A 52,010-nucleotide genomic window follows, 5' to 3' on the forward strand; every position below is an offset into this window, starting at 1 on the left:
AGCTCGGGTCATCGGAAATCTCCTTTGACACAAGGAATCACAAATCACACAAAAACGGAATCCCATACGATTCATTCATCGCGCCTGACGTTCTAAACCGCGATATCAGGGAATGCGCCTGTCTTTTGGTACGACCGATCGCGATTTCAGCCCTTCAGGGTGCAGCCAACTTTTGCAAATAACGCGACGAAAAAGACCGGTCAGTATCTGACCGGTCTTGATGTTTTCTGGCGTCAATTGTTCGTCAGTTGGCGTCTTCCATTGCCTTTTCAGGCTGTTTTGCTGCCTGCTGATCATGCGCCTTCGCCTGAAGCTCTTCGACGGCCTTGCGCGGATCAGCCGGGAACGCATCATTCTTTTCCGTGCCTTCCAGAAGACCGATCGCATATTGCAGCTGAACGTCATCTTCGGGTTCACGCGGCACATAGGCGACGGAACCTGAACCTTCGTCTGTTTCCTGATCACCCTCGATGTGGCCACGCAACGCGGACTCACCTTCAGGACGAATAAGGCCCTCAAGGTCTTCGGGAAGTTTCTGCTCAACGATGATATCGGGTTCGATACCGGTGCCCTGAATAGAGGTGCCGGACGGAGTGTAGTAAAGCGCGGTCGTCAGGCGCAGCGAGCCCTGGTCACCAAGCGGTACAATGGTCTGAACCGAACCCTTGCCGAAGGTGCGGGTCCCCACCAGTGTCGCACGCTTGAGGTCATGCAGGGCGCCTGCCACGATCTCGGATGCAGAAGCCGAGCCGCCGTTGACGAGAACCACAATCGGTTTTCCATTAGTCAGATCGCCCGGTCCGGCGCTGAAGCGACGCGTTTCGCGTTCATCGCGACCGCGCGTCGAGACGACTTCACCCTCATCAAGGAAAGTATCGGAAACCGAAACAGCCTGATTGAGGAAGCCACCGGGATTGAGGCGCAGATCGAGGACATAGCCTTTCAGCTTGTCTTCGGGCACCTGTGCCTGAATCTCTTTGATCGCTTCTTCAAGGCTTTCATCAAGCTTCTCGTTCATGAAGGTCGTCAGGCGAATATAGCCGATATCGTCGTTCTCAACGCGCCATTTCACGGACTGCACCTGAATGATGCCACGCTTAATGGTCATTTCGATCGGCTTGGTCACCCCATCGCGCAGGATAGTGATGTCGATCGGCTCGCCGACTTCACCACGCATCCGGTCGACGGCATCGTTCAGCGTCATTCCGCGAACACTTTCCCCGTCGATTTCGATGATCTTATCACCGGCGAGAACACCAGCTTCCGACGCGGGAGTGTCATCGATCGGTGCAACGACCTTTACAGCCTCGTCCTCCATTGTGACCTCAATGCCGAGACCGCCGAACTCACCTTTCGACTCGTCGCGCATCTCCATGGACTCTTCGGCTGTCATATAGCTTGAATGCGGATCAAGGCCTTTCAGCATGCCGTTGATGGCATCCTGAATCATCTTCTCTTCATCCGGCGGGGTAACGTACTGACTGCGGACACGCTCGAAAACGTCGCCGAACAATGACATTTCACGATAGGTGGAATCGTCACTTGCCGCGCGTGCCGGTATATCGGACGAAACCAGAAACCCGGTCGCCGAAGCGCCAATTACGACGCCTGCCAGTAATAGCGTAGCCCTACGTATCATTACGTGCCTTTCCATCATTTTTCTTCGCCCACCAGGATTGAGAATCGACCGGTTTTCCATTGTGCCGAAACTCAATGTAGAGCGTCGGCCTGTCTGTTTCCAGCGCGATTGTTGCCGCGCTGGCAATGCGTTGTGCGCCCATTTCCGCCAGCGGTTCGCCGGAGAAGACAAAATCACCCTGTCGCACCTTCAGGCCATCCATGCCAGTCATCACAATATGATACTCGTCACCGACGTTAAGGATGATCATCTCCCCGTAGCTTCTGAAACGTCCGGCGTAAACCACTGTCCCGTCGGCAGGCGCGGTGACCAGTGCGCCGGGTCTTGCCGCAATGGTGATGCCTGTCGCGGAATGTCCGGTGCCATCAGGGTCGCCGAAACGGCGCAGAATTTCACCGCCGACCGGCAGCGTAAGCCGCCCTTTCAGTTCAGAAAAGGCATATGCGGGCGTAATGCGGTTTTTATCGGGCGGTTCCGACAGAGCCTGCTGTTGCGCCCGCTCACGCTGGTCTGCAGTCATCTGGCGACGGCGTTCGGCTTCCTGTTGTGCCAGAACTGCGGCATTGCGAGCAGACGTAATCTCTGTTTCCAGCGTGCCGATAAGGCTGTTCAGATCGGTGGCGCGTGCCGCAAGCGCCTCGGCCTGCTGTTGTTCTGCTGCCAGCGCTTCTGTATTTTGCGCCCGTGCCTTGTCGTTCTCAGCAATCAGAAGATCCATCCGCTTTTCTTCCTCAGCCAGCCCATCAAGGTCATTGGCAAGTGAATCGCGGGTCTCCTCCTGCTGCTGCTTGACGGACTGAAGTTGCCTGAGATCTGCCAGAACTGTTTCCAGTTTACCGCGCATTTCCGGCACAACACCATTCAGCAAAATCGCACTTCTGACCGAGTCCAGTGCATCCCCCGGAGCCACCAGAAGAGCAGGTGGAGGGTCGCGCCCCATGCGCTGCAATGCCGCCAGAACATCGGCAAAAATGTCGCGCTCGCGGTTTAGTCGTATATGCAAAACGTCTTCCTGTTCAGAAAGATATGCTATGCGCGCCTCGCTCTCCGCAATCTTGCCTTCCAGCGCTCGTCGTCTGCCAGCTGAATCGACGAGGGCCTGCTTCAGACTGGCCGTGTCGCCCTGAAGCTTGTCGATTTCCTGCTGAAGCTGTTCGATCTTGTCCTGAGAAAGCGAAATTGTGTTTTGCAGACGATCCAGTTCGACCTGCTTTTCCTCGCGTTCGGAAGAGAGCTTATCCACCAGAACTCTGGAATCGGGGCTGATCGCTGTGTCATCGTCGGCGGAATCCTGGCCATGTGATAACCCGGTCCCTGCCAGCATCAGGCAAAGGCACAGCAAGGCACTCCGGAGAGGGCCGGAAAGAAAGCCAGTTTTTTCTGCCATGCGTTTACGCATCAGGCTATGCCGTTTCATTCAGGATTTTACAAAGAATAGCGAACATGCAGCCAGAAGATTAACGAAAGACGAAAGCGAGGATAAGACACAAATGTTTGACTGTCATTCCGGCCTTGATGAAATGGAGGCTCAGACGCGATGGTAGGGATGCCCGGCCATCAGTGTGACCGCGCGATAAAGCTGTTCTGCCAGTAGAATGCGGACGATCTGGTGGGGCCATGTCATGGCACCGAAATTGACGGTGAGGTCCGCGCGTGTTCTCAAGGCCGGATCAAGTCCGTCAGCACCGCCTATTGCGAATATGATTTCCCGCTTTCCCTGATCACGGTATTTCTCGATTGCGCCTGAAAATGCGACGCTGTCCATTGATTTGCCGTGCTCATCCAGCAGGATAAGAACCGTTTCCGGAGAAAGCGTGTTTTCCAGAGCCGAGGCCTCTTCACGCTTGCGGGTCTCTGCATTCCCTGCGCGACTTTCTGCGATTTCCGTGACTTTGGAAAAATCGATACCCTGCGCCCGCCCGGTCTTCTTCAGCCGGTCCAGATAGCGGGCCACAAGCTCCTTCTCCGGTCCGGACTTCAATCGTCCGACCGCAAATATTCCGAGTTTCATGCGTGTTTCTTCCGGTTTCTCGCGCGTTCAGGAATTCCGCTGTCAGCTGCAGGCAACCAACTTGCACGAAAATGCACCGGAAACGCATACCGACACAAGGCCGGCCGTTTCACATCGACACGGCAGGCACCGTCAGACGCTGAAACACTTCAATATCAGTGCATCCGCCCTTCATTCACTTCCGGCGCGGACCACATCTTTTCGATATTGTAGAATTCACGGACTTCAGGCCGAAATACGTGGACGATCACGTCGCCGGTGTCGATCAGAACCCAGTCACCTGTATCCTGGCCTTCAACGCGGCACGGGCCAAGTCCCGAGCCCTCGATGTCTTTGACCAAATGGTCGCAAATTGCCATGACATGACGGTTCGAACGACCCGACACAACCACCATATGGTCGCCGAGCGCTGATTTTCCCTTGATGTCGATGGTCACAATATCTTCTGCCTTGGAATCCTCGAGACTGGCGAGGACGGCGGCGAGGGCGCGGTCTGCAGCATAAGCGCCACTTTCCCTGCCCGATAGTACGGCATTGTTTGCAGTACTTTTGGCGTGCAATGTTGTCAGGGGTCTTCCTTTCTTTATGGACCGGAACAAGCACGGTTGCGACTCGAAACTTCTTCAGAACCGCTACCAATAAAGATAAGCGCTGAAGTGGGGCGGTTGCAAGGTTTTCCGTGGAATAAATCGCGGTCTACTGAATTGCCGTCATGTTCAATCTATTGAAAAAGCAACGCAGGTTGCATCGTCGCTGACTTTAAAGCGCGGAAAACGTTCGCCTTCAGGATCTTCTGAGCGTTCTATTGTCCTTAACCTTTCAATCAAGGCAACCAACCCCTGATCATGGGCGGCTCTGATCAGCTGTTGAGGTGTGAACGCGTCGTAAAGATCGCATAGGGCGGCGAACCCATCGGAGCAGAGAAGGCCGTGAACCGGGGCAGTAAGTCCGGTTTCTTCACGCACGATGCGCCCGGCGGCTTCCGGCACAAGGCCAAGTGTGAAGATGTTGCCGTCCGGCGTGTTATGTCTTGAACGCCCGGTGCGAAGGGCAGCAAGTGTCTGCGGGTCATTCTTGATGTCTTTTTCGCCGCGGAAGCCGCCGATGCGCTGAAGATGCGCACGGGCGGATTCTGCCTCGCGGTCGCGGTTCTGTTTCAGAGCCGACGTTTCGAAGACTTCGCCCGTATCGTCGCTGATCAGGAACAGGCGACTGTCTCCGAGCCCGTAGGTGACCAGCGTCTCACCTTCGATGCGCAACATCTGAAACGCGGCGGCGGGCCAGGCATAACGTGGCAGGTCGTCGGTGCCTGCTTCTTTGAAATAGAGATCCCTTGCCCGACTGTTCAGAGTCTCTACTGTTTGAGAAATCGTTTCATGTCCCGCCTGAGTGAAGCTGTCGGCGGCCAGGCCCGCAAGCCATGCGGCGTCGCTAGAATGACCGGTCATGACCTGATGCTCGGCAATGCCGGTTGCTCCATCGATGACAAAAACGCTGTCATCGTTCCAGCCAAAGCGGTCTTCACTATGGCCGCCAATTCTGCCGGGATCATTGATCGTTTCATGGATACGGATCTTCATGATGGTCCGTTCATCTTCCGTCTGAGTGCAGTGGAACTGAGTTCCGAGCGTGGTCCATGGATGAAGGTCCATGCCGGCGGTCGCATAAAGGGCAGGGCTCTCGCATCGGTTTCGTTGACGCGGAAGCGTTCAAACGTTCGGGCTGTCTTGGATGAAAGGTAAGATAAAGTTGAGCCGGGCCGGTCGATCACGGCGATGGGCACCGTGCGTGCAATTGTCTGCCATTGCTGCCAGCGATGAAACCCCGCCAGATTATCCGCCCCCATGATCCAGACAAAATGCACAGCAGGGTGACGCTTCACAATGTGCGTGATGGTCCGCGCGGTAAACGCTGTTCCGAGCGACTTTTCCAGCGCGGTAACACGGATGCGCGGATCGCGCGCCAGATTTTCACTCATGGCAAGGCGCGTTGAAAGCGGCGGGAGACCGTTGCCGCTTTTCAGTGGATTTCCGGGTGTGACCAGCCACCAGAGCTGGTGCAGGCCGAGCCTGCGCAAAGCAATGTCAGCAACTAACGTATGTCCTTCATGCGGCGGATTGAAGGATCCACCGAAAAGGCCGATCGTCATGCCATCTTCCACATGCGGTATGATCAGATGCTCGCGCTTTATGGTATCGCTCTCCACAGGCTTCACGCTCTGGTCTGGCCGGAGCCGCGCACACAGTATTTGAACGATGTCAGCTGTTCCACGCCGACGGGCCCGCGGGCATGCATCTTGCCGGTCGCGATGCCGATTTCCGCACCCATGCCGAATTCACCGCCATCGGCAAATTGTGTCGAAGCATTATGCAACAGGATAGCGGAGTCGATCTCGTTAAAGAAACGGGCGACCACCTCGGGATCTTCTGCAATGACAGCTTCAGTATGGTGGGATGAATATTTTTCGATGTGTCCAATCGCTCCGGAAATGCCATCAACGAGTTTCACTGCGATCACAGCATCGAGATATTCGGTGGACCAGTCTTCATCGCTGGCTTCCGTGCGGGCGGTCGCGAGGCTGAGCATGTCGTGGTCGACACGCACGAGGCAGCCCCTTGCCTCCAGTGCCTCGATCAGCGGAAGAGCAAACCGGTCAGCAGCGGCTTTGTCGATCAGTAATGTTTCAGCAGCGCCGCAGATCCCCGTGCGTCGCATTTTGGCATTGACCACGATGTCTTTCGCCATTTCGAGTTCAGCGGACTGGTCGACATAAATGTGGCACAATCCCTCAAGGTGCGCAAAGACAGGAACACGCGCTTCTGACTGCACCCGCGCAACAAGGCTTTTGCCACCGCGCGGCACGATCACATCCACATTGCCATTGAGGCCGGCAAGCATTTCTCCAACTGCTGCACGGTCTGTGGTCGGCACGATCTGGATGGCATCTTCCGGCAGACCAGCAGCGCTGAGGCCTGTTTTAAGCGCCGCATGAACAGCTCTGGCTGAGTGGGCGGAGTCAGAACCTCCGCGCAGTATGACAGCATTGCCTGCCTTCAGGCAAAGCGCTCCGGCATCTGCTGTAACATTCGGCCGGCTTTCATAGATCACGCCGATCACGCCGAGCGGCGTGCGTACGCGCTCAATCTGAAGACCGTTGGGCCGATCCCAGGCGGCTATCACATCACCGACCGGATCTTTCAGGGCTGCAATCGCACGAATGCCTTCCGCCATGGCTCTGACGCGGCTCTCATTCAGTTCTAGGCGATCGATGAATGAGCCGGTAATGCCGTTTTCTCTGGCGCGGGCGACATCTTTTGCATTTGCGTTCAGAATCTCGGCTTCGGAGGCAAAAATGGCATCGGCCATGGCATCAAGTGCCGTATTCTTCGTCTCGGCCGAGGCTATCGCGAGGGCTTTGGAGGCCTGTCTTGCACGCTTGCCAATGTCCAGCATCAGGGTGTGGATATTGTCAGACTGAAGCTGATCAGGCATGGGTGGAATCCTCGTTCTTTTTCTTTGAACCGGTGGACGTCATCACCAGATCATCGCGGTGGACCATAGCGGCTCTGGCGGGATAACCCAATATGGCTTCGATACCACCAGTTTTCTGACCCGCAATCCGAAGGGCTTCGTCGCTGTCATAGCCGGAAAGTCCCCGGGCTATTTCGGCACCTTTCGCGTTGAAGATGGCCACTGTATCGCCTCGGGCAAAATGGCCTTCAACGCCGGTCACACCGGCTGGAAGCAGGCTCTTGCCGTGCGCAAGGGCTGTTGCAGCGCCATCATCGATATAAATCGTTCCGGCAGGCAGCAATTGACCGGCAATCCAGGTTTTCCGCGCATTCACCGGCATATGGGAGGCATGAAAGATCGAGTGACGCGAACCTTCCTCAATGGCGGCAAGCGGATTATCGATCTTTCCGGAAGCGATAATCATGGCGCAGCCTGAAGCTGTCGCGATCTTGCCGGCTTCTATTTTTGTATGCATGCCACCGCGTGAAAGCTCCGATGCCGCGCCGCCGGCCATTGCCTCAATATCGGGTGTAATTGCCTCGATTTCCGGCAGAAAACGTGCTGCAGGGTCAAGGTGCGGCGGTGCTGTGTAAAGCCCGTCAATGTCTGAGAGAAGCACCAGCAGGTCAGCACCGATCATCGTTGCGACGCGCGCGGCCAGACGATCATTGTCGCCATAGCGGATTTCCGATGTGGCGATCGTATCGTTTTCGTTGATGATCGGAACGGCTCCGGCTTTCAAAAGCTGGCGTATTGTGGCGCGGGCATTGAGATATTGCCGCCGCTCTTCTGTGTTCTGAAGAGTCAGCAGGATCTGCCCGGCCAGAATTCCATGGTTCAGGAGACTGTCTGTCCATGCGCCCGCAAGGCCGATCTGCCCGACGGCAGCAGCGGCCTGCGCTTCTTCCAGCTTCAGTGCGCCCGGATGCGTATGCAGTACGGTGCGGCCAAGGGCAACGGCTCCGGAGGAGACGACCAGAACCTCGACTCCGCGCCCTTTCAGTTGGGCAATATCATCGCAGAGCTTGTCCAGCCAGGCGCGCCTTATGCCGTGCCTGCGATCCACCAGAAGGGCAGAGCCGATCTTTATAACAACGCGATGATAATGCCCCAATGAGCGATGCATGGCCGAATGCTCAGGCATCTCAGGGCTCCCATTTGTCATGGCGGCCCTTGTCCTCTCCCTTTTCCGGTGCGGCGATACCGAGGCGTACTTCTTCGGCCCGGATAACCGAGGCGAGTTCGCGCAGGATGTCGGTCATACCCATCTGCGCAACAGCAGAAATGGCGAAGACCGGTCCACCGCTGGCGCTCTTCAAGGCTTTCAGCTTTTCTTCTCGGCTCTCATCATCGAGAATATCGACCTGCGAAAGCGCGACGATCTCATGCTTGTCGGCCAGTTCATGCCCGTAGGCCAGCAGCTCATTGCGCACAGTCTTATAGGTTTGTGCCACGTCCTCTTCCTGCGCCGATACGAGATGCAGAAGAACACGTGTGCGCTCCACATGACCCAGGAATCGGTCGCCGATCCCGACGCCTTCATGCGCGCCTTCGATCAGGCCCGGAATATCGGCCAGAATGAATTCCCGCTGATCGATGCTGGCTACACCCAGATTGGGATGAAGCGTTGTGAACGGATAGTTGGCAATCTTTGGCCGGGCACGGGTCACGGTTGCCAGAAATGTTGATTTGCCAGCGTTTGGCAGACCGACCAAACCGGCATCGGCAATCAGCTTCAGGCGAAGCCATATGGTTTTTTCTTCGCCTTCCAGCCCTGGATTGGCCCAGCGCGGAGCCTGATTGGTTGCGGATTTGAAGTGTGCGTTACCAAAACCACCATTGCCACCTGTCGCGAGCCGGTAGCGCGCGCCAATCTCCGTCAGGTCGCAGATCAGCGTTTCACGGTCTTCTTCGAAGATCTGCGTGCCAACCGGCACCTTCAGCGTAACACTTTCGCCCTTCGCGCCGGTACGGTTGCGGCCCATGCCGTGGCCGCCTGTCGCGCCCTTGAAGTGCTGCTGGTAACGGAAGTCGATGAGCGTGTTCAGGCCGTTCACAGCTTCAACCCAGACATCGCCGCCGCGACCACCGTCACCGCCGTCCGGTCCGCCGAATTCGATATATTTCTCGCGGTGGAACGAGACCGATCCCGCGCCTCCGTCACCGGAGCGGATGTAAACTTTCGCCTCGTCGAGAAATTTCATTTTTGTTTCACTTGTGCTCGTTTGTCTGCGGGATAAAACCAGCCGCATGGTTATCGTCGTCACGCGTCAAGGTCAAAGAATATCGTGAAAATCGCAAGCTACAATATTCAGTTCGGCATCGGTCTCGATGGAGTTTACAATCCCGAGCGCATCGCCGCCAGTCTTGAGGGCGCCGATATTATCGCGCTTCAGGAGGTGACCCGTGGTTTTCCGAAAAACGGTGGCCGCGATATGGTCGCCGAAATTACAACCCTTTTCCCGGATTTTTTCGTGGCTTACGGTCCTGCCGCGGATCTGCACCTTGATTTTGAAAGGCGCGAGGACGGCATTTTTGAGCGGCGGCTGCAATTCGGGAATATGATCCTGTCGCGCTGGCCGTTGCTTTCGACGCGCCACCTGCTGTTGCCGCGCAGCCGGACGATTGAAAAACTGAACTATCAGCGCTCTGTTCTTGAAGGGATCATCGAAACCCCGCTCGGGCCTTTGCGGGTTTATTCCACGCATCTCGATCACATGAACCCTTCAGAGCGGATCGCACAGATTCGCTTTTTGAAAGACCGGCTCTTCGGCTTTGCCCTGGAGGGTGCCGGCGTAACAGGCGGCCAGGAGTTCGGTTTGTCTGATCCGCCATTGACGGAAGACTTTGTCATTCTGGGGGATTTCAACATGTCTCCTGAAAGCCCAGAATATCTGGAAATGGCGGGACAACGCGATATTGATGGTGCGCGCAATCTGCGGGCTGGGGTGCCGGTTGACGCGCTGAACCGCCTTGGAAAGCGCGATGAAAAACTGATTACCTGGACGCATCCTGATTTTGCAGAGGGCGAGGGGCAGTATCTCGATTATGCCTTTGTGAATGCCGGTCTGGCCCCGAAGCTGGAGGACGGCTGGATCGACCTTTCAGCCAAGGGGTCGGATCATTTCCCGCTTTGGCTCAGCTTTAAGTGAAAACAATGCCGGGCCTGATGAAAGGCCCGGCTGTTGATCAGCTGAAGCGGAAGGCTTTAAAATATTCCGGCTTCAGTGCGGTGGTTACTTCCTGCAGCATCTGGCCACGGCTGACCGACCATGTGTCTCTGAGGCCGGTGACCTGAAAACCCAGTTTCTGCTGGACACGCAGGGATGCCGGGTTTTCCGCAAATGCGCCTGAATGCAGGGTAATATCGCCCATGCGCCGGAAGAACCTGTCGGCAATCCCGGACACGGCTTCACTCATGAAGCTGCGCCCCCAGTAGTATCGGTTCAGCCAATAGCCCAGATGCCAGCCGCCTTTGCGCAGTTCGATCGAGACAACGCCGATCAGCACGTGATCGGCAGGCTGGGTGATGGCCAGCGACCATTCTCCTGTGTCTTCGGCTGTTGCGATATTAAGCCAGTCGACAGCGTCTTCAAGGGCGTAAGGGTAGGGCGCCGTTGACAGCATGCGTGTCACAGAAAAATCTGCCATGGATTGCGCAATGGCTTCTGCATCATTCATCTGCAAAGGCCTTAACAGCAACCGTTCAGTCGCTATGTCCGGCGAAGGGCCGGGCTGTCTTTCCCGCATGGCTGCGCTTGCCAGAGTGTTCATCGCTGACCTCCCCAGCTCTTCAGGGACATCCAGGTCCTCCGGTCGAGACGGTACCATTCGACGGCAACCGATCCGCCGACAGCAAGCGACTGCACCATGCCCGGGCCCTGAAACTGAAAGCCGCACTTTTCAAGAACGCGCTTGGACCGGCCATTGACGACCCGGCAGCGTCCATCGATGTGGTCGATTTCGTGGCGGGTTCTGAAGACCATGTCGACGAGGACCTGAATCGCCTCCGTCGTGTAACCGTTGCCCCAGTAGGGCTGGCCCATCCAGTAGCCGATTTCCACGGTGTCTTCCCTTTCAGGCAGGCTCTCAATGCCGCAGCAACCGAGGAACTCGCCGTTATCCGCTTTCGTGATGGCATAGACGCAATTGCCAATCACGCCCTCTTTCGTTCGCTCGACGAAATTGGCTGCATCTTTTTGTGTGTAAGGGTGCGGCATACGCGACACCATGGTCGCGATCGTTTCGTTGTTGGCGAGATGGGCAATGGCGTCAATGTCATCTTCGTGCGGGGCCCGTAAAACAAGCCTTTGCGACAGAAGAACGGGGCAATCCCGCCTTTGCTCGTCCGGCCTTAGCCGTTCTCTGGAAAGCCGGGACTGGCTCTCCCTTTGAAGTTCCCTTTGCATATCTCAGGTCCTTTCCTGGGTTTGAAACGAAAGAAGGGAAGATGGTGGCGTCCCATCTTCCCTTCTTTTTCAAATTCCAGGTTCGGTAACCTGATATCTTAAAGCCGGGTCGATGTGACGCCGGCTTATTTTTTAGCGGTTCCGGCTTATTCCGCTGCCTCTGCGTGTTTCGGTGCCACGGACACGTATGTGCGGCCATTCGCGCGTGCGCGGAATGTCACATTGCCTTCAATCTTGGCAAAAATAGTGTGGTCCTTGCCCATGCCAACATTTTCGCCGGGGTGCCACTTCGTGCCACGCTGACGAATGATAATGTTGCCCGGAATGACGTTCTCGCCACCGAACTTCTTCACGCCAAGGCGCTTGGACTCAGAATCGCGACCGTTACGCGATGAACCGCCAGCTTTTTTATGTGCCATTGGAGTTCTCCTTTAAACCTTCGAAACTTCTGCTTTTGAATTAACCGGCGACAATGTCGGTGATCTTGACGACTGTGTAGTGCTGGCGATGACCGCGCGAACGCTTTGAGTTCTGGCGGCGGCGTTTTTTGAAGGCGATAACCTTGCGGCCACGCTTCTGTTCAACAACTTCGCCTTTGACGACTGCGCCTTCAACAAAGGGAGCGCCGATCTTGGCGTCTGCGCCTTCGCCGACAACGAGAACGTCGGAGAATTCAACGGCTGCACCAGCTTCTGCGTCGAGCTTTTCGATGCGAAGTGTGTCTTCAGCATTGACGCGGTACTGTTTACCGCCGGTCTTGATGACTGCGAACATTTTTTTACCTTTCATGTTCTTCGTCCGGCTCTGCCGTGCCAGAAGGCCCGGCGTCCGTCTTTTTGTCAGTCTGGTTAAAGCAGGGATTTCAAAGATATAATTTCTTTAAATCCGGTCTGCGGTCGATGGCTGCCGGTAACCGGCAGCGCGGCGTGTTTCGATCAGATACACGCATCCGGCAGTGTTGATACTGGCAGTGGGTATTAAAGTCAATCAGAGCGGAGAAAAAAGCTTGGAATTGGCTCTTGCATGACAGGCCTTTGCCCGCTAAGAGACACGGCGCGCCCGAAAGGCGCAGACCACATGGTTGCTGGAGAGGTGGCAGAGTGGTCGAATGCACCGCACTCGAAATGCGGCATACGGGCAACCGTATCGGGGGTTCGAATCCCCCCCTCTCCGCCATAAACGTCCTCGGAAATCAATTAATTAGATGACTGTCTTAGGTAGTGTCTTGGGCTGCCAAATAGCGCATTTTGCACCATCGCCCATTGGGCCACACCCGCTGTAGCGTGACGCGCGGTTCCGGAATTTTGACAGCACGATCCGGAATTTTGCTTTTTTTCGATATCCAACCAAAAGCTTCCATGACCGGATAACGTCAGCAGTTGAACTTCAACGCTGATTTGAAACCTGCCGGAAAATCATCAGAGGTGTCACACCGTACTGGTCACCTCGTCTGCCTAAAAGCGTCTTAGCTGCCGGAACTAGTTGATCTATGAGAGCTGCAAAGACAGATTGCTCTATTGCTGAGGGGTACGAGGGTTCCCGGCTTTGAGATGCGTTCTGCGCAGAAGTGTCGCCTGCTACGAAGCTTTCCTCATCATCAATGCCAGGAATAGCGTCCAAGATGCCTAAGACGAACCATTCTCCAGGTAGGGTGACTCCATGCTTAAGAAAAAGATCACTTGAAGAAACGACGAGTCCGTCTTCACGAAGTGAAGCCCAAAACGACTTATCTCCGCTCTGCAGCTCCATTTGGACGCCATGCGGCAAAAGTCCCAATAGCTCCAGACCAAAGGCTTCCGCGCTTGGTTCGGACGATGGCTTTTTTTCCTTACGCCGCCGAACTTGCCGACTCTCATTTTCCTGTCCACCCGATGAGATAAGAGCACTCACCGAAGGAAGTTTCATTGCGTTTTGGATCAAGCCCAAATCTCGAACAGATAAGCCTCCTGAAAACAGTACGATCTGGCCTATGCGTGCTGTTTTCACTTCACGATCCAACATGTTGCGGTCCTGAAGATAGTCTAGAAGCGAAAGGGCATTTGACCAATACGGGTCGTAAGTATGTTGAGCCTCTTGATGATAACCGGCAGATGTTCCGGTTTCGTGATGGCCGCCACCCTTGACTATTCCCGGTACACCACCCGAACCCGAAACCCGTCCGATTTCGCTTTTGCCCCGACCAGCACTTTCGTGGCGAGATAGCGCTTGTAGGTGTCCGAAATCATCGAATTGCGACAGAAAAGAACCCACACGATGAGCGTCGTAATATAGGAAATCAAAGACGGAATCTGTGCTTTGATGTCCTTGCGCCGCGCCTGATTGTGTCTTCTTTTCGTCTGACATCACGCTCTACGTCCTTTGCGTCTTTTTCTGTGTTTTCTATCCGTTCGGCCAAGTCATCACTGAGCTTTGGGCATACCTTTTGAACTGCAGCCATGAACCACAGATGGGAGGACGCTCGATTTGTGTTTCGATCAGACAATGCTTTCACCGTGCTCAACCTTCCACGACCTTACTACACTGGCGCATATAACAAAATATCTATCCGCGTTTGGGCGGCCTAGTTCAAATTCCGCCTACTAGAATTTCAGCCGCCATGCGCAAAGGCTTTGCTGGCGTGATGATGACCTCCTTCACGCCCTTCCCATTCCCCTCCGAGATCGAATAGGTGCAATCGACCTCCTCGATGTCGAACCGTGAGAAGGTTTCGAAGACGCCTTGAACCGCGTTCAAAGACAGAATGAAGGTGCCTTGAAGCCCTTCGAGAACATCTGCCATTGCCTCAAAATCCCCACGGCCGAAGACGCCGGTGCCGTAGTCGGTCTCGTTGCCCCAATATGGCGGATCGAGATAAAAGAGCATGCCCGGCCGATCATAGCGGCGAATGAACTCCTGCCAGGGCAGGCATTCGATCACGACACCGGCAAGCCGCTCGTGGATGTCCTCCAGCGTTGAAGCAAGCTTGGTCAGGTTGAAGCGGGCGCTGGTGGTTTTGCTGACGCCGAAATTGCGACCGGCCACCTTGCCGCCGAAGGCCAGACGCTGAAGATAAAGAAAGCGGGCCGAGCGCTCCAGATCGGTGAGCGTCGTCGGGTCTGTCTTCATCAACCGTTCGAATTCGCGACGGCCGGATATCTGGAAGCGAAGCGTATCCATGAACTGCGGAAAGTGGCGCTGCAGGATGCGGAAGAAGTTGGCAACATCACCGCTGATATCGTTGATCACTTCTGTTTTCGGCTGGCGATCGCGGCGCAGGAAGACGCCACCCATGCCGACGAATGGCTCGGCATAGCCATCATGATCGGTCGCGTTGATCCTGGCGATGACGGTTTTCGAGAGGATGCGCTTGCCACCGATATAACCGGCCGCAGGCGTGACCGGCGTCACCGGCTGCTGATTTACCATTTCAAATATCTCACGACTCAGTCACAAAGCCGCTGCCCGCTTTTCGCGGGTACGGGTGCGACGGTTATCGAGAATTGCTGTCGGGCGGGTTCGGTCGCCAAACTTGACCCCGCCGCCAGGGCTTGCCCTGGTCACCCGTCAGCGTCAGTCAGACGGCCACACGATTGCATCATAGATCGCCTGCGCGGCCGCGACCGTCTCAGCCACCTTGATCTGCTCTTTTGCGCCGATCCTGATCGGCTCGATCTGAGCGCAGATCGCCACCCACTGTTTTTGCATCGTGTCGATGACCGTTGCGACCTCTGCGACCGTTTCGCCGGTGATACCAACCTCAGCCACCAGCAGCGGATAATCCGCATCGACCGGATCGGTTTCCGCCAGATAGGCTTTGGCCTGACTGGCTTTTTCGAGGTAAGCCATGGCCTGACCAGCGCCGGTGGTGATGTATTTGGCGCGGATGTCTTCGGCATCTGCGTCAATGCGGTCCGAGAGACTGGACGTTACGGCGGATAATTCCGGCCCCGGCGGAAAGGCAAAAGCCCCGCCCTCCTGTCGGTGCATGCCTGCCGCAACATCATCCGATACAGCCTCAAATTGCGCGGCAATGTCGGCATGATAAAGCTCAGACAATGCTTTGTCTGTCTCAACGATCTCAGCGACGATAGCGCCGCTCATACGTGCATAACGTGTCATGATAACCTCTTAATATCTGATGATGACGCCGCCCTGTATACCCTCAGCTTCCCACTGGAAGCCGCCGGGACCGGCGGCTAGCGATCCGCCACCACCCGGCCATGTCGCACCGGCAGCACTCAGGCCACCTTTTCCACCATGAGGACCGGCGCAGTCGCCGCCGTAACCATAAGGATGGTGTCCAGACAAACCATCGCCACCGGCTTGGCCGGTAAGACTAATATCGCCGCCAACACCTATTCCGCCTGCCCCTCCAGCGGAGTTCAGAATTCCACCGCCACCACCGGTCGCCGAGCAGTACGCACCGAAACTGGTTGTACCGCCCGCAGGCCCATTCGTAGTCCCTGATATGTTGGTGTCGCCGCCGCCACCCACTGTAACCGAGACCTCGTCACCCTCAGTCAACAAAATCCATTTGCCAGCGTAGCCACCACCGCCGCCGCCCTCACCGACATTAGATGCTGCGTCATAGCCGCCGCCACCACCGCCGCCATAGCACTCAACCCAATACCAGCCGGTTTGAGGAGTAATAAATGTATGACTACCCGCAGTGTAGTAAACAGTTGTGCCATGTTGGAGGCCTGCAAGTTTCAGCGCCTGACTGAGCTGTGTCAGATCGCCGTCATCCGGTACTTGCCCAGACTCTTCGATGACATTCAGAACCTCTTCCTGCACGGCGTTCAGCCAATTCGCGGTGACAACGGTGCCCTCCTGGCTGCCACTTCCGGTCGACAGTATTTCATCCTGAAACCCGCGCTTCCCGCCGCCAATATCGGCGACAGCAGTGCCTGTAATCCGGTCCATGTTCTACGCTCCCGAATATTGGAAAATAAGGCGCGTGTGCGCCGGTTTGATAAGCTGGAAATAGGCTTCAGCTGAGCCGTTCACTTCAAACGCTGCAAGCGATTGACCAGCCCGGTTCCTGCCCGCTCTGAAGGCGGAGACATCGACGGCAGGCATCGATATCAGCCAGGTAAACTGCTCGCCTTCGGCAATGAGCGGTGTGCCAGCCCGCAACACGCCAGCGCGTGATGGCCAGAACTCGGTAATAGTGATGGCAAGGCCGAGCATTTCACCGATCCGCAGGAAATACGGTATCGACTGCCCGCCCTTGGCCGTCCAGCGCTGGTGGGCAAGCTTGCGTCGGTCATCAATGCCGGAAAGCGCGAGATCGCGCTTTGCCGGGTCAGGGCCAAGGACGCGCTCGAAATCCGCAAGACAATGCTCGGCCGTGCGTGGATCAATCTCGTTCATCATCGCCGCGGCGGCCTGTTCAGCAGTCAGGATTTCACCGGCGACGGCCTCGTAAATTGCGTCCATGACGCCGCCCTCGGCAGGCCGGGCAAACCCAAATGGCCAATGGGCGCGCAGTGCGCGGATAATGTCAGCAAACCGCCTCATGTCTTTTTCCTGCCCACGCTCATGCTTCCGCTGCCCATGTGATGGCTCCGGCAACCGGGAATTCATAATCGCCGAGTGTGTAGCTTTCGGATGGCATGATCAGATCGTGGGCATATTCACCGTTGGCGGCCGAGATTTCCTCCGACAGCCTGGAGCGCTCGATTGTGGCACCGATCGGCGTCTCATTGCCATCGTCATCGTCGCTTCCAAGTGTGTTTATGAAACGTTCAAAGGCTTCCTGAATGGCCGCCCGCACGACGGGTGTGTCCGGTCGCGCCCGCACCGTGATCGGCACTTCGGTGATTTCAGCCGCATGGACGCTGACATAAGCAGTCACCGGGCGAACGCCTTCGGAGGTCAGTGGGTTGCCCAGATGATTGAGCATGGCGGTGCGCTCTTCATCGGTCGGTGCGCGGCCGCTGCCATCCTCATTGCGCATTGCCACGACGACACCGACAGAGCCACGGCCGACAACATCCGGGATCACACGCACGGCCTTGACGGCAAAGACATCATCCAGCCAGTCATAATAATCATAGCCAGCACCGCCCTGCGGTGGTTTGCGGATATGGGCAATGGTGGCGGCCTGCAGCTCTTCCGGCTGCATTTCGTCAGCGCCACCGGCAAAGGCGGTTTCAACCGTGATCGTGTCGATCTCCGGCCATGGATCAACGGCGGTAAACTGGATGCCGGTTTCATAGTTGCTTTCAGTGCCCGCCAGAGCCGCCGATGCGCTAACCGTCACCGATCCACTGGCATCAATCGTCGCCTCCTCAGTCGTCGCAAAGATCAGACCCTCGGATGACGACATCTCAAGACCTGCTGGCAAGGCTGTGTCGGGATCGCCGGTAATCGTAACGGTCCCGATGGCAAAGGTGGCCGGGCGCTGTTTGACGCCGAAAATCGAAGCGTGACGGGCAACGAATTCTTCTTCGGCCGTATCGACAAAATATTGCCGACCCCACCAGGCGATGTGGCTATGCAGGGATCGCAGCTCAAGCGAGACCGCCCGCAGCAACCAGGCAAGAAGACCGCGCGATGATCGGACTGCAAAGGAAATGGCTTTTGGTGTATGGCGAATGCCCTTGGCATCCAGCACTTTCGACATGACGGTTTCCAGCGTGGCGGCCATGCGCGCGGCAATTGCTCTTGCATCCGGGATCGGCCTGCTCATCGGTCAATCCTTTTGGAAATGGTGATGGCTTCACCGGCAACCGAACATCTGAGCCGGATCATATTGCGGGCATGCCACCATGCCTCGACCTCGGCCGCATTGCCGGTCATATCTTCAGACCAGAACAGGCTGTCGCTGGCATAGTATTCTGTCAGCAGCCGGGTTTCTTCGCTCTGCTTCGCGCGCGACAACAGCCAGAGCCTTGAGCCTGCGAACCGGCCATCGCTGTCCAGGGCGTCGCCGGGGCTGCCGCGCCGTTCCTGAAGCGATGACGGGTTTGCGCTCCACTGCGTGCGGCCATCCGGCAATTCGTCGCCGTCGAGCGCACGCGCATCAAGGCCGATCGACAACAACATCGGGGTAACCGGCGTGGTGTCGATCGCCAGATCGCCGTCTTCCGCGATGGCAAGATCGCAGGACCGGGCTTCAGCATTGAGGATAAGGGCGGCATCGCAAAACATGCCCGCGAGAATGACATGCGCGCGCGATGACCGTTCATGTCTCCTGTGGGAGGGGTCAGTCCATTTGTGGGCTTGGCGGCGGACCACCAGGATGACCGTGACCGTTATATTTGTCACGCATTTCCTGCATCGAACCGTTCTTGTCGGTCACATCACCGGTCGCTTCGATATCACCTTCGACCTTCAGGATCTGAGCGGTAATGAACACACCGGCATCCGTCTTGATCGTGATCTGCGCACCGGTCTTGATATCGAGCGTGCCGTCAGCTTTCAGCACCATACGGTCGCCACCGGCATTGTAAAGCCCGACCTCGTTTTCCTTCAGTCCACCCATGCGCGCCGACGGATTGGCAACCGGCAGCACGACCAGGTCGCCTTCATCGCCGCCAACGGCCAGCACGATCGCCAGCGCGCCGTCAACCGGTACATGGGCGGCAAAGCCATAAGGCTGCATGACTTCGACGTTGTGCCGCCAGACACCGTCCGCCACCTCGACCGAGGCGGTCTGCAGTGCGCCGTCATCTTTCACGTTTTTCAAAGTGGCGCGGCGGATCATGCCGCGATTGGTGTCGGTCATGTCAGTTCCTTTCCGCGCGTTGCGAACGGAAAAGTCTGCAACTTTTCCTGCCCGCGCTCATAGTCTCTCTGCTGTCGTATCCAGCGCCTTCTTCTTTTTCGCAGGCTTGTTCTTGCGTTGCTTCTTCTTCGGGTCGCCCTTCTGGAAGGCATCCGGAGAGGTCACGGCAAGAGAGGTGATCGCACCGTCATCGCCGTTTTGAATGAAGGTCACCTTCGAAATCAGCATGTCGCGGTTGACGTCATTGAAGGCATCGGCAACCGAAACGATCGTGTTCGGCCGCCAGAGCGTGCCGTCCACGGAATGACCGCGCATGATATAGGTAATCTCTTCAGAAGCACCGCGCGCTGTGTTGCGCCGCCATTCCGCCTCGGCCTTTGCCGCATCGTGATCGGCCTTGGTGCGCGCCAGATAGACTTTCGGGCGATAGCGATTGATCTCGTCGTCTTCAGCAACGCCGGTGGCGGCTGTGCCAGCGCGTTCGGCATTGGTTGCGGACCCGTCGCTGGCGTTTCTGTCTTCCGGCAAGAGCGGTTCGGCCGTGGTGTCGAGCTTGGCCTGACCGCGCTTTTTGCCCGCCCGCTCGCTGGTGCCACGAACCACTGTCTTTGAGTACCGGCCTTCATCGCTCTCGTCGATTGACGCCTTCAGGACATTGCCCGGAAGGAATATCGAACCAGCGGCCTTTTCCTCGCCGGTGCGCGTGATCACGACATTGCCAACGCCATCGGACAGCACGCGCACCTGTCTCTGCCGTGCGCCTTTCTCGATCGCGGTGAACGGGCTTTCGTCCAGATCGATCGAGTAACGCGCGAACGGTTCGCCGGTATCGACCTCGGATCGAACGCCAAGGCCATAAGGTTTGACAATCCGTTTGACCGCATCTTCCAGTTTGACATTGTGCATCTCGGCTGGCGTGTCATCGACGAGCGCTGTGCAGTCGACCAGATCGCCCAGCTTGCAACGGCCTTCGACCGTAATGTCGGCAAACTGGCTTTCGATATTGGACGAGCGTTTTTCAATATGGCCGTTCAGCACGGTCGTGCCGTCGGCCTTGATCGAGACTTTCGCACCGCGTTTCAGGCGTTTGTTCTTTGCACCATGAGCGTGGACGAGTGTGTCCGAGGAGGCTTCTTGGTCGCGGCAATAAAGTATGTAACTGGCCGTGAACTCTTTCATGTCGAGCTTGACCTCGATGCCGGTCCAGCCCTCAAACAGCGTGCCGTTGATCGTGACGTCGATCATGGCTTCAAAACCTTGATCTCGCCTGCCGGAAGGCGTGACGGATGGCGCGGACAGTTGCGCGAAACGATGTCCTGCCACACCGCCTCAAGGCCTGCCGGATTGTCACCGGCAATATGGGCGGCAACAATCCATGCATCCGTTGGGCCGGTAAGCTGCAGCGTCAGCGTTTCCGGAAGCTGCCCGATGATTTCATTCAGTGCTGCCGTGACTTCGACCTTCAGCGTTTCGAGCGCGGAGACCAGCTCATCGGCCTCACCGGCGTAGCGCCCGGTGACAAGTCCAGAGGTCGCGTCGATCAGGCTGTCAGCCGATGAAAGCACAGACGATCTGACCGCATGCGCCTGTTCAGCACTGTCGAAAGCGGTATACGGGATCTGGGCTGAAGCCTGCGCGATTGCATGGGCCGCAGCCACGGCCAGCAACGCCCGGTCGGGATCGGACGGGGCATCGCTGATTGTTCCGGACAATGCCGCTCCAAGGTTAAGGCCAAGGGCGGTCAGCGCGGCGGGCGTTGCCTGTTCCTCACGGATAGCCTCGGCAGCGGCAGCAATAAAAGGTATGTCCGAGGCTTCGCCGAAGCGGGATGTGAGATCGGCCACAGCCGTCTCGAAACCTTCCGGTGTTGTTGGTGCCAGGCTGGAAGCGGCATTTGTCAAGCGCGGCAGAAACCGTGCCGATCCGGCCACCGGCTGCAGATCACCAACCGCATCGCGCACGACACCGGCCGAACGATTGACCGCACGCGTGCGGGCGGCTGAAATCGAGCGGGATGAAACGGCCGATGAAAGCAGGGCAACAGCGGTACCGATCAGGGCGACGGCTGAAAGGATGCCGCCAAACCCGCCTGAAAGGCCTGTAAAGCCGGTTTGAACGGTCTTGAATTTGGCGGAAAACCGGACGATCCGCAGCTCGCGTGAGGCAAGCGTGATCGTGGCCGGTTCTGCCAGAATGACCCGCATCGGCCCACGCCACGGATGGATCAGCATCGCAGGCCCCGGCCGGTTGAATGCGGCCTCAAGCGCCAGTGCCTGCACCTGATAGAGGTCTCCGGCAATCACGCCGTTGAGCGTGACCTCACCGGGATGACGCCCGAAATCGTCATAGGCCGCATCTTCAACGCCTGGGAAAAGATACTCGACCAGACGCCGCCCGGCCTTTGTGGTCGTGTCCGGCACATCAAAGGCGATGCCGCGATAAAAGCCCTGGATCAATCCTGGAAGCGTCGCCATCAGGGCATCCCCACAGCTTTGCCGGTATTTACTGTCGCCTTGCCTTTGCCTTTTGAATTCGCATTGGCGCTGGTAACCGACGTTCCACTCTCTGCCCTCACAGTGACATCAACAGATGCTTCCATATTGTTGTTCGCGGGCTGCTGGGGCATCTGTTGCGGCTGGACGCCACCGGTCCCGCCGAGCCATTGCGGCCGGTTCGACCAGCTCGGCCAGCTGATAACAGACGAAAGGTCGATATTTCCGACCGCGTCAACAATACGCGCGCCAATACCGCCAAACCACGCCACCAGATCCTCGACCTTACCTTTGACCGCATCCACCATGGCCTGCGCAGCCTTGGCACCGGCATCGCGGAAACCGGTCTCCATCTCGTCGGAATAGTCCTTCATCGTGAACATCGACTTGATGCCTTCCCAGAGATCGAGACCGGACGCCCAGCTTTTCAGGCTGGTCCACCATGCCTCAACCGTGCCACGTGCATCGGCCAGCTGCGCCCGGATGCCCGGCACGTCGATGCCGAACATGCCGTAAAAGTCGATAACCTGGCTGTCGACCCAACCGGCGAAATCGGCCAGAGCATTCATCATGTCGGTCACGGCATTCCAGATGACTTCGGAAAATCCTCCGATGAAATTCGAGATCGGCTCCCAATAGCGCCAGACCGCCACGCCAATGGCGGCAACCGCAGCGACGATTGCGGCAATCAGGCCCCAGACCGGCGCGGTGACGGTCGCAGCCGCCGCACCGATTGCGCTGAAGGCGCTGATCAGGCCACCGGCAACCCAGCTGATACCGGGAATGGCAAACAATATGCCGCGCAGGCCAACACCGAGACGGCCAAGCCATGAAAGCTTCACGCCATTCATGGCAGCGAGTGATGATTGCAGGGCAATCGATCCGGCTGCCGCGCGATAAAAATAAGCAGCAAGCCGCAAGGCTCCCTTGCCGGTAAGCCAGAGCGGCGAAAGGACGAGGCGCAGACCGGCAATCACGGGCGGCAGCACGAAACCGATGACGCCAAGCGCACCGCCAAGCAACACGCCGGCCCCGGCAAAGCTCAGCGCCTTGTGCACGCCGCCATCCGTCTCCTTGTTCCAGGCACGCAACTGGTCAAGCCCGGCTTTCAGGTATCCATTGATCTGCGGCAGCCATTCGCCAAAGGCCAGACCGACTTCGCGAATGCCTTGCGTACCGATTTCCCGGAAGGTTTTGAGCTGGCGGTTCAGCCCCTTCATCTGCGTTTCAAAGTCGGCATCGATGACCGAGCTGTCGGCCTGATCCATCTTGTCGCGGATCGCCTTGTATTCATCGACATTGGCCATGAACGGGATCAGGAAATCCATGACCTGTTGATCCTGGAACAGTTCTCCAAGCCCGCCAGCGCCTGCGATCTGGACAAGCTGCTCGCGTACGGCATCAAGCGCCTCGGCTCCCTGAAGGCCGTTTGCCTTGGCCTTTGCCATCATCTCCGCGATCTGGTTTTCGGAAACGCCGGTCAGTTTCATAACCTTCTGCAGGACCGCTTCGATCGGGTTGATGCCTTTCGTCGCGGCGTCCTGCATCACTGCTTCGATGTCGACGCCCATATCCTTGAAGTTCTTGACCGTTGCCGGTGCGAGGATTTTTGAAAGAAAATTCTTCAGATTGTTCGCCGCCTCGGCGGGGTCGGACGTTCCTTTGCGGGCGATCTGCAGGGCAGCGCCCAGAAAGCCAACGGCTTCCTGTCCCTTCACGCCGAACTTCGCCACCTGGCTTGTAAGTGACGGAAAATAGCGGGCCATGTCCTTGAGCTCGAATGCGCCCAGCTTGCCGGAGGTGACAAGCATGGCCAGCACCTTCTCAATCTGGTCAGCCGGAACGCCCAGCGTCATCATCGACGACGTCGCGACGGCGGCAATATCGGCCGTCGCCGCATTGGCCGCCGTGGAGACCTTGGCGATATCGTCGATCGCACCGTCAATCAATGCGCCATCTAGGCCAGCCGCATACATATTAGCGACGGCGGACGCGATCCCGTCCGAGGCCTGCCCGGTAGCAAGTGCCAGATCCTCAAACCGCGTCTTCTGGTCATCTATGAATTTGAAAGCCGCAGCGCCGGTCAGTTCCGCTGTGCCCGCCATATCCAGCAATTGCTGCTGAAACTCCGCTGCGCCTGCAATCGGCGCCATAAAGGAGATACCGGCAATGGCCGCACCGACAACGCCGATGCGACCAGCAAGGTTTGTAAAGCCGCGCACCGTGCCGGAAAGACGGCGTAAAGGTCCGCTCATCAGGTCACGCAGGCGAACGAGAACATCAAGTGCCATCTGTCCGGCAGCCATGTCAGCTCTCCTTCATTTCCTTGCGCGCATGCATGATTGCGTTCCACCAGAAGATCAGGTCACGGCTGTCCATGCTCATGATTTCGGCCGCACCGAAACCGGAATGCTCGGCCAGAAAGCCGATCAGGACGTCCGCGTTTTCCGGCCACTGCTCAAAAAATGGTTCAGCACCCGGCCGCCATTGGCAATGTCGGAGGCGTCAAGCTTGTCCCAGACCGCATTCATCACCGCCTGAGAGAGGCGGCAGGATCGAGCGAAGGTCACGATGTTTTGCATGTTGTCCGGCGCTTCGCCGATCACGCGGGTATCGAGACCATTCAGGCGATGAAACGTAAGGCTCTCGAAAACCTTTTCCTTAACCTTGCCTGACGCCCGAACCTTGATGCGAACGGTCTCGTAGAGCGGCAATGTGATCGTGCCGTCTTCGTTTCGGATGGCATGTGATGGCAGCTTGTCGAGCGGATCTGTGGCGTCTTCATCGACGATGTCATCGTCGTGAAATCCCTCTGTCTGCTCTTCGGCCTCAACAACTTCGGCGTCCTCAATGACAGCATCGTCCTCATCGAGGTCGATTGCGAGTTCGCTCTTTGTTTTGCCTGTTGTCCGGTTTGTCATCCGATGATCTCCTGCGGCTCGCCAGCCGACCATTTGAGTTCGATTTTGCCGCCTTCGCCGCCGGTGGTTTCCGGTTTGTCATCGGAAAGAAAGGCTTCTTCGAAGACGTATGTCTGGCCGGTGTCGCAAACGACCTGCAGCTCGCCTTCCTCGTGGTCGAGAAGGCTCACCAGCGACTGACCTTTTTCGAGGTTGGTGGTCGCCGTGACTTCCGAACCCTGAAACTCCTGGGCACGGGCAACGCCGCGACCATAGGTGACGACATTGTTCTTGATGCCGCCGAGGCGCAGTTTCGCGCCGGTTTCAACGGGGATCGTCCGGCCCTTCCAGACGATGTCGACAATGCCAAGTGTCTGCATGGTGCACGGCCCTCCTTAGGCCAGAAATTCGAGAGACGAGGCGAACACCATCTGATTGCCGACGACCTGAACGATCTGGCGCGCATTGGTGCGGTTCTTGTTATTGGGATCGCGCTCGAAGGTGGACGTCTTGATCGTCTCTTCGACGTTCTCGATCCAGACGAGACCGCCATAACGCTGGCAGCGCGCAGCCCACGTGCCCTTGATCCGACCCGGCGAGACCACAGCGGAACCGGCTGCCGTATCGCCCTCGCCACGGCGCGTCTGGAACTGCTTGTTGTCGTCGATCAGCTTGGCGCGCGGATAAAGCGTGTTGAAATAGGCCGACCAGTCATAGCGGATGCGCGACATTGTCGCCGGGACCATGATATCCATCCAGGCATCGTCGGTAACGCCAAGCGATGTCATCTTGTAGGTGGTCACCATGCGATTGATGACGGTCGATCCGTCGTCAAGATGCAGATAGGTCGAGATGCCGTGCTGCAGCAGGAGATTGCGTTCTTCCTGGGTAAACTGGTCCTCGGCATCCGGCGCTTCCACGCCGGTCACGACAAGGCTTTTCAGTTGTCGGGCCGGATCGTTGGAAAGATGAAACGCAGCCAGTGCGCAATCGGCCGCTGCATGCACCCAGCTCGATGCCGGTGAGCGGTTGAGGCAGGACAGCGTCAGAAAGGCGCAATTGGTCAGATCGCCAAGGGAGACTGCTTCTCCATAGGTTGTCCGTTTGCCGGTAAAGCCATGGCAATCGAGCTTGGCTGTGGCGACATAGCGTGTCTTCAGCCAGTCGGAGAATAGCTGCACGTTGGTCACGTCCGACCATGGGTGGACAAGCTTGGTAAACCAGCTGTTTTCGATCAGATCCAGCACGGCCTGAAGGTCAGGATTGCCAGCGCCACCGGCCATATCGGCTATGGCAATGGTCAGCCCTGAAGGCACCGGTTGAGCAAGCGTATCAACACGCAGGTCGATATCATTGCCGATCTCACCGCCATTCTTCGCCGTTACCGTCACAACACCGGCAGCGGCTTCCGCAGTCACAACAATATCGGCATCGTCGTTAATAGCAGCGGCAAGCTTGGTTGCAAGGTCGGCCACCGCATCAGTGGCAAGCGCCGTCATGCGCACCTGCCTCCCGGCGATTTTAAAGCGCAAGACCGTCGACTGGGCTGCAGCACCGGTAAATGTGATTGTGCCTTCTGCCTTGATCGCAGCGGCATCGTCTTCCAGTGCCGTGACGAACAGCGGCGTGGTCTTGTTGACCTTGCGGAAGGCGGCAACCTGTTCAGCGCCGATCGAGCCACGACCGAAATAGGCAATCGCCTCATCGCCGCGTGTGATCTGGTGGGTTTGTCCAGGCTCCAGCGTACCGGTTGCCAGCTTGTGACCGGCCAGCAGAACCTTTTCCGGCCAGTCATAGACACCTTTCTGGCTGTAGTTCGGTTTGACCTCGATAAAGACCGCAGGGTCGTACCAGGTCATCGGGATTTCATCGAAGGTCATCGGTTAGTCCTTTTCAGCGGTTTTGGTTTTCGCCGGTGCGGGACGTGCCGCCTCGACAAGGTCGCCATCACGAAGGCGGCGGCGCACAAACAGCGTGTTGTTAACCTCAGCGCCTTCGGCAGGCACGATCACGCCACCGGGCAGCGCCACGGCCGCAACGGTCGTTTCCTTGCCATCATACCGGAATGTCAGCGTCCGGCCTTCGCCTGGCTTTACAAATTTCAGATCGGCCATCTGTCAGGCTCCCGTGATTTCGTCTTGTGGGGTGATGTCGTTGCTTTCCGCCAGCGACCAGGTGACGCCGAGCGCTTCGAAGTCCTCGGCTGTTTCAAGTTCGAGGTCGTTCGTGCTGGTGCAGAAGGAAAACTGAAAATCCACCTGAGCAAGCGCGATGTTGTCATCAGTGAAGCCATCTGCGGCGATTGCACTCGCGCCTGTCACTGTGAGCGTGCCAGCATCAGGAAAGCTGACGCCGTTCAAGACGGCAGCCGCAACGTTGACAATTGCATCAAGGCCGACGCCACGCGCATCGCCTTTGAACCTTGCCTCCAGCCCGCTCGATGTTGAGGTGAGCAGGTAAAGACGCCACTGCATAGAGCCAGCGAGATTGCGCGCACCGTCACCGACCTTCATGCCCAACCAGGCAAGGCCCAGAAACGGTGTCATACGGGCAAGCCGGTTGAACTCTCTCATCGTCATCGCCATCGGGACGCGTTCGAGGTTGAATACGCGTTCCGGAAAGGCAATGCGCAGGCGCTTTGTGATCAGTTCATCTTGTGTGGCAATGACGGAGCGGTCGGAAATCATCATGCACCTCGCAGCGTGTTATAGGTGAAGTCGCGCGGGCGGTCGGAATAGCGTGGGCCGGAACCGACCTTTGAACCGGTCGCACCTTCTGCCAGTGGGGCGTCGAGATGGACGCGCCGCGCTGCAATGTCACGCAGCCACTTCAAAACCTCATCACGGCCTTTTTCCATATCGTCGGATGGTGTGACATGCTCGCCCTGGGCCAGCTCATAGCGGGCCAGAACGCAGGTTGCGCGCACAAGATCAGCCGGAGGGACTGCCACCGGTATGGCGTAGTAGCCGCGCAGATAGCCTTCGATCATGGCTGTCGCATCGCCAAGAGCCTGCTCAACCCTGACCGCATTGACGGTCTCGGCCGTGCGGTCTTCAGGGTTGGACAGCCTCAGCAAATGCGTCTCGCCAAAGCGGGCAATCATATCGGTGACAGTGGCGTACATGGTTGGGTTTTCCGTTCTCCGGGTGATGACATGGGCGGCATTCGCGCCGCCCATGCCGGGCGCGGCGGGAGGTTATTTCTTCGGCGTTGCCTTCGGTGCCTTTTCGGCGGCGTCCTTCAGCGTCTTGTTTTCCGCTTCAAGATTTTCGACCTTCGTCGTCAGTTCCTTGATTTTCAGGTCGTTTTCACGGGAAGCGCCTTCGTGGGCCGCAACTTCTTGCTTGAGGCGGGTCACCTCATTGTTTGCCTCTTCCAGAGCGTCATCCTTTTCTTTCAACGCCTGGCGGGCAGCGACGAGCGCTGACTGTGTCGTGGCGTCCGGGGCCTCGCCGTCAATCACTTCGAAGGATGGATCATCGCGGAATGCCTTGATCTGTTCCTCGCTCCAGCGATTAGCCGGATAGGTTGCCGATGCCGGATGCTTGATACCGGCACGGCGCATGCCGGGGTTGCGGCAGATGATGGTGATCTTGTCAGCCATTTCGTTTCTCCTTCGGGCTTTGCGAAAGCCGCTCGTGTTCAGCAGTTTTCGAAAGGCCCCTGCGCGGTAGACGGCCCCGCGCAGGGTAATCCGGGCGATCAGGCAAGGTAGGGGACGACTTCGACCTTGGCTGTTGCGCGCCAGATATTGGTTGCGCCTGCATCGTTGCGCTCTGCCTCCAGAATGGCGCGGGCAACACCTTCAAGCTGCGGCGGAACGATCAATTTGGTTGGACGAAGATTGATGACTGACCCGTCGCGTTTGCGGATCGTCTGCATCGCCGTGCGGGCAGCCTGGAAGTTTTCCGGCGTCAGCGCCGCTTTTGACTTATAGGCGGTCTGCCACATGCCATAACCGGCATTGCATCGGCCTGACGTGCCCCAGATATATTCGTCCTTGAAGAAGACGTTGGCGTCCTTCTCGTCCTGATAGGAGACGAAGTTGAAGGGGCGTCGCTTCTGGAAAACCAGCGGCTTCACGACCTGGCTGTCATCAACCAGGTACCAGGCCGGGCCTGCGCCAGCGGTGAAGTTCGCAACGGAAACCTCGTTGCCCTGTTCGTTGTAGCCGGGGTGGTCGGTGTCGAAGAAATACTGACCGTCATAGCAAAGCGCGGTATCGCCGTTTTTAAACAGCGGCCAGACGAGCTGATCGGGAAACTCTGCGGCATGCTGACCGATCTGACCGGCGACTGGTGTGTAGATGCCGATCTGATCATCATCGATCGCAGAGCGCGGAACCGACACCGTCTCTTCAAAAGTGCGGTTGCGGATCACATAGGTCTGTGCACCAAGGCGCACGACATTTCGGTCGCCGATCCATTCGCGAATGCCCGGCAGTTCATCAAGGCGGGGATATTCGTTTTGTGACGTCGTGGAGGTAACCTCCATGGCCACAAGCCCGTATTGCGACACGGTGGACGCAAAGCGTGCATTGAAGGCCGTGGACAGACCGGTAAAAATACCGCGTAGAGTGGAAGCATTGATATCCATTGAAAAATCCTTTCAAGGGCGGTTTGAGCGGCCTTTAAAGCGCCTTCAGCCAGACGCCGGTTTCATCAACAAACCCGACCGTTCCGGCCTGCAGTTCGCCACCGGCATTGGTCAGCTGGTAGGTGTTGTCATCTGCGGCATAGACCGGTTGATTGATCGAAGACCCGTCTGTTCCGGCAAGCGGGATCTGCAGCATTTCCTTCGAGACGCTGACACGGACAGCGCCATCGCCACCGGCAGAATTGTCAGCGCGCTCACGTGCCCAGCCGACGATGGCAACGGCATCGGCATGGTCAGGTTTCACGGCAAGACCGGCTGCCGTCACGGCCACCTGTGTGCCGCCGAACAAGACGGTGGATGCTGCCACCGGCAAAGCGGCAAAAAGTCCGGAGCGCGTGACGCGCTCGATATCGTTGGATGCTGCCATTTACCTGGCCTCCCGTTCGCGCTGTTTCTTGAATGCTTCAGGGTCGACACCCATCAGCGCCATGACCTGTTCGTCATCGGCGGTGATTTCGGTTGCACCTGCTTCAACCGGCTTGCGACGGCCGAGACCGCCAGCATGGATGGACGGCAGCAGCTTCAGCTCTTCCTCGACACCGCCAGCGTCTTTCTGATGACGCGCGATGTAATGATCGCGAAGCGCCGGAACGACCTTGCCTTCACCTATGGCGGCGTCGATCACCGTTTCGGCCCGCTCTTTTGCGTGTCCGGATTTCAGGGTGGTGAGCTGGCCATTCAGATCGGTGACCGTCGCGCTCAGGCTCGAAACCTGTTTGCGCAGATCGTCTTCATCGCCGGTGGCTTCAAGACGGCTCTGCAATGCCGTGACAACAGCATCCTCATCGCCTTCGGCTTCGGCGATCTTGCCGACGCGCTTGATCAGGGCGGCATATTTGCCGCTTGCGGAATGGGCTGCCTTGACGGCTTCAAGCGCCTCCGTCTCGGTGGCCGTTTCAGAAAGGCCCAGCGCCTTTCGAAGCTCTTCAAGCATCGCATTATCCTCTTTTGCGTTGAGGGATTTCAGGAAGGAAAGATTGGGGTCGTTGGTCAGCGCCACACGCTCGACTGATGCAATCCGGTGCGGTTTGGATCGCGAATGAAAGAACACCGGAGAGATGAAGCCATAGGCCTTGTCTTCCATCAGTTCACGCCCGGATGCCGTCCATTCGACACGGCCATAAAGCCCGTCTGAACGCGCCTGGAGTTCAACGATCCAGCCGCGCGCGGGTGCAGGATGACCGGCCTTGCCAGCCAGATCGGTGGAATGATTTTCATCGACAGCCAGCTTGCGACCAGCAGCATTGAAGGACTGAACGAGGGCGTTGAGGTCCGGCGCCATATAAGGCCCGCGACCATCGACACCGGAAAATTCCGTTGCTGGCAGAAGCTGCAGCCACTCCGGAACCCCGGCAGCGGCATTAAGAGCAATCGTATGTGTGGCGCGTGTTTTTCCCATGCCCGATAGCTAGCATCGGCGCATAGGCCCAGATCATGCCCGCGAAGGGAGGTGTCAGGTTTTAGCGGGAGCGGGAAAAGCGGACGATGAAACTTTCGATGGTCTGCTGGATCATCGTTTCATCTTCATCGGAGATACCAAGGAACGGACGCGGCGGCAAGACAACACGGTCTGCAACGATCAGATTGCCGCCGATGCGGAAATAAAGATGATCGGCATTGCGCGGCACGATCTCCGCGCCCTCCTGGTGCGGCCTGGCATAAATGACATTGGTGCCAATCTGCGCATAGTCGTTTCCGGCAAAGTGGGTGATGCTGTCGCGAAGCCTGCCGCTTTCGGTCAGGATGCGGCTGTTGCGTTTGTCGGCGGCATAATCCTTATTGACCGGCTGCCATGGCTGACCGTCCGGATCTGTCTGGGTAATGAAGCGCTGCACGGTGGAGGCAACGAGGCCAACGCCGATGACATTCATCATCGGCTGGGTGTTGCGGGTGAGCAGCATCAGGCCGCCAAGGCCCTTCATAAGCCCTTTGTCACGAATATCGGCAGTGATTGATACGCCAGCCATGGTTTGCCTTTCAGCCGCTTCGCGACTATATTTCTGTCAGGACGCGCCGAGCAGGAAGCACCCGCTTCAGCGGGATTGGGATAAGGCGACTTCTGGCCCCCCGGCGCGTTCTCTTCATTTCAGCTTCTTCATCTTTCGCGCTGTCGTTCTTCTGAGCGAGGTCAGATAGATTTCCTCGCGACCGTCTTTCTTCACAACCTTGATGCCAGCATGATAGTTCGCACCCTCATGTTCACCGACATAGGCAAAGCGGCCGTTTCGATCCTGGGCGAGCCTACCGTTCTTCTTCAGCCAGTTCGGCAGAACAGCATAGGCATCCGGGGTGATGCGGTCATGCTTGAGGTGTGAGCGGATCGTATCAGCCGAAAGCCGCACCTCGGTCCCCGCTTTCACGCCAAGCTTTTCGCCGTCTCCCTTTCCGGTTCTGGCAACCGGTTGCCATGTGCCATTCGGCCACTTGTCGCGTTGAACAGCCCGCACGAATTTCGCCACCTGTGTTTCGCTGGCCGTCACTGCCTTTGGGCCGGGCGCGGTATGGGCAAGCCAGGCAGCGCCGGGATTATAATCGAAGGACGGATCCACACCGCGCGGCTGATCGGTTCCGAGCTGATCAAGGTTTGGCGTCGCGTCATAGCCGGTTGTCTCAATCGCCTCAAAGCGCACCGGCGTGACAAAGCAGCCGCAGCCGAAGCCGTTCGGTGGATAGATCGATTGCCAGATCGGATCGTCTGCCGCCCAGACCTTGCCGTCCCAGGCAAGATGATCATGGCGCGGATGTTTGGAGCCTGAATGGTTATAGCGCCAGCCCGGATAGGCCTCGCGGATTTCCGGACTGTTGAGCTGTGCAAAGCGACCGGCAGCATAGGCCGTGCGCAGATTGGTTTCAAAGATCACGCGCGTGCGCCAGCCGCGCTCACCCTCATAAGACCAGCCATGGGTCTTGACGATCTGGTCGAAGTCTTTGCGGAAATCTTCGAGTGTCGTACCATCCTTCAAGGCCCGTTCAATCGCACCTTGAAAGTCACCGACCAGGGCTTCCGTCTGCGCACCGGCCACCATGAACATTTTTGAGTGCGCCGCGTCGAAGACATCGCGCCAGCTTTTCGTGGGAACACCGACTTTCTGACGCAGGAATTCAATGGCCTCATCGAAGGGCAGCTCGAGCGGATCGCCCGTTTCGGCCATAAGCGAGCGTCGATATCCTTTGAGGATCGATTTCAAAGGCCTTTCAAAGCCCGTATGGGCGTTTTCCGGTAAAAAGCGTCCGAGTATCCGTCCGGAGCCGTCAGTGCGCGTCTGTGAGCCTCTATTCGCGATCATCGTCCAGCTCGTCCAGAAGCGCTGCCTGGCCCGCCAGATGCGAGACCATCATGGCCGATGCCATGGCCTTGGCCAGTTCTTCTTCTCTCAGATCCAGTTTAGCCAGGCGGCGCGATGCATCCTGCAGACTGGTTGCCTGATTAAGCGCGTCACGGATCTCGTCAATCTGATCATTGAGGATACCGGATGCCTCGTCTTCCAGCCGGGCGGTGATGACATCGACCTGATCGCGCGCAGGTGCTTTGGCATGGGCCGATTTGTCAAAGAGACTGTTCAGCGCCTGCCGCGCCGATCCGCTGCCAGCTTGTGGCGAGCCGCCGATCGTTTCTTCGTTGGCCGTTGGCGCAGGTGCACCCAGACGGTCATAGGCATAGCGTGCTGGCAGCTTCAGGCCGTTGCGTGCAAAGATATCGAAAGCGCGCGCAAACTCTTCCAGCGGCACCTCATCGGGTCGGCCGATCTTGAGGATCGGATAGTGTTCCTGCGGGCCGAAGCGGAACGCAATCATATTGCGCACCAGCTGCAGGTTGATTGTGCTGCTCAGATCGAACGCGTCTGAACGCTCGATATCCTCCTGAACCTCACGATGCTCTTTCGAAACCGCGTGCCCGCCAGAGATTGCGTCGGTCGTCGTGGTCTGGCCGAGCACCAGTTTTGATGTCTGCCGATCAAACCAGTCGGCGCGGCGTTCAAACATATCGGTCGAGGCTGATTTCGAACCGATTTCCTTGAAGTCGATTTCCATGGAGCGTGGAATGATGGCGGCGCAGTCACCTGCAATCTGGCTGACGGCTTTCCACAGCACATCCTTCTCAGCCTCGGTCGCGCCGCTGTCGTATTTACCAACGCGGATCGGCTGGCCGAAGTTCTGGCAGAAGATTGCCCAGTCCTTGATAGTGAAGTTTTTGAACATCCAGCCCCATGCCGCAACGCGGGCAATACCGGAACGCACCGTCAGGCCGGATTTGGCTTTCGAGCGATGAATGATGAACTTGGCCGGTTCGAGGTCGACGCGGCCTGCGCCATCACGCAACATCACGGTCTCGCCGTCATGCTGGTCGAAGTCAAAGAAAGTCGGTGAGCGCCAGATCAGCTCACGCGGCGTCCAGGACGAGGCCGTCGTCTTCCAGTCAATCTCCATGATCGACATGCCCTTGCCGATCGCGTCCAGTATGTCGAACAGACTTGCCCGAAGGATCCCGTCATCAACCCAGCTCTGCAGATATTCGGCGTGCTTCTTGTGGTCGGTGGCATCGGAGGCAGGCTTTACCGTGATCGGAAGCTGGCCGACCGAGCGCTTGCGCGTGGCGAGCACGGCCAGATAATGCGGATCGCGCTCTTCCATATTCTCGGCCAGCTCATAATAAGACAGCGGGTCGCCATTGGCAGACGCGCGCAGGATCCGCGCCAGCCGCACCGGCGTCATGCCATCTGCCTGATCCGTCGTGAACGGATCCCGCACCGTGCCGGTTCTAGCCGTTGCGATTTCTGCCATCAGCTGTTTGCCGAGGATCACGCGGCCCATAAAGTCTCTTAAAGCCATTGTTTACAACCTCCCGCGCAGGCCGAAGCCGGTTTGATCGTCATCGTCATGCGCATTCGGAAAGGCCGTGCGCGTGGATGATGGTGCGGCCCGGTACCCATACTCATGCATTTCCTGTTCACTGGCGAAGACGGCGAGCGCGCCAGCCGGTGCGGCATCGCCATGCCGGTCGAAACCATCAGCGCCCATATTGTGAAACCCGACCGGCACCTTCGCGATACCGCGCTCCATCTTCAGCGCCCGGTAGTCATTCAGGATGTCGTCATCCATCGGCAGCTCTATCTGCCCGTCTTCGAATGCAGCCTTCAGCTTCGGCATGTTGAGCATGTACCAGTTCTCCGAAAGTTTGATTTCGGACACAAAGCCTGCTCCGAATTCCTGCCGTGCCATCTCGGCCAGCGCCGCTCCGTTACCGGTCGCATCGAATGCTGCATGAAAGAAGCGCGGAAGATGGTCGCGGATAAAGCGAACGATCTGGAACTGCGAGGTGTAGGGAACATTCCGCAGCTCCAGAATAAACGGTGTGGCCAGTGTCAGGTCTTCGCGCACCTGGAGCGGATGGATGACCGAAAGGTCGGACGTGCGGCCAAAGTCCTGACCGAGACAGGAGCGCAGTTTCGGATCGAGCTTTTCGAGCAGCGGTAAAAGCTTCTCACGACAGAAGGCCTCGACCTCGTCTTCGCGCAGCTTTGATGGCCAGTCGACGAAGCCGTCCGGAGGGCTCCAGCGAATGACCGGGATTTCTTTTCTCATCCGCGAGACAATCAACGCCCGCGACAGGTAGGCCCCGGACGACATGGACGGAACGCAGAACAGCTCTTCGTCAGCGCCGCTGCCATAAAACCTGATGATCGAAGCGCGCCATTCCGCCTCGGCCTCTGGCGTCCACGTTTTGCCTGTGACAAGGCAGATACGCTCATAAAGGCCCTCGATCAGCGCAGCATCGAAATCGATCTTCATATGCTGGTAGTCTGACTTACCAGCAAGAATGTCCTGTATCTGCTCATTGAAATGGTTTTCGAAGCCGTCATGCGTTGAGCAGACAATGACCTGACCACCCCACATCAAGAACGCGAGAGCAGCTTTGAGAAGCTGTTCGAGGCTGTCAACGAAGGCCGCTTCGTCAATCATCACCACGCCCTGTTTGCCGCGCAGTGTGCGCGGTGCTGAGGACAGGCCGACAATCTCAAAGCCGGATGCGAACTTGATCCGGAAGGCCTGGATGGATCGTTCGCCGTCCTTGTCGCTGTCGTCGAACAGAAACTCTTCCAGCTCCATCGCAGCGGACGAAAAGGCTCTGGCCCACATAGCGCAGGCGTCAATGAATTCGCGCGTCATCTCCTGGCTGTACGAGATATACATGAAGTCCATACCGCCAGCTTCGCGGGATCGTGCTGCACGCAACACGGCATAGGACGCGCAGGCCCATGTCAGACCAATGCGGCGAGACTTCTCGATAAACAGAACCGGACAGGTGCCTTCCAGCAGAGCAACCGTGCGGGCCTGATATGGCAGGAGTGCTTTGCGCCGCTCGATCTTTTCAAGAACCGCGTCCGTCGATTGACGCCGGGCGCGCGCCCAGTCTTCTTTCGAAACGGGTCCGCTCATTTTGCTACCCCGAGGATCTGATCAAGGATCGACTGCGCGCCTTCATCGGAAATGCCTTTTGCTTTCGCGACCTTCTCGACGGCTTCTGTCGCTTTTTCACGGAACTCCGCTTCAACCTTTTGACGGCGTGCCGAAGATACACTCTGGGCTTGTGAGGCCGCGCGCAGGGCATTGGCCAGCGCCATGGCGCCCTTCGGGTCGAGGCCTTTTTCGCCTCTGGATGCGTAGATTTCCATGACCAGTGATTTGACGGCTTCTGATGCGATAATCGTCAACTGATCGCTGTCTTCCGGGTCGTAGCTTTTCGACAGTGAAGAGACGATCTGGCGCACGTCATTCATGCGTGCAGTCACTTCTGCAAGTCTGAGGCTGTGGCGGTTGAAGGATTTGAACGACGGGATATCGAACTCAAGCTCACCACGAAACTCAGCCTGAAGCGCTTCAAGGCGATCGACAAACTCCTTGTAGATATCGGTCTGGGTACGGTCATTTTTGTTCAGCGCGGCCGATGCCCACGCAACAATCGGTGCGCATGGCTCAGGCAGCAACTGAATGGATGATAGGCGACCGCGTCCCATATCAAACCTCCGGCGAAGGGCGCGCGATCCCCTCAACAATCGAACGGCGCTCGACATGGTCGAGACCGGCACGGGTAATCGACGCAATCATGACGGTTCCGGCTTCCGTCACGGTCACGGCCCCCAGTTCGTCAAGTTTGCGGATCTGTGTGCGGACGTAGTCACGCGACCGGTTATGACCGAAAGAACGCAGCAACACTGTCAGTAGCGTTTCGTTCATCGTACCGTCGGTTTCCTCGGCAAGGCCGCGCAAAATGATCAGGCGCGCATCGCGGGCGGAATATTCCGGGAAAGAAACCATTTTAACCTTCACCCTTGGTTCTCAGATAGTTGTCGATACGATCCACGGTCATAGAAACACGCCCTACGACCTGACCCGTTGACATGACTGTGCCTTCAAGCTTGGCCATTGAAAGCTCCAGCTTCTTCAGTTCGTCTTTGCCCGGAAGCTGCTTGACCTCGGCCTCGACACTCAGCGTGCGGCGGTCCAGCTTGGTGACTTCGTCCTCAAGTGACTCCAGTTTCGCGGTGTTTCCTTTTGCACGGGCGGTGAAGATCGAATGCACAAACGAGCCAATTGAAATGAGCAGGGAAATTGCTGTGAGAACTGGCAGAAACGTGCCGACTTCAATAACCATGATCGGCCTCCATCGTTTCCGGCGCGGCATCGACGGCGTTGACGGCACCAGCGCGGCGGGTTTCACAGGTTCGCAGGTTCAAGCGGTCAGTGCCCCACAGCGATGTCACTTCAGCCTCGCTCAGGCCGCGATCATCCGGCAGCGCAGAAGGTGCCGCGCATCGCTTGCGCGCCTCTGACGGCAGCACCGGTTTAACGAGCTTAGTGATGACGATCGGTTCATCGGGGGAGGATACGCACGCGCTCAGGCCCAAGGCCGCAAGCAGCGCCACCAGGCAAAGCCGCATTCGCTCTCTCCATTTCCTTCAGTTTGGTTTCGGCTTCGGCCTCGGCCGTGCGGATTTTGTTGTCGGCGAGCATGACGGCGCGGAGCTGGGCCGCGACGGCCGCTTCTTTCGCCGCATTGGCTTCGGCAATCTTGCCTTTCCAGAAGGCGTTGCGTTCGGCAGTCGCCATGTCTTTCGCATCTTTCACCATGCCGTTGACCTCGTTGACGGCGGTAAAGGCAAGCAGGCCACCAGCCGCAAACAGCAAGCCAGCGACCACGAGCGGAGACAGGTATTTCGCCAGAAAGGCAGCCATTATGTCTCCTTGTCCGGCTCGCCGTTGCCGAACCGTGCGATGGTGCGCATATCGACGGAGCCAAGTCCGCGATGAATGCCGAGCAGTGCCAGGATCATTCCGACCATTAACGGAATGACGGTTGGTGCAAGCGCCAGCGCGCCGTCAGAGCCATAAGAGGAAGCGGCGACGATGATGAAAATCACTGCCCAGGCAAGCGCATGGGAAATGCCCATGAAGCGTTTGGAGCTGCGATAGCTTGGCTTCTCCATGGTCACAGCTCCAATGCCCGGTAAGGCGGTTTCCTGGCCAGCGCCCGGTCCATTTCATCGCGGGTTTGCGGGCCGACAATGCCATCAGCAACAATGCCGCGATACTTCTGGAACCAGATGGTGACCATCTCGATTGTGTGGTCGAAGGTATCGGTCGGCTGCACCGGCCATTTGTGATCGATCATCTCGCGGAAACGGCGAAGCTCTTCTGTCCAGTCCTCGACCTCCGGTCCCATATCGCCACGCCTCAGAACCAAATCCTCGTAGCCGAGCAGGTCTTCCATCGTCGGGAACAGATAGGCGTATTCAGCTCTGGCATCGAATGAAGGGCATGCCTTGCCTACATCATAGTCGTGGTGGCCGCTGATTTTGCCGATGTTGAAGCGGTCGCGCAGATCGGTGATTTCGGCCAGAAGCGCGTCTTTCTGGGCGGGCGTGCGAGTGTCGGCAGCGGCGGTGAAGTCGCGGTTCATGCCGCCGACATAGACCACGCCGATCGTGCCAATGTTGTGGCCTTTGACATGCGCGCCGATGCGTTCGATCGGGCGACCTGCTTCGCGGCGACCGTCAAGGTGGATGACGCGATGATAGCCGATGCCGGACCAGCCGCGCTCAAGGTGCCAGTCATTGATCTCGGCAACGCTGACGGGGCGCCCTTCGGGTGTGGCGGTGCAGTGAATGATGATTTCGTTGATGGGGCGCATTACATGACGGCCTCCCGATCCAGAAAAGCGTGAAGTGATTGGCTTATCCGGAAGATAGGTGGCGAGGCGTCAGCAGGTCATGCCTCCAAAGGGAGGCGCGACTAGAAGAGATCCATCTGGCGGGTGGGTTTGCGCGGCTTTGCCGGGCGCGGTGCAGCTTTGAACAGCTTGTACACGCCACTTTCGCTCATGCCAAGACGCCGCGCGATATCGGCATGCGATTGGCCCTGGAGCCTATATTGATCAGCCCGCCACCTGCGCGCAAGTGGCACTTTGATATATTCGCCAGCATATGCAGCTGAAAGGCGGTGTAGGATGTCGGACCCAAGACCTTCCTTATCGGCAGACTTGGCCGGATCATTGGGCACATAAAACCGGATGCCGCCGACACGTTCCACCAGTTTCAGGAAGTCCTCACCGCCGAGCATGTCCCGCAGCTCCTGCTCCATATCACGACGTTCGTCATCAAACATGATGGCCTCCCGGATATTGTTTCGTTTCGCAGCGGATGATTTCGGTGGTGACGATGGATAGCTCGTAGGTCAGCCCGGCGCGTTTGCGGCTTTGGGGCGAAAGACCTTGAAGACGCATCAGGAGCGCATTGCGGCGCTCCTGAAGCCTCTTCAAAGCTTCACGGTTTTCGGTGACTGAGAAGAGAGGAAGGTTATCGGTGGTCATCCTTTGCCCTTCCGCTCTGCTCGTTTTCGTTCAAGGCAGGTCACAACGGTATCGCCTGCGATGATGAACTTGACGCCATCGGCCAGCACGGCCTTCGCGCCATAGCGCACGCCATCCCGGCAGGCGGCGCAGATCTCGGCGCGCAAACCTTCGACATCGAGGCCATGCCTGCGCTCCAGATAGCGCAGCAAGGCGTGGTCGCTGACGACAGCGATTTCGAAGCCGGTGACAGGCATGGAGGAAACGGGCTTCATGAAAGGAGTCTTTCGATATCTCTGGCCAAGCTGGAGACTGAAATGTCCCAAGTCACGCCCATGTCTTCGTCGAGCGAATAGGTCATTGCGTCACCGCCGTCAGTGCGGGCGACAGGTACGCCGACATCCTCAAATGCTTTGACCAGCGCTTCCTCGATGAGGTTGATGCGGCGAAGTCTTTCTCTGACATCATCCATCACGCACCTGCCTTTCGCGCGCGGATGCGCTCGCCGAGAGTGTTCATAATTGCGATCCATTCGGCGGTCGTTGGTGGTTGAGAGGTAACAGGTCGTCCGATCTGGTTTTGCACCCATCCGAGAAAATCAGCGCCGTTTCCGTTGAGATTGCGCCATTGTGCGGCCGCGATCTTGTAGCCAGCGCCTGTCTGCCAATCGGGGCCAAACGTGTTTTCGCGCCAGTCAACATCAGCCTCGCGTGCCATCCAGCCCTTGAGCGCTTCAATCGCTTTGGAGGCGTCGCCGCCATAAGTCAGGAAGCGCGTATGGTCGATGCCGGTCTGTCGTTTCACGAAGGCGAGTAGTGCCGCGTCATCGCGATTGTTGACCAGGCCAAGGTTCCACGCTGCAATCCAGAGCGCCTGGAGCTTCGGCGCGAACTTGCCGGTGAGTTTCTTGCGGCCATCCGGGCGGTGTTCAACTGCTTTCGGTTGGAAACCTTCATTGCGGAAGACCGTCAGAACCTCCTGGCGTTCGGCCTCGGACATGTCTTTGGCAGACGTTTTTCCGGTGATGGCCGAAAGCTTGGCGCGATAGGTTTCGTCGTCTAAGCCGAGCTGCTTCTTGGCAACATGCAGTGCTGCGATTGATCTACTCATGATCAATCTCCTTTGCTTCCGCAATAATATGTGAGGCTGCAACGTAGGAAGGCCCAGGGCACGGATGCGTGCAGGCAAAGACGCCTTCAATGCGCTCAAAGGCCGATCCGCAATAATATGCGCGTGCGTGTCTGCGCTCGTCGGCGGAGCCTATGGAGCCGTTTTCTGCCAAACCGCAGACGGGGCAGCGCAGAAAGCGTTCGCTGGCGAAATGTTGGGAAATCGCGTTCATGATGCACTGCCTTTCCGGTGTGTAGCGGGCTTTCGTCTCAAGACATAGACTTCAGCCAACTGCTCCTTAGCGGCATCAATGATGCTCTGTGCTGCCATTCTCACGCTGTCGCACGGGTAATGACGTTTTTGAGCACATTCGCATAATCCGTTCGCAAACCGGCAAACCCCGTAACCAGCCATAACGGTGGATGACGGACTTCCTGCTATTGCTCGGGCGTTTGTGCTTGGACGGTTTGGGCTACGCATCACGCACCTGCCTTTCCGGCAATGGCTTTCGGGCCACTGGAACCGCCGACGCCATGCGAAAGATTGACGTTGTTCCCGGAGGCTATGCCCATCCCGACGGCATTGCCGTTCTTGAGGCGTCTACTATCCGTCCGGACAGGAACCGTTTGTGGATAACGTGCGGCCAGTGCGCGTTTGGCTTCGGCCGAGGCCGAAGCCGAAACGGTATCGGCAAAGAGCGCATTCAAACGGACCGAAAGCCGATAAACCATCCCTGCCGTGAAATCATAAACGGCCTGCCGCTTTGTTTTGATGTTTCGGCGGCGCTTATAGAAAGTCGTCGTCTTGAACTCGCGCACGGCTCTGTCAATTGCACGATCGAGAACAACGTAGAGATAGGTTGCGATCTCCGGCCCCGGGGCGCGGCCAATGAAGCTTCTGTGGTTGTCGTCATCGATGACAAGCAGGGTTGCTGTATTGGTGCACAGTGCCAGCCTTCGCCAAAGGAGGTCGCGGATTGAGGCTCCGTGGGTTTTGGCCTTCACCGATTGCTGGCTAATTTCAATGTCGACTTCTGACAGGCCATATTCACGCATCAGTGCAGCTGCCTTTTCGGCAGCGGCGAGCGCTTCTTCTTCCGTGCAGCCGCGTGATGTGGTTTTCTGCAGCAATGCGGCGATGCGGCGTTTGATGCTCTCGCTCATTTCGCCACCGCCTTTCCAGCGTCCTCATGCTCCTGCCGGACATGCATGTTGAGGCCCTTTTCACCGCGGAGTTTTTTGCCGCAGTGCGGGCATTGATGCCCAGCGCCAGCGCGCGACTTCTTGTGTTTCGATGTGACTTTGACCGCCATCACGCACCTGCCTTCGCCAGATCAATCGTGATCGCCTGCCAGCGATCTTCGACTTTCCGGCGATGATAGAACCGTACATACTGCTTCGAGCCAGTCACCCGCATGGCATCGCGGATGGCGCCCATGGCCCGCTGCCAGCGCTCGTCATCGATGTTGTGGCGAAGCAAGCTAAAAAGGTCAGCGCGATTGATGCGCCCCTCTTTGTCCGTGCTGAATGCACGGGTAACAATTGCCTGCAGTGGCGCCGGGCTATCGGCTGACCATTCATTCATGCATTCGTCGAAGAGCTTTTTCGCAACCTGTAGCTCCGGCCCGAAATCGATACGGTCTGCAATCTGCACCTGGACTTTGTAGAGGCCATCGTAAGACTGGTAGGTCCGATTGCCCTTCTTGCCGCCCTTGGTGACTTCGTATTCCTGCGCCAGCAGCGCGTCGAAGCCGTCCAGGTCGATCATGGTGTGTTCAAGAAACCTGCCGATCTGGGCGGAGAGGTCAAAGGCAAAGCCGATGACCTTGCGCACAACCTCATCTTCCAGCTTATGCTGCGGCTTGACCAAATCCAGAGGCACAAGCCGGTCGCTGGCATCGGTCATCATCTCACGGCCGTTCACCATCGTGACACCGGTACCGACTTCGCGGACCTGTGCCTGGTAAAGCGCTTCCGGCACGAACCGGCCGCGCACATCTTCGATATAGCGTCCGCCATTGATTTCAGCGGTGCGCGGTTGGTTCTGCTGTGCTTCGAGAATGTATGCTTCACTGGTCATGCTGCATCACCTCCGTTGTTGTCGTGGTTGGTAATCAGTGTCAGATGTGGTCGGCGGCTTCCGTCCTTCTGGAGGCAGGCTTCCGCCTCCAGTTCTTCGGTGAGAGCTATGCCCGTATTCATCCGGGTCACCATGCCTTCGAGTTCGTTGACGCTTGGCCGCTTCTGCATGCGCACGAAACGCTTCATTTCATCGCGGACGCCGGACAGGTATTGAGATGGCTGGATGTTCATGCCTTGCCTCCCTTGAAATCGGGGCGAACAATCTTGCCGTCAGGATCGGCAATCATCTGCTTGAGTTTGCGGGTTGCTTCATCTTCGAGAATTTCGAAGCCTTCACGCCGCGCCTGTTCGAGGCGGTGCACGGAAAGTTCCTGTTCTGTGTTGCGGGCCAGTTTGCGCAGGACATGCAGCTCATCTGAAAGCCTCTGGCAATCAGACGCTGAAAGGCCATGACCATCGCGGTGCGCTTTCTGTAGCTTGGTCGCATGAAGGCAAAGCGTATCGCTCAGCAACGTGTCGATCAGGGTGGCGCTCATTGCAGGTCTCCCAGATCACGATTTTTCCAGGCAGCTCTCAGGTGATCGAGAGAGAGCGGTAGACCTTCTCCCATGGCGTACATGCGCGCGAGTTTGACCGTGCGGTCGATCTGGCGGAGTGCACCGGGTTTCAGGCCAAGTCCGAGCAGAAACTTGATGCAGTCCGGATCCTCAATGCCGAGCGCAGCCACAAACAGCCGTATGTCATCGGCGCGGTTGCCTTCGCGCCGAAGCCGCTTGTCGATGCGTGAAAGCACCTGCGCGCGTGACGCAACCGAACGGCCTTGCTGGCGCACAAAGCTGGCAGCTGTGTCTTCATTGCCGACAAGCGCGATACCGCAATTGTTGACATCGACGAAGTGGCGCAACTGGTTGATGCTGTCAGCTTCAAGGTTCTGCGCTTCATCAATGATCAGGAGTGTTCCGTCTCCGACGCGGTTCAGCTTGCGGCCGATGGCGCGGACCAGCCTTGCGGGATTGTGCTCGGATACATCAAGGGCCTCGGCAAGCTCGACCAGCATACCGTGAACGCGGGATGTGTTCGGGCTGATTGTCGCCATATAGGCATGAGGCCGGGTAGCGCAGTAGTGGCGGCAGGCTGTGGTCTTGCCAACGCCAGCATCCAGCGTGACGGCGACCAGAGCAGGCGTCATCTGTGCCCACATCAGCGTTTGCAGAACTTCGTTGGCGATTTTGGTTTTCACGAACGCAGGGCTGGCCGGGATAGCAGAGGCCATGTCGGCGGCCTCCTCGACACTCGTCAGCCACTGCGCAATCTGCTGGTTATAATTGGCAAGCGTGCCGTTGTATTTGCCTGAAAGCCACTGAGAAAATGTACCTTCGGCAACACCGCTGCGGCGGGCGACTTCGGCTTTTGACCATCCGTTGGTTGATGCCATTTCGGCTGTGCGCGCAGTCAGCGCACGCCATTCATCAACATCGCCAACTGGATGTTTTTCCAGGAAGGCTGCGGTTGGCTGGCTGAGAACCCAGCCGTTATTTGCATTAAATTTCTTAGTCACTATAATTGGCTCCGTTGTTAGCCCCTATCGGGGTGTTTTCTTTTGGGCGGGAGCTGCAATCTCCCGCCCTTTTTCATTGCCGGAACCGAACGCATTACTTATCGGTTTTCAGATACTGCCGGTTCATCCGGTCTTGGTTTTGCCGCCTTGCGGAAATTGGATAACGCCTTCGCTGTCTGCGTACCTTTCAAGAGCACGGCTGAAGGCGTCCTCGTAGCGATCCTCGTCGTGCTGTTCTTCAGGCAGTTGTTCGAGTTTGGCAGCGAGATTGCCGGTGGCGATCCGCGTGACAGTCGGGCGCACCTTTTCTGGCTTTGAGGGCGGACTGGCCTTGCTGCCCTTGTCCAGAATTTCGGCCAGTTCTTCAGCAGCGAATTGCTGTTCCAGCTTGGCCTTCTGCTTCGTTGCCTTCTGCCAGTCGGCGCGCTTGCGTGCGTGGCGGCGGGCTTCTTCCTGACTGTCGAAGCGGACGGCGCCGACCGCCTCAGCATCGCAGATGTACCGGCCATTCGGCTCGTAGACTTTCACCGGCTTATTCAGGTTGTCCGGATCGAAACGAACCATCAGGGTTTTGCCGATCCACTGGTTGAGTTCGATCGACCAGTACCGCGATCCCATGAAATGGATGGACCCGTCCGGCTGGCGCGCTTTCAGTCCCTTTGCTGACAGAAGCCAGATCGTGCGCTGTGCTTCCGTTGCCTGGCGAACGATGGTCGATGGCGCTGCCATGCTTTCGGCGAAGACCTGATCGAAGCTCTTGCCCTTGGCCGTCTCTGTGCGACGGCCGGTGCGGGCGTTATGTTCAGCAATAATCTCGGCAACATGGGTCTGCAGCTTGTCCAGATCGCAGGCGCTCTGCATATAGTTTTCTGGCTTGGCGTCTATCGTATTGCCGGTGTAGCAACCCGTCATTGCAGGATGCTTGCTGATCTCTTCAGCCAGACTGCCCCAGGCACGTTCGATCGGTTTGGCTTGGCCGTGATATGGCGTCACAAAACGCGGCTCGATGCCAAGCGTGACCAACAGGCCGGACACTTCGTCTGCGTCAATCTTGTAGCGATAGCGGGTGCGTGCACCACCAGAAATCATCTTGGATGCGAAGGCCCGGCCGTTATCGAGGTAGATGCGCTCCGGAATGCCGAAGTCTTCGACCATATCACCGAAGCAGGCGCGGATCGCATCCCACGTTTCGGCCTCTGCAAGCCGCCATGAAAGCACCTTGCGCGAATACAGATCCTGCGTGCCGATCAGATACATACGGGTTGGTTTCTCAGCCCATGGCACTTTCACAAACAAGTCGAGCCTGTGACCGTCGGCATTGACCGCTTCCATCGCATGCAGGTGTGCGACGGAGCGCTCTTGTGCCGGAAACATGCGCTTGGCCTTTTCGCGGCCTTCGCGGCTCATAACCTGCACGGCCTTTGGCACTTCGTGTTCGAGGCGGCGACGCAGTGATCGCTCAGACGGGATCGGGTTCCAGCCTTCAGACCTCGCCGCCTTCACCATTCGGCGATAGCAAGCCGAAAACGCGGGCTTCTCCGGACGAAGATAATCAGATTTGAGGAAGGCCCAGGCGTCGGCGTGACAGGTCGCAATCTCGTTTTCGACACCATTCGCCTTCGACGAGAAGGAAGGCGCAAGCGCGGCAAGCCAATCCTGTTTCGGATGGTCTTTCACCATCGCCCACCATTCATAGTAGGCACTCTTTCCTGTGCAGGTGTACTGCGTTGCCGTTTCGACAGCCTTCTTCTTCGGTAGACCGGCCTCAACCATTGCTTCAACGCGCTGGATCACTTCGAGGCGCTTTTCGCAGAGCGCTTTATGCTCGCTCGAAAGGGCCTCAAACCGCCTCCAAAGCAGCTTTGAGGCGTCGGACTTTCGGGCTTCTGGTTCAGTGACCATGAAGGCGAGCTTGGCGCGAGCGGCGTTTGGCAAAAGTGAATAGTGATATTCGTATCCGCCGCCCGCTTCTTTTCTGACCCTGGCTCTTTCAGTGCCGCGCGCGCCGGACAAGCGCTCGTTGACCCTGAATTGCGAAGTCGGCAACCCCGGTAACTTAGCCGCCGCCAGTTCAGCTGCTGTAAACCACTCCTGCTTCACTGGTCTGCCTCCTGGCTCGCCATGGCACGGCGGATTTCCGGGGCATGAATTTCCATCCATCTGAGTGTACGGAGTGCCGCCTCCAGGTGCTCTTTCTGCAGTGCGCGGTGTGCGGGTGAAAGCGTCAGCGAACGGCCATGAAGCAGGCTGTCCAGTGCTGCCACTTGGCTTCTCAGCGATACGCCTCGTCTTGCCGTAGCCATCAGCGCGCCCTCCGGATTGTCACCGGCTTGGAGCGGAGCGCTTTTAACTGCCCTTCGATCTCTTTGCGCTCCTGCTGGAGCCGGGCGATTTCGGCCAGTCGCGCCTCGTCGCCCTGAAGCAACAAAAGCCCGTCTTCGGATACGATGACATCCCAAAGCCAGAGTGCACCCGTTGCGCGCACGAAGGCTTTGAAGCGCGGCAAGCTGATATCGTGGCCGCTTTTACTCTCGGCGGTATAGGCATCAATCGTCGCCTTCGAGATTGAAGGCAGGCCGAGGTAATGTGCCATGCGTGCCGCGATCGTTGGGCGGTCAAATGGGGCCTCGCGGATAGCCCGCGCCATTTCCCGTTTCAGCCGGGAGCGAAAACGATCGAGGTCGATCTGTTCGACCGCATCGCGCGTCGGAAAGACCGGTGATGAAAAGAAATCCATCTGTGAGGGGTCGCGATTCGTCGACATCATGCAGCCTCCTGAAAACTGGAAAGGCCAATTTCCTCTAGGAACTGGTTTCGGGTTGCCTGGCTGGCCTGCCCCCAGGCTTTGCGCAAAGCGGCAAGCGCTTCCGTTTCCGGATCACGTTCGGTCTTTTCGGGCTTTGGCGGCTTGGTCAAAGCCAGAACGCTTTGCGGATCACCGCTTTCTTTCAGCGCCGCTGCTGCCTTCACCTGCATGTCCGGCGTCAACTTCGCAAACTTCAGCAACAAGGCCTGATTGGTTTCGGCTTCCGTTCCGCGCACGGCCTGCCGCATAGCGGGCTGTAGGTTAAGGCCGATACGAGTTGCGCGTTTGTAGGTTTCCGGGCCAAAGCCAAGGCGTTCCTGGACTTCCTTCGCCAGATCCTTTCCCGATGCAAACACCGAAGGGTCATCGTGACCCTTCGAGTTTTTGAGGTTACGGTTCTTATCAATTTTGCCGTGCTTTTCTTCCCAAAGTTCCCGGTACTTCATCACGAAGATAGCGCGATCGAGCGGGTTCAATTCGTTCCGGTAAAGGTTCTCTGAGATCTCAAGAAGCTGGGCCTCGACCTGATCGGCGGCAACGACAATCGCGTCGATTTCTGCCCAGCCGAGCAAGCGAGCGGCCGAGAGACGATAGCCACCAGCGATAAGCGTGTATGGTGTTTTCCCTTTGTTTTGCGCAGGTGTGCTTCTGATCATGATCGGGCTGATCTGGCCGCGCTCTTCAAACGACGCGGCAATGGCCTCGACATACCCTTGATCAATCGGGCGCAGACGTTCGCCCATGTGGATTTTATCTATCGATGCAGAAATGAACTCGGCCATGTCACGCGGCCTCCGCTTCGGCTTTGCCGAATGCCTGGCCGTAAAGCGCCAGCGCCCGAAGCCCCATCTTATGATAGGCACGATCGAAAACCGGGCAGTCGCGGCGCAGATTGACCTTCCACATAGTCTGCTTGATGCGTCCGACATTGCGGTCTGTAATCTTTGCAATGCGGCGGGCAGGCACGTCGAAGTAGTCACGCATCATCGTTAGCGCACATTGCCGCGCCAGAGCGGCATCCAGCATGTCGTTCGGAGGATCGATAATGTCTTCGAGCGAAAGATGGCTGAAATGGCGAGCGACCGCGCTGTAGCAGCAGGTCAGCATCAGCCTGTGGCGATCATCCTCTGAGTAAATATTCATAAAAGTCCCCTTGATTTTAACGTCCACCAGCGATCCAGAACCAACCGGCAGTCACACAACAAAGCGCGCAATATCCAGCCAGCCCGATCCAGATCGCGGTCATGGCAATGCGCTTTCTTTCTCAATTGTCGTGTCGAATTTGGACGCACGTTTCGCCATTGTGCGCTGATTGCATTTGCTGCAACCATGGTTCACACAACACGAATGGAGGCATGAACATGGGGTTGGATCAGTTGGCTGAATACATTGGCAAGGAGCAAGCCTACATAGGTGACCTATTGCTGAAAGAAGGCATTGAGAACCTTGCTGATGCTTGCGAGGAGATTGGCATTCAGAAACAGTGCGATCTTGTTCACAAGGAAAAATACAAGAGCATGACCCGTCTGTTTCTTGCCGGAAACAAAACGCGCAGGCGCATGTTTCTGGAAGGGTTGGGCGATGATATCGTCCGCCGCACTTTCCTGATCGCCGTTGCTTTTGAGATAAGGTGCGCTGAAGCATATGCTGAAACGCTTCAAAAATACGACCCCATGCCCCGGCTCGGACAGGCAAAGACATCGTCTCTGTTGCAATATGCGGCGGCGGCTCAAAGCCTGCAGGAAAGCTATCCGAGCCTCTGGCCGTTTCAGGATCACGACCCGTTCGATGAAGGTTAGAAGGCTCCGTTTCGAAACGATAGCGGTTGGCCGCGCGCCCACTCAGGTTATGGCGAACTTCCGGCGCCGAGGGGGTATCAAGGTCACGGCGTACGCTTTCGGCAAAAAGACGTGCACACTCTGTCAGAGGATCTGGATCGCACGCCATGTTATGCCGCCTCCTGATCGGAAATGCTTTTCCGGCTTTTCGGCGGACCGTACTTATTGCTATTGTAAATGACGGATGTTTTTCGTGGGTAGCGATCCGGCCAAAGCTTCTCAGGCGTTGTGCCGATGAAGGCGGCCAGCACAGCCTGACCTTCATAATGCGTAAGGCCCTTAACCTTGCGCAAAGTGGACGGGTGTAAACCGTTGTGGGCGGCAAGCTCAGTGAGGGTCATGCCGCGATCGTGGACCGCATCTTTGATCTTCTTCCAGACCTTGTCTGGGGTCGGGGTGCTCATGAAATAACTCCGCTTTGAAAGCGGGCGCTGCAACGCCCGTTTTTTAAGGCTCGTATTAGTAACAACCGCGCCCCACTGATGTGGTGCGCATAAATAGGGATAACGAAGAAACGTCGTTTTGTAAACGACATTTTTTCGTTTTGAGGTATGGCGCGACCACTTAAGCCGAGAACTCCGCTCGCTGCCCGTCTAATTCAGGCGCGAGAGCAAGCGGGTTTTAAAAATCGGAGCGATTTTGCGGATAGGATAGGAGTCGCGGCGGACACGCTGGGAACTTATGAGCGCGGAGTAGCTGAGCCGAACACGAACCTTCTGATGGTTTATAATGAAACGTTCGGAATAAATATAAACTGGCTTCTCACCGGCAAGGGTGATGTGTTTGATGACGCGACCAAGCCGTCGAGACCTGTCCTGTTCCCTGAATTGATGGAAGGACTCGTTGAAGCAGTGCTAAAAGTTCACAGAGAATTTGGTATAACCCTTCCAGACGGAAAGGCGGCGGCGGAGGCCACTGAGCTTTACAACCGGCTTCTTCAGCAAGGCTCAGATACCGCTAGCGAGGAAGGTCGAAGGCTGTTGATGCCCTTTATCGAGCACCTCCTTAGAGAGAGGCTTGAAAAGGCTCGGGAAGAACCTGGCACCGGTAAACGCGAGGTTTCATGATCGTGCGCTAAGGCGTTCCCGCTGCTCTGCCGACAGGCAACGGGAAATCGTTCGAGCGCTGAGCGTTCGGTTCAGTTGAAGCTATGATGGGGATTGATAGCTATCCGTTACCACCAATGGAAATCGGGCATTCTTTAGGGCTGAGCAGGAAACTACGCATGGTATGCACTCTTAAACAAATGACTTACGTGTCAACGCTATCAGTCACGTTTAATGGTTGCAACAAGGCCATTCTTTTTGGCAATGATCGTTGCTAGATCACTTTTATCCAGCCGTATGAGGGGAATATGAAACAACTGCTCCTGACCGCCTGTGCCGCCGCACTTTTCGCGACACCAAGCTTCGCCGAGATGACATGTGTTCCGCTTGAAGATATCGACACATTGAGTGCCGATGTGGGTGAGGCCCACGTCAATAACTTCTCGCTTTCCTCTGGCCAGTTGCGGGCGAGTGTTTTTATCCCCGGCGTCACTTTCTCCTATTCTGTGGTCAATAGAGATACTGGCCCGGTCTACGTCTCTGTAGATATCATCATGAGGGACGAAGAAAACACGATGATCGCTGCGCTTTCGGCGATGCCGACGCCATACGTCACCCCTGGTAGGACAGAAGCTGTTTCAAGAGAGACGATCTTGTCGGTCGATGAATTTTCTAAAGTTAGTACAATCTGTATCCGCGCTGCAGGGGTTGTTAAGCCAACTGAGTGAACTGGCTCACGCCTCTTGTCAGCGGATAGTGGTGATGTCCCCGTGCATCTCAATCATCGCAAATTCAGATTTAACATATTGAAAAATAATGCTATTCTTTTAGTTGCACGGGATGTGCATCTAAAAATTGGATTTTCTCCGAAAGGATGCTGGCTTTTATTCCGTATAAGAGCTGCCTTGAGTTCTTCTCAATCCTTATTTTTCAATGTCTTGAAGGGCTCTCAAAGGCGACTGGCGCGATTTCAAAGAGGTTTTTAAGGATTATCGGATTGCGCTCGCTGAAGGCTGTTTTCGCTGGTATGGTGTCGCGTGTGCTGTCAAAAACCGTTCGGCTGGCCTTCCTGTCGTATCGCCCGCAACCCCTTTTAATTCGGGGCTTTCCCACGATTTCTCACTTAATCTCGGATATTCCCGTAAATTCCGGATCCTTGTGTCAAACAACACCCGCGGCGCATCGAGCACGAAAATCAAACCTCATCCCTGTGCACAGGCCGATATCCCGCTTCGCGAGCTATGCGACCAAGAATTCCCTTAACCGTGACATCCAATAGCTGCCCAGGACGGTAATCTGCAGGAACAGCATAATTGGCTCGATCCTATGCTATCAGGCGTCCAACTTTTTGCTGAGTCTTCTCCGTCGGCCATTCCGCCGGGTCGAATACAGCAATAGCTGAACCTCCTTGAACACGAACCATCTTCATCGATGGAATATCTGTGTCGCCGTCGCCAATGAAAATCATCCGCTCAAACGGGAGCGGGCGTTCGTTCATAGGAATCCAGCGGTTGATCTCCTCGTCATTCCAGGTGTTGGAAATGCCCTTGTTAATTCGAAATATGAATTGCGTCTTGTTCGTATAGTTCACGGCTACGGCTGGCCAAGTCGCATGGCCGTCATCATCATAGGCATAGCCGGACGCAAAAATACCTTTAAACTTGGAACGGATGCCGCAACCTTCAATCATTTCCCGATTACCTGATGAAACTATATAGTGTTCGAGCGCCAGTTCACGCTCACGAGCATAGTCATCCATCCGATGAAACCACTCTTCGACACCATCGAAGAATGGAAGGCGTGCACCGTGTTCCTCCAAGGCTTTCCGAGTTATCTTTTCGGACGCCTTCTCAAGCATCATTTGCAGATAGATCAGCGTTTCATCTGCGTCCTGAGCCTTTTTTTGTTTTTTGACATAGCGCCAAAAAGCGCTGGTGTCTTCATAACCGATCTGCGGAAGAAATGTGTGTTGCTGCATAGCGCCCGGAGAAAGAGTTCCGTCGAAATCATAAATCATCGCAGCGCGTCTCAGAGTATCTGCTGTCATGTATATTCCGAATATTTCTCGTAATTATGATCGCTGTGTTTCGTTTTCGAAGCCTACTGCAGGCTGAGAATCCTCTCAGGCTTGAACGTCTCAAACGTCTTAATCCCGGAGGTCAATCCTTTGTGGGCGGTTGGGGTGCCAATTCGGCCCTTCAGCCAGCATTGACGACCTTTCAGCACATAGGTGAAGGCGGCGCAGCGGTCATCGTCTATACAGGCGAGGCGACATTGTTGTTGGGTTTGCACCGAGCTCTTAGAGTCTGTTCAAGAAAGCGGATAGCGGGCGAGCCGCCTTGTCATGAGCTTGATCATCGCGGTCTGGATGAAGGCGAGGCTTGTTGCCGAGA

67 protein-coding genes and 1 tRNA gene are annotated in these 52,010 nt (G+C 57.1%); 6 read left to right on the forward strand and 62 right to left on the reverse strand.

What is annotated here, in order from left to right:
* Positions 1 to 244 precede the first annotated feature (244 nt).
* From EDC90_RS14845 to obgE, 9 genes are all read right to left on the reverse strand, one after another.
* Entirely contained in the window at positions 245 to 1,639 is a 1,395-nt protein-coding gene (locus tag EDC90_RS14845; RefSeq protein ID WP_132312988.1) for a S41 family peptidase, read from the reverse strand.
* Entirely contained in the window at positions 1,629 to 3,026 is a 1,398-nt protein-coding gene (locus tag EDC90_RS14850) for a murein hydrolase activator EnvC family protein (RefSeq protein ID WP_245511070.1), read from the reverse strand. The genes EDC90_RS14845 and EDC90_RS14850 overlap by 11 nt, the downstream gene beginning before the upstream one ends.
* Before the next feature lie 141 nt (positions 3,027 to 3,167).
* The gene (gene rlmH, locus EDC90_RS14855; protein ID WP_132312990.1) at positions 3,168 to 3,650 is read right to left on the reverse strand and encodes a 23S rRNA (pseudouridine(1915)-N(3))-methyltransferase RlmH; all 483 of its coding nucleotides are present in this window, start codon (positions 3,648 to 3,650) and stop codon (positions 3,168 to 3,170) included.
* A gap of 155 nt (positions 3,651 to 3,805) precedes the next feature.
* Positions 3,806 to 4,210, reverse strand: coding sequence for a ribosome silencing factor (gene rsfS / locus EDC90_RS14860; RefSeq protein WP_207903923.1), 405 nt, complete (start codon positions 4,208 to 4,210; stop codon positions 3,806 to 3,808).
* A 156-nt stretch (positions 4,211 to 4,366) separates the two neighbouring features.
* Positions 4,367 to 5,230 (reverse strand): hypothetical protein, encoded by an 864-nt coding sequence (locus EDC90_RS14865; RefSeq protein ID WP_132312995.1) that lies wholly within the window; start codon positions 5,228 to 5,230, stop codon positions 4,367 to 4,369.
* Entirely contained in the window at positions 5,227 to 5,856 is a 630-nt protein-coding gene (locus EDC90_RS14870; protein ID WP_132313103.1) for a nicotinate-nucleotide adenylyltransferase, read from the reverse strand. Before EDC90_RS14870 ends, EDC90_RS14865 begins: the two co-directional genes overlap by 4 nt.
* Before the next feature lie 5 nt (positions 5,857 to 5,861).
* Positions 5,862 to 7,142, reverse strand: a complete 1,281-nt coding sequence (locus EDC90_RS14875; RefSeq protein ID WP_132312997.1) for a glutamate-5-semialdehyde dehydrogenase — start codon at positions 7,140 to 7,142, stop codon at positions 5,862 to 5,864.
* Complete coding sequence (gene proB, locus EDC90_RS14880) at positions 7,135 to 8,289, reverse strand: glutamate 5-kinase (RefSeq protein WP_132313105.1); 1,155 nt, start codon at positions 8,287 to 8,289, stop codon at positions 7,135 to 7,137. Before proB ends, EDC90_RS14875 begins: the two co-directional genes overlap by 8 nt.
* 19 nt (positions 8,290 to 8,308) lie before the next feature.
* Positions 8,309 to 9,367, reverse strand: a complete 1,059-nt coding sequence (obgE, locus tag EDC90_RS14885) for a GTPase ObgE (RefSeq protein ID WP_132312999.1) — start codon at positions 9,365 to 9,367, stop codon at positions 8,309 to 8,311.
* A gap of 84 nt (positions 9,368 to 9,451) precedes the next feature.
* On the opposite strand from obgE, the gene EDC90_RS14890 reads away from it, so the two are divergent.
* Positions 9,452 to 10,315 (forward strand): endonuclease/exonuclease/phosphatase family protein, encoded by an 864-nt coding sequence (locus tag EDC90_RS14890; protein WP_132313001.1) that lies wholly within the window; start codon positions 9,452 to 9,454, stop codon positions 10,313 to 10,315.
* A 37-nt stretch (positions 10,316 to 10,352) separates the two neighbouring features.
* Here the strand turns inward: EDC90_RS14890 and EDC90_RS14895 are convergent, their stop codons facing one another.
* From EDC90_RS14895 to rplU, 4 genes are all read right to left on the reverse strand, one after another.
* Positions 10,353 to 10,937, reverse strand: a complete 585-nt coding sequence (locus EDC90_RS14895) for a GNAT family N-acetyltransferase (RefSeq protein ID WP_245511072.1) — start codon at positions 10,935 to 10,937, stop codon at positions 10,353 to 10,355.
* Positions 10,934 to 11,572 (reverse strand): GNAT family N-acetyltransferase, encoded by a 639-nt coding sequence (locus EDC90_RS14900; protein WP_132313005.1) that lies wholly within the window; start codon positions 11,570 to 11,572, stop codon positions 10,934 to 10,936. Before EDC90_RS14900 ends, EDC90_RS14895 begins: the two co-directional genes overlap by 4 nt.
* 146 nt (positions 11,573 to 11,718) lie before the next feature.
* The gene (gene rpmA / locus EDC90_RS14905; RefSeq protein ID WP_132313007.1) at positions 11,719 to 11,991 is read right to left on the reverse strand and encodes a 50S ribosomal protein L27; all 273 of its coding nucleotides are present in this window, start codon (positions 11,989 to 11,991) and stop codon (positions 11,719 to 11,721) included.
* Positions 11,992 to 12,031: 40 nt separating this feature from the next.
* Positions 12,032 to 12,346: a 50S ribosomal protein L21 gene (gene rplU / locus EDC90_RS14910; protein WP_132313107.1), complete on the reverse strand. Its 315-nt coding sequence runs from the start codon at positions 12,344 to 12,346 to the stop codon at positions 12,032 to 12,034.
* A 312-nt stretch (positions 12,347 to 12,658) separates the two neighbouring features.
* Here rplU and EDC90_RS14915 point away from each other — a divergent pair.
* A tRNA-Ser gene (locus EDC90_RS14915) sits at positions 12,659 to 12,748 on the forward strand.
* Between the two features lie 210 nt (positions 12,749 to 12,958).
* Here the strand turns inward: EDC90_RS14915 and EDC90_RS14920 are convergent.
* The 47 genes from EDC90_RS14920 to EDC90_RS15150 form a co-directional block, all read right to left on the reverse strand.
* A complete protein-coding gene (locus tag EDC90_RS14920) occupies positions 12,959 to 13,915 on the reverse strand; it encodes a hypothetical protein (protein WP_132313009.1) in 957 nt (318 codons plus the stop codon).
* A gap of 222 nt (positions 13,916 to 14,137) precedes the next feature.
* Complete coding sequence (locus EDC90_RS14925; protein WP_132313011.1) at positions 14,138 to 14,977, reverse strand: DNA adenine methylase; 840 nt, start codon at positions 14,975 to 14,977, stop codon at positions 14,138 to 14,140.
* Positions 14,978 to 15,121: 144 nt separating this feature from the next.
* Complete coding sequence (locus EDC90_RS14930; protein ID WP_132313013.1) at positions 15,122 to 15,670, reverse strand: hypothetical protein; 549 nt, start codon at positions 15,668 to 15,670, stop codon at positions 15,122 to 15,124.
* A gap of 9 nt (positions 15,671 to 15,679) precedes the next feature.
* Positions 15,680 to 16,474: a hypothetical protein gene (locus tag EDC90_RS14935; RefSeq protein ID WP_132313015.1), complete on the reverse strand. Its 795-nt coding sequence runs from the start codon at positions 16,472 to 16,474 to the stop codon at positions 15,680 to 15,682.
* A gap of 3 nt (positions 16,475 to 16,477) precedes the next feature.
* Complete coding sequence (locus EDC90_RS14940; RefSeq protein WP_165972851.1) at positions 16,478 to 17,071, reverse strand: putative phage tail protein; 594 nt, start codon at positions 17,069 to 17,071, stop codon at positions 16,478 to 16,480.
* Positions 17,072 to 17,090: 19 nt separating this feature from the next.
* Positions 17,091 to 18,245: a baseplate J/gp47 family protein gene (locus EDC90_RS14945; protein WP_132313019.1), complete on the reverse strand. Its 1,155-nt coding sequence runs from the start codon at positions 18,243 to 18,245 to the stop codon at positions 17,091 to 17,093.
* Positions 18,242 to 18,823, reverse strand: a complete 582-nt coding sequence (locus EDC90_RS14950) for a phage GP46 family protein (RefSeq protein WP_165972852.1) — start codon at positions 18,821 to 18,823, stop codon at positions 18,242 to 18,244. The genes EDC90_RS14945 and EDC90_RS14950 overlap by 4 nt, the downstream gene beginning before the upstream one ends.
* Positions 18,762 to 19,283, reverse strand: coding sequence for a phage baseplate assembly protein V (locus EDC90_RS14955; protein WP_132313023.1), 522 nt, complete (start codon positions 19,281 to 19,283; stop codon positions 18,762 to 18,764). The genes EDC90_RS14950 and EDC90_RS14955 overlap by 62 nt, the downstream gene beginning before the upstream one ends.
* A 57-nt stretch (positions 19,284 to 19,340) precedes the next feature.
* Positions 19,341 to 20,528 (reverse strand): phage baseplate assembly protein, encoded by a 1,188-nt coding sequence (locus EDC90_RS14960; protein ID WP_132313025.1) that lies wholly within the window; start codon positions 20,526 to 20,528, stop codon positions 19,341 to 19,343.
* Positions 20,525 to 21,757 carry a DNA circularization N-terminal domain-containing protein gene (locus EDC90_RS14965; protein WP_132313027.1) on the reverse strand — a complete coding sequence of 411 codons (1,233 nt, stop codon included), beginning with the start codon at positions 21,755 to 21,757 and terminating at the stop codon, positions 20,525 to 20,527. Before EDC90_RS14965 ends, EDC90_RS14960 begins: the two co-directional genes overlap by 4 nt.
* Positions 21,757 to 24,081 carry a phage tail tape measure protein gene (locus EDC90_RS14970; RefSeq protein WP_132313029.1) on the reverse strand — a complete coding sequence of 775 codons (2,325 nt, stop codon included), beginning with the start codon at positions 24,079 to 24,081 and terminating at the stop codon, positions 21,757 to 21,759. The genes EDC90_RS14965 and EDC90_RS14970 overlap by 1 nt, the downstream gene beginning before the upstream one ends.
* A gap of 123 nt (positions 24,082 to 24,204) precedes the next feature.
* Positions 24,205 to 24,696: a hypothetical protein gene (locus tag EDC90_RS14975; RefSeq protein WP_132313031.1), complete on the reverse strand. Its 492-nt coding sequence runs from the start codon at positions 24,694 to 24,696 to the stop codon at positions 24,205 to 24,207.
* Positions 24,693 to 25,055, reverse strand: a complete 363-nt coding sequence (locus EDC90_RS14980) for a phage tail tube protein (protein ID WP_132313033.1) — start codon at positions 25,053 to 25,055, stop codon at positions 24,693 to 24,695. Before EDC90_RS14980 ends, EDC90_RS14975 begins: the two co-directional genes overlap by 4 nt.
* Before the next feature lie 15 nt (positions 25,056 to 25,070).
* Positions 25,071 to 26,555, reverse strand: coding sequence for a phage tail sheath subtilisin-like domain-containing protein (locus tag EDC90_RS14985; protein ID WP_132313035.1), 1,485 nt, complete (start codon positions 26,553 to 26,555; stop codon positions 25,071 to 25,073).
* 3 nt (positions 26,556 to 26,558) lie between these two features.
* Positions 26,559 to 26,789 (reverse strand): DUF2635 domain-containing protein, encoded by a 231-nt coding sequence (locus EDC90_RS14990; RefSeq protein ID WP_132313037.1) that lies wholly within the window; start codon positions 26,787 to 26,789, stop codon positions 26,559 to 26,561.
* 3 nt (positions 26,790 to 26,792) lie between these two features.
* Positions 26,793 to 27,365, reverse strand: coding sequence for a hypothetical protein (locus EDC90_RS14995; protein WP_132313039.1), 573 nt, complete (start codon positions 27,363 to 27,365; stop codon positions 26,793 to 26,795).
* A complete protein-coding gene (locus EDC90_RS15000; protein ID WP_132313041.1) occupies positions 27,362 to 27,799 on the reverse strand; it encodes a gp436 family protein in 438 nt (145 codons plus the stop codon). The genes EDC90_RS14995 and EDC90_RS15000 overlap by 4 nt, the downstream gene beginning before the upstream one ends.
* Before the next feature lie 72 nt (positions 27,800 to 27,871).
* Positions 27,872 to 28,279: a hypothetical protein gene (locus EDC90_RS15005; protein WP_132313043.1), complete on the reverse strand. Its 408-nt coding sequence runs from the start codon at positions 28,277 to 28,279 to the stop codon at positions 27,872 to 27,874.
* A gap of 98 nt (positions 28,280 to 28,377) precedes the next feature.
* The gene (locus EDC90_RS15010) at positions 28,378 to 29,271 is read right to left on the reverse strand and encodes a Mu-like prophage major head subunit gpT family protein (protein WP_132313045.1); all 894 of its coding nucleotides are present in this window, start codon (positions 29,269 to 29,271) and stop codon (positions 28,378 to 28,380) included.
* Between the two features lie 34 nt (positions 29,272 to 29,305).
* Positions 29,306 to 29,698: a hypothetical protein gene (locus tag EDC90_RS15015; protein WP_132313047.1), complete on the reverse strand. Its 393-nt coding sequence runs from the start codon at positions 29,696 to 29,698 to the stop codon at positions 29,306 to 29,308.
* A complete protein-coding gene (locus EDC90_RS15020; protein WP_132313049.1) occupies positions 29,699 to 30,730 on the reverse strand; it encodes a phage protease in 1,032 nt (343 codons plus the stop codon).
* Positions 30,731 to 30,791: 61 nt separating this feature from the next.
* On the reverse strand, positions 30,792 to 31,298 hold the full coding sequence (locus EDC90_RS15025; RefSeq protein WP_132313051.1) for a phage virion morphogenesis protein: 507 nt from the start codon (positions 31,296 to 31,298) through the stop codon (positions 30,792 to 30,794).
* A gap of 114 nt (positions 31,299 to 31,412) precedes the next feature.
* Positions 31,413 to 32,618, reverse strand: a complete 1,206-nt coding sequence (locus EDC90_RS15030) for a phage head morphogenesis protein (RefSeq protein ID WP_245511073.1) — start codon at positions 32,616 to 32,618, stop codon at positions 31,413 to 31,415.
* The gene (locus EDC90_RS15035; protein WP_132313053.1) at positions 32,605 to 34,161 is read right to left on the reverse strand and encodes a DUF935 domain-containing protein; all 1,557 of its coding nucleotides are present in this window, start codon (positions 34,159 to 34,161) and stop codon (positions 32,605 to 32,607) included. The genes EDC90_RS15030 and EDC90_RS15035 overlap by 14 nt, the downstream gene beginning before the upstream one ends.
* A gap of 3 nt (positions 34,162 to 34,164) precedes the next feature.
* Complete coding sequence (locus EDC90_RS15040) at positions 34,165 to 35,769, reverse strand: hypothetical protein (protein WP_132313055.1); 1,605 nt, start codon at positions 35,767 to 35,769, stop codon at positions 34,165 to 34,167.
* Positions 35,766 to 36,347 (reverse strand): DUF3486 family protein, encoded by a 582-nt coding sequence (locus tag EDC90_RS15045; RefSeq protein ID WP_132313057.1) that lies wholly within the window; start codon positions 36,345 to 36,347, stop codon positions 35,766 to 35,768. Before EDC90_RS15045 ends, EDC90_RS15040 begins: the two co-directional genes overlap by 4 nt.
* Before the next feature lies 1 nt (position 36,348).
* Entirely contained in the window at positions 36,349 to 36,648 is a 300-nt protein-coding gene (locus EDC90_RS15050) for a VpaChn25_0724 family phage protein (protein WP_132313059.1), read from the reverse strand.
* Position 36,649: 1 nt separating this feature from the next.
* Positions 36,650 to 36,985, reverse strand: a complete 336-nt coding sequence (locus tag EDC90_RS15055; protein WP_165972853.1) for a DUF2730 family protein — start codon at positions 36,983 to 36,985, stop codon at positions 36,650 to 36,652.
* Entirely contained in the window at positions 36,975 to 37,271 is a 297-nt protein-coding gene (locus EDC90_RS15060) for a hypothetical protein (protein WP_245511074.1), read from the reverse strand. The genes EDC90_RS15055 and EDC90_RS15060 overlap by 11 nt, the downstream gene beginning before the upstream one ends.
* Positions 37,204 to 37,566, reverse strand: coding sequence for a hypothetical protein (locus EDC90_RS15065; RefSeq protein ID WP_132313063.1), 363 nt, complete (start codon positions 37,564 to 37,566; stop codon positions 37,204 to 37,206). The genes EDC90_RS15060 and EDC90_RS15065 overlap by 68 nt, the downstream gene beginning before the upstream one ends.
* Positions 37,566 to 37,817, reverse strand: a complete 252-nt coding sequence (locus EDC90_RS15070; protein WP_132313065.1) for an NAD(P)+ transhydrogenase beta chain — start codon at positions 37,815 to 37,817, stop codon at positions 37,566 to 37,568. Before EDC90_RS15070 ends, EDC90_RS15065 begins: the two co-directional genes overlap by 1 nt.
* Before the next feature lie 2 nt (positions 37,818 to 37,819).
* A complete protein-coding gene (locus EDC90_RS15075) occupies positions 37,820 to 38,521 on the reverse strand; it encodes a peptidoglycan recognition protein family protein (protein WP_132313067.1) in 702 nt (233 codons plus the stop codon).
* A 101-nt stretch (positions 38,522 to 38,622) separates the two neighbouring features.
* Entirely contained in the window at positions 38,623 to 38,994 is a 372-nt protein-coding gene (locus EDC90_RS15080; RefSeq protein WP_245511075.1) for a hypothetical protein, read from the reverse strand.
* Entirely contained in the window at positions 38,987 to 39,199 is a 213-nt protein-coding gene (locus tag EDC90_RS15085) for a hypothetical protein (RefSeq protein ID WP_132313069.1), read from the reverse strand. The genes EDC90_RS15080 and EDC90_RS15085 overlap by 8 nt, the downstream gene beginning before the upstream one ends.
* Complete coding sequence (locus tag EDC90_RS15090; protein ID WP_245511076.1) at positions 39,196 to 39,453, reverse strand: hypothetical protein; 258 nt, start codon at positions 39,451 to 39,453, stop codon at positions 39,196 to 39,198. Before EDC90_RS15090 ends, EDC90_RS15085 begins: the two co-directional genes overlap by 4 nt.
* Complete coding sequence (locus EDC90_RS15095; RefSeq protein WP_132313071.1) at positions 39,450 to 39,650, reverse strand: hypothetical protein; 201 nt, start codon at positions 39,648 to 39,650, stop codon at positions 39,450 to 39,452. The genes EDC90_RS15090 and EDC90_RS15095 overlap by 4 nt, the downstream gene beginning before the upstream one ends.
* Positions 39,650 to 40,288 carry a gp16 family protein gene (locus tag EDC90_RS15100; RefSeq protein ID WP_132313073.1) on the reverse strand — a complete coding sequence of 213 codons (639 nt, stop codon included), beginning with the start codon at positions 40,286 to 40,288 and terminating at the stop codon, positions 39,650 to 39,652. The genes EDC90_RS15095 and EDC90_RS15100 overlap by 1 nt, the downstream gene beginning before the upstream one ends.
* A gap of 479 nt (positions 40,289 to 40,767) precedes the next feature.
* Positions 40,768 to 41,451: a DUF7168 domain-containing protein gene (locus EDC90_RS15105; RefSeq protein ID WP_132313075.1), complete on the reverse strand. Its 684-nt coding sequence runs from the start codon at positions 41,449 to 41,451 to the stop codon at positions 40,768 to 40,770.
* Positions 41,452 to 41,599: 148 nt separating this feature from the next.
* Entirely contained in the window at positions 41,600 to 42,367 is a 768-nt protein-coding gene (locus tag EDC90_RS15110) for a DUF3164 family protein (protein ID WP_132313077.1), read from the reverse strand.
* On the reverse strand, positions 42,364 to 42,600 hold the full coding sequence (locus EDC90_RS15115) for a hypothetical protein (protein WP_132313079.1): 237 nt from the start codon (positions 42,598 to 42,600) through the stop codon (positions 42,364 to 42,366). Before EDC90_RS15115 ends, EDC90_RS15110 begins: the two co-directional genes overlap by 4 nt.
* Positions 42,597 to 42,905 (reverse strand): hypothetical protein, encoded by a 309-nt coding sequence (locus EDC90_RS15120; RefSeq protein ID WP_132313081.1) that lies wholly within the window; start codon positions 42,903 to 42,905, stop codon positions 42,597 to 42,599. The genes EDC90_RS15115 and EDC90_RS15120 overlap by 4 nt, the downstream gene beginning before the upstream one ends.
* A complete protein-coding gene (locus EDC90_RS15125) occupies positions 42,902 to 43,927 on the reverse strand; it encodes an AAA family ATPase (protein ID WP_245511077.1) in 1,026 nt (341 codons plus the stop codon). The genes EDC90_RS15120 and EDC90_RS15125 overlap by 4 nt, the downstream gene beginning before the upstream one ends.
* Positions 43,928 to 44,050: 123 nt before the next feature.
* Positions 44,051 to 46,027 carry a transposase domain-containing protein gene (locus tag EDC90_RS15130; protein ID WP_132313083.1) on the reverse strand — a complete coding sequence of 659 codons (1,977 nt, stop codon included), beginning with the start codon at positions 46,025 to 46,027 and terminating at the stop codon, positions 44,051 to 44,053.
* Complete coding sequence (locus EDC90_RS15135) at positions 46,024 to 46,230, reverse strand: hypothetical protein (RefSeq protein ID WP_132313085.1); 207 nt, start codon at positions 46,228 to 46,230, stop codon at positions 46,024 to 46,026. Before EDC90_RS15135 ends, EDC90_RS15130 begins: the two co-directional genes overlap by 4 nt.
* Entirely contained in the window at positions 46,230 to 46,694 is a 465-nt protein-coding gene (locus EDC90_RS15140) for a hypothetical protein (protein ID WP_432420012.1), read from the reverse strand. Before EDC90_RS15140 ends, EDC90_RS15135 begins: the two co-directional genes overlap by 1 nt.
* Positions 46,691 to 47,515: a ParB/RepB/Spo0J family partition protein gene (locus EDC90_RS15145; RefSeq protein WP_132313089.1), complete on the reverse strand. Its 825-nt coding sequence runs from the start codon at positions 47,513 to 47,515 to the stop codon at positions 46,691 to 46,693. Before EDC90_RS15145 ends, EDC90_RS15140 begins: the two co-directional genes overlap by 4 nt.
* 1 nt (position 47,516) lies before the next feature.
* A complete protein-coding gene (locus tag EDC90_RS15150; RefSeq protein WP_132313091.1) occupies positions 47,517 to 47,876 on the reverse strand; it encodes a hypothetical protein in 360 nt (119 codons plus the stop codon).
* Positions 47,877 to 48,094: 218 nt separating this feature from the next.
* Between EDC90_RS15150 and EDC90_RS15155 the strand changes: the two genes are divergently transcribed.
* Complete coding sequence (locus tag EDC90_RS15155) at positions 48,095 to 48,532, forward strand: hypothetical protein (protein ID WP_207903924.1); 438 nt, start codon at positions 48,095 to 48,097, stop codon at positions 48,530 to 48,532.
* Positions 48,533 to 48,681: 149 nt separating this feature from the next.
* On the opposite strand, the gene EDC90_RS15160 is transcribed toward EDC90_RS15155, so the two are convergent.
* Entirely contained in the window at positions 48,682 to 48,975 is a 294-nt protein-coding gene (locus tag EDC90_RS15160; RefSeq protein WP_132313095.1) for a helix-turn-helix domain-containing protein, read from the reverse strand.
* Between the two features lie 147 nt (positions 48,976 to 49,122).
* Here EDC90_RS15160 and EDC90_RS15165 point away from each other — a divergent pair, with 147 nt between their 5' ends.
* Together EDC90_RS15165 and EDC90_RS15170 are read left to right on the forward strand one after the other, a co-directional pair.
* Positions 49,123 to 49,638, forward strand: a complete 516-nt coding sequence (locus EDC90_RS15165; protein ID WP_132313097.1) for a helix-turn-helix domain-containing protein — start codon at positions 49,123 to 49,125, stop codon at positions 49,636 to 49,638.
* A gap of 287 nt (positions 49,639 to 49,925) precedes the next feature.
* Entirely contained in the window at positions 49,926 to 50,345 is a 420-nt protein-coding gene (locus EDC90_RS15170; protein WP_132313099.1) for a hypothetical protein, read from the forward strand.
* A 596-nt stretch (positions 50,346 to 50,941) separates the two neighbouring features.
* On the opposite strand, the gene EDC90_RS15175 is transcribed toward EDC90_RS15170, so the two are convergent.
* Positions 50,942 to 51,664 carry an HAD family hydrolase gene (locus EDC90_RS15175; protein ID WP_207903925.1) on the reverse strand — a complete coding sequence of 241 codons (723 nt, stop codon included), beginning with the start codon at positions 51,662 to 51,664 and terminating at the stop codon, positions 50,942 to 50,944.
* A 26-nt stretch (positions 51,665 to 51,690) separates the two neighbouring features.
* Between EDC90_RS15175 and EDC90_RS21245 the strand changes: the two genes are divergently transcribed.
* The coding region (locus EDC90_RS21245) for a hypothetical protein (RefSeq protein ID WP_245511078.1) at positions 51,691 to 52,010 on the forward strand (320 nt) is incomplete at its 3' end.

Source organism: Martelella mediterranea, from assembly GCF_004342225.1.
GTDB classification, from domain to species: Bacteria; Pseudomonadota; Alphaproteobacteria; order Rhizobiales; family Rhizobiaceae; genus Martelella; species Martelella mediterranea_B.

Excerpts from the sequence above, each read along its gene's own strand:
- EDC90_RS14845 (WP_132312988.1), bottom strand. The coding sequence starts at position 1,639 with ATGATACGTAGGGCTACGCTATTACTGGCAGGCGTCGTAATTGGCGCT.
- EDC90_RS14850 (WP_245511070.1), bottom strand. The coding sequence starts at position 3,026 with ATGGCAGAAAAAACTGGCTTTCTTTCCGGCCCTCTCCGGAGTGCCTTG.
- rlmH (WP_132312990.1), bottom strand. The coding sequence starts at position 3,650 with ATGAAACTCGGAATATTTGCGGTCGGACGATTGAAGTCCGGACCGGAG.
- EDC90_RS14865 (WP_132312995.1), bottom strand. The coding sequence starts at position 5,230 with ATGAAGATCCGTATCCATGAAACGATCAATGATCCCGGCAGAATTGGC.
- EDC90_RS14875 (WP_132312997.1), bottom strand. The coding sequence starts at position 7,142 with ATGCCTGATCAGCTTCAGTCTGACAATATCCACACCCTGATGCTGGAC.
- proB (WP_132313105.1), bottom strand. The coding sequence starts at position 8,289 with ATGCATCGCTCATTGGGGCATTATCATCGCGTTGTTATAAAGATCGGC.
- obgE (WP_132312999.1), bottom strand. The coding sequence starts at position 9,367 with ATGAAATTTCTCGACGAGGCGAAAGTTTACATCCGCTCCGGTGACGGA.
- EDC90_RS14895 (WP_245511072.1), bottom strand. The coding sequence starts at position 10,937 with ATGAACACTCTGGCAAGCGCAGCCATGCGGGAAAGACAGCCCGGCCCT.
- EDC90_RS14900 (WP_132313005.1), bottom strand. The coding sequence starts at position 11,572 with ATGCAAAGGGAACTTCAAAGGGAGAGCCAGTCCCGGCTTTCCAGAGAA.
- rpmA (WP_132313007.1), bottom strand. The coding sequence starts at position 11,991 with ATGGCACATAAAAAAGCTGGCGGTTCATCGCGTAACGGTCGCGATTCT.
- rplU (WP_132313107.1), bottom strand. The coding sequence starts at position 12,346 with ATGTTCGCAGTCATCAAGACCGGCGGTAAACAGTACCGCGTCAATGCT.
- EDC90_RS14920 (WP_132313009.1), bottom strand. The coding sequence starts at position 13,915 with ATGTCAGACGAAAAGAAGACACAATCAGGCGCGGCGCAAGGACATCAA.
- EDC90_RS14925 (WP_132313011.1), bottom strand. The coding sequence starts at position 14,977 with ATGGTAAATCAGCAGCCGGTGACGCCGGTCACGCCTGCGGCCGGTTAT.
- EDC90_RS14930 (WP_132313013.1), bottom strand. The coding sequence starts at position 15,670 with ATGACACGTTATGCACGTATGAGCGGCGCTATCGTCGCTGAGATCGTT.
- EDC90_RS14935 (WP_132313015.1), bottom strand. The coding sequence starts at position 16,474 with ATGGACCGGATTACAGGCACTGCTGTCGCCGATATTGGCGGCGGGAAG.
- EDC90_RS14940 (WP_165972851.1), bottom strand. The coding sequence starts at position 17,071 with ATGAGGCGGTTTGCTGACATTATCCGCGCACTGCGCGCCCATTGGCCA.
- EDC90_RS14945 (WP_132313019.1), bottom strand. The coding sequence starts at position 18,245 with ATGAGCAGGCCGATCCCGGATGCAAGAGCAATTGCCGCGCGCATGGCC.
- EDC90_RS14955 (WP_132313023.1), bottom strand. The coding sequence starts at position 19,283 with ATGACCGACACCAATCGCGGCATGATCCGCCGCGCCACTTTGAAAAAC.
- EDC90_RS14960 (WP_132313025.1), bottom strand. The coding sequence starts at position 20,528 with ATGATCGACGTCACGATCAACGGCACGCTGTTTGAGGGCTGGACCGGC.
- EDC90_RS14965 (WP_132313027.1), bottom strand. The coding sequence starts at position 21,757 with ATGGCGACGCTTCCAGGATTGATCCAGGGCTTTTATCGCGGCATCGCC.
- EDC90_RS14970 (WP_132313029.1), bottom strand. The coding sequence starts at position 24,081 with ATGGCTGCCGGACAGATGGCACTTGATGTTCTCGTTCGCCTGCGTGAC.
- EDC90_RS14975 (WP_132313031.1), bottom strand. The coding sequence starts at position 24,696 with ATGACAAACCGGACAACAGGCAAAACAAAGAGCGAACTCGCAATCGAC.
- EDC90_RS14980 (WP_132313033.1), bottom strand. The coding sequence starts at position 25,055 with ATGCAGACACTTGGCATTGTCGACATCGTCTGGAAGGGCCGGACGATC.
- EDC90_RS14985 (WP_132313035.1), bottom strand. The coding sequence starts at position 26,555 with ATGACCTTCGATGAAATCCCGATGACCTGGTACGACCCTGCGGTCTTT.
- EDC90_RS14990 (WP_132313037.1), bottom strand. The coding sequence starts at position 26,789 with ATGGCCGATCTGAAATTTGTAAAGCCAGGCGAAGGCCGGACGCTGACA.
- EDC90_RS14995 (WP_132313039.1), bottom strand. The coding sequence starts at position 27,365 with ATGATGATTTCCGACCGCTCCGTCATTGCCACACAAGATGAACTGATC.
- EDC90_RS15000 (WP_132313041.1), bottom strand. The coding sequence starts at position 27,799 with ATGTACGCCACTGTCACCGATATGATTGCCCGCTTTGGCGAGACGCAT.
- EDC90_RS15005 (WP_132313043.1), bottom strand. The coding sequence starts at position 28,279 with ATGGCTGACAAGATCACCATCATCTGCCGCAACCCCGGCATGCGCCGT.
- EDC90_RS15010 (WP_132313045.1), bottom strand. The coding sequence starts at position 29,271 with ATGGATATCAATGCTTCCACTCTACGCGGTATTTTTACCGGTCTGTCC.
- EDC90_RS15015 (WP_132313047.1), bottom strand. The coding sequence starts at position 29,698 with ATGGCAGCATCCAACGATATCGAGCGCGTCACGCGCTCCGGACTTTTT.
- EDC90_RS15020 (WP_132313049.1), bottom strand. The coding sequence starts at position 30,730 with ATGGGAAAAACACGCGCCACACATACGATTGCTCTTAATGCCGCTGCC.
- EDC90_RS15025 (WP_132313051.1), bottom strand. The coding sequence starts at position 31,298 with ATGGCTGGCGTATCAATCACTGCCGATATTCGTGACAAAGGGCTTATG.
- EDC90_RS15030 (WP_245511073.1), bottom strand. The coding sequence starts at position 32,618 with ATGATCGCGAATAGAGGCTCACAGACGCGCACTGACGGCTCCGGACGG.
- EDC90_RS15035 (WP_132313053.1), bottom strand. The coding sequence starts at position 34,161 with ATGGCTTTAAGAGACTTTATGGGCCGCGTGATCCTCGGCAAACAGCTG.
- EDC90_RS15040 (WP_132313055.1), bottom strand. The coding sequence starts at position 35,769 with ATGAGCGGACCCGTTTCGAAAGAAGACTGGGCGCGCGCCCGGCGTCAA.
- EDC90_RS15045 (WP_132313057.1), bottom strand. The coding sequence starts at position 36,347 with ATGGGACGCGGTCGCCTATCATCCATTCAGTTGCTGCCTGAGCCATGC.
- EDC90_RS15050 (WP_132313059.1), bottom strand. The coding sequence starts at position 36,648 with ATGGTTTCTTTCCCGGAATATTCCGCCCGCGATGCGCGCCTGATCATT.
- EDC90_RS15055 (WP_165972853.1), bottom strand. The coding sequence starts at position 36,985 with ATGGTTATTGAAGTCGGCACGTTTCTGCCAGTTCTCACAGCAATTTCC.
- EDC90_RS15060 (WP_245511074.1), bottom strand. The coding sequence starts at position 37,271 with ATGCGGCTTTGCCTGGTGGCGCTGCTTGCGGCCTTGGGCCTGAGCGCG.
- EDC90_RS15065 (WP_132313063.1), bottom strand. The coding sequence starts at position 37,566 with ATGGCTGCCTTTCTGGCGAAATACCTGTCTCCGCTCGTGGTCGCTGGC.
- EDC90_RS15070 (WP_132313065.1), bottom strand. The coding sequence starts at position 37,817 with ATGGAGAAGCCAAGCTATCGCAGCTCCAAACGCTTCATGGGCATTTCC.
- EDC90_RS15075 (WP_132313067.1), bottom strand. The coding sequence starts at position 38,521 with ATGCGCCCCATCAACGAAATCATCATTCACTGCACCGCCACACCCGAA.
- EDC90_RS15080 (WP_245511075.1), bottom strand. The coding sequence starts at position 38,994 with ATGTTTGATGACGAACGTCGTGATATGGAGCAGGAGCTGCGGGACATG.
- EDC90_RS15085 (WP_132313069.1), bottom strand. The coding sequence starts at position 39,199 with ATGACCACCGATAACCTTCCTCTCTTCTCAGTCACCGAAAACCGTGAA.
- EDC90_RS15090 (WP_245511076.1), bottom strand. The coding sequence starts at position 39,453 with ATGAAGCCCGTTTCCTCCATGCCTGTCACCGGCTTCGAAATCGCTGTC.
- EDC90_RS15095 (WP_132313071.1), bottom strand. The coding sequence starts at position 39,650 with ATGGATGATGTCAGAGAAAGACTTCGCCGCATCAACCTCATCGAGGAA.
- EDC90_RS15100 (WP_132313073.1), bottom strand. The coding sequence starts at position 40,288 with ATGAGTAGATCAATCGCAGCACTGCATGTTGCCAAGAAGCAGCTCGGC.
- EDC90_RS15105 (WP_132313075.1), bottom strand. The coding sequence starts at position 41,451 with ATGAGCGAGAGCATCAAACGCCGCATCGCCGCATTGCTGCAGAAAACC.
- EDC90_RS15110 (WP_132313077.1), bottom strand. The coding sequence starts at position 42,367 with ATGACCAGTGAAGCATACATTCTCGAAGCACAGCAGAACCAACCGCGC.
- EDC90_RS15115 (WP_132313079.1), bottom strand. The coding sequence starts at position 42,600 with ATGAACATCCAGCCATCTCAATACCTGTCCGGCGTCCGCGATGAAATG.
- EDC90_RS15120 (WP_132313081.1), bottom strand. The coding sequence starts at position 42,905 with ATGAGCGCCACCCTGATCGACACGTTGCTGAGCGATACGCTTTGCCTT.
- EDC90_RS15135 (WP_132313085.1), bottom strand. The coding sequence starts at position 46,230 with ATGGCTACGGCAAGACGAGGCGTATCGCTGAGAAGCCAAGTGGCAGCA.
- EDC90_RS15140 (WP_432420012.1), bottom strand. The coding sequence starts at position 46,694 with ATGATGTCGACGAATCGCGACCCCTCACAGATGGATTTCTTTTCATCA.
- EDC90_RS15145 (WP_132313089.1), bottom strand. The coding sequence starts at position 47,515 with ATGGCCGAGTTCATTTCTGCATCGATAGATAAAATCCACATGGGCGAA.
- EDC90_RS15150 (WP_132313091.1), bottom strand. The coding sequence starts at position 47,876 with ATGAATATTTACTCAGAGGATGATCGCCACAGGCTGATGCTGACCTGC.
- EDC90_RS15155 (WP_207903924.1), top strand. The coding sequence starts at position 48,095 with ATGGGGTTGGATCAGTTGGCTGAATACATTGGCAAGGAGCAAGCCTAC.
- EDC90_RS15160 (WP_132313095.1), bottom strand. The coding sequence starts at position 48,975 with ATGAGCACCCCGACCCCAGACAAGGTCTGGAAGAAGATCAAAGATGCG.
- EDC90_RS15165 (WP_132313097.1), top strand. The coding sequence starts at position 49,123 with ATGGCGCGACCACTTAAGCCGAGAACTCCGCTCGCTGCCCGTCTAATT.
- EDC90_RS15170 (WP_132313099.1), top strand. The coding sequence starts at position 49,926 with ATGAAACAACTGCTCCTGACCGCCTGTGCCGCCGCACTTTTCGCGACA.
- EDC90_RS15175 (WP_207903925.1), bottom strand. The coding sequence starts at position 51,664 with ATGACAGCAGATACTCTGAGACGCGCTGCGATGATTTATGATTTCGAC.